We start from the raw sequence: 57,671 nt of genomic DNA, 5'->3' as shown, positions 1-57,671 counted from the left end.
TCATTGCTTTTTGATAAGCAATATGAGTATATTCTAGTAACTGTTCTTCTGATTGATACCGTTTGTTTTCAATTAAACCTAGATAGCCGATGATAGAGGTTAAAGGGGTTCTTAAATCATGACCCACATTGGCGATTAACTCATCTTTAGTCTTTTCTATTCGACGTTCTTCCTCCATCGCATGAACCGTACTATCTACCAAAGAATTAACACTCCGTACAATTTCTGATAATTCATCAACCTGCATATCTGGAATTCTTAATTGATAATTCCCTCTCGCAATATAAGTTAAGTATTCCAAAAGATGGTTCAAGTGGATAGTAGAAATCTTACGCTTCATCTGCCAATATGTCAGTCCTATTCCTAAAAAAATCATCACAACAGCAAAAGATTGTTTTGCTAATTCTAACTTTGCAGGAGTCCACTTAAAATATTCATAAGCAGTCATTTCTTCTTCGCCATACATACCTATAGGCAGGCTTAAGAACTCGATAAACAGGAGTGTGACACCCAAGTGTAAAAAGTAAAATACCCCCATGGTAAGTAAAATTTCTAACACTAATTCAACTATTTCGTGTCGTCGAAAATTTACTGTAGGTAGTTTGTCTTGACTATGCTTCAATTTTATACCCAACACCCCATACTGTGCGGATTACTTTTTCACCACCAGTCGCTTCCTCAATCTTATCTCTTAAGTGACTAACGTGAACCATAACCGTTTTGGCACTGACAACACTTTCTTGATTCCAAACAGCTTCAAAAATTTCATTCGCACTAAATACGCGATTAGGATGACTCGCTAATAAAAATAAAATTCCAAATTCTATTGCGGTAAGTTGAATTTGAACACCAGAAAGAGTTATAACTTCATGAGATTCCTTCTTAATTTCCAGTGGACCGACCATAAGGGTGTCCGGTACTTCTGGTTGCATATAATTTTGTTGGCGTCTTAAAATAGATTTAATTCTAGCAACAACTTCTAATGGATTAAATGGTTTGGTGATATAATCATCGGCACCACTAATTAATCCTTGTATTTTATCTGTATCTGATGATTTAGCACTTACCAGAATAACAGGTAAGCTCTTTTGGTTTTTTCGAATATATGATAAAACTTTCAAGCCATCCACTTGCGGGATCATAATGTCCAATAATACCATATTTAGATTTGTTCGTTCCTCTAAAATATTTAACGCTTGTTGACCATTATAGGCTTTTAAAACCTCATAACCTTCGTTTTGTAAATAAATATTGAGCAACTCCACAATTTCACGATCATCATCTACTATTAAAATTTTTGTATTCATCACTTCACTTCCTTTTTCAATACTCTACTCTATTATACCTATTTTTTTTATATTAGTGTTAAAAAATCATTTAAAATAAGTAATTCTTAGGAAATTTTTATTTCATAGCAAAAAAAAGAATGATGATTTCCATCATTCCTTTCTTATTTGTATGAAATAATAACCTATCGAAGATTATTTTACTTCTACAGAAGCTCCAACTTCTTCTAATGAAGCTTTTAATGCTTCAGCGTCTTCTTTAGATACGCCTTCTTTAATCGCTTTAGGAGCGTTGTCAACTAATTCTTTAGCTTCTTTTAATCCTAAACCAGTAGCTTCACGAACTGCTTTAATAACTTTGATTTTTGAGTCTCCAGCAGATGCTAAGATAACATCAAATTCAGTTTTTTCTTCAGCAGCAGCACCACCAGCAGCAGCTACAGCTACAGGAGCAGCAGCAGTTACGCCAAATTCTTCTTCGATTGCTTTTACTAAGTCATTTAATTCGATAATTGTTGCTTCTTTAATTTCAGCAATAATGTTTTCAATATTTAAAGCCATTTATATTTCCTCCGTTTATGTTTTTATAAGTAATAATTGATTATGCTGCGTCGTCTTCTTTAGATTCAGCCACAGCTTTGATAGCCAATGCAGTATTGCGAACTGGCGCTTGTAATACAGAAAGTAACATTGATAATAATCCATCGCGGTCTGGTAATTTCGCTAAAGCGTTAATATCTTCAGCTGAAGAAACTTCACCTTCAATTAAACCACCTTTGATTGATAAATGTTCTACTTTATCAGCAAATTCTGCAACAATTTTAGCAGGTGCCACTACTTCAGATTCAGAATAAACGATAGCTGATGGTCCTACGAAAACTGAGTCCATACCTTCGATACCTGCTTCTGCTGCTGCACGACGTAAAATAGTGTTTTTAACAACTTTCATGTAAACATCGTTTTCACGTAATTCTTTACGTAAATTAGTAACTTCTTCTACAGTTAAACCTAATGAGTCTACAACGACTACTGATGCAGCTGCTTTTAATTTCTCTGCAACTTCTGTTACTTCTTCTTGTTTTTTCATGATTACTGTTTCTTTTGTCATAAGTTTCACCTCCGTCTTATTGAGCTAGAGATTTTCAAAAAAATCTCTATGTCACCTTAGACACAGAGAGATAGATCCATAAATTCGGAACTTCCTCGGCAAGAAATTAAGGCGTTCGCCACTTGCTGTCTACGGTAGTTTAACACTTTATATATAATACAAAAAAGAATATTATAAGTCAACCCCTAAATGAGGTTGACTTTCATTTTTTAAATTGTTGTTGGATCGATTTTAATTCCAGGGCCAAATGTAGTACTTAAAGCTAAGTTAGTGATATAAGTACCTTTAGCAGTAGCTGGTTTTAAGCGAACGATTTGATCGTGTAATGCTTTAAAGTTATCTGCTAATTTAGCATCTTCAAATGATACTTTACCAATTGGCACGTTTACGATACCTGCTTTGTCGGCACGGTAAGTAACTTGTCCTGCTTTAATGTCTTCAACAGCTTTAGTAACATCCATTGTTACAGTACCTGTTTTAGGGTTAGGCATTAATCCTTTAGGTCCTAATACACGTCCTAAACGACCCACTTGACCCATCATATCAGGTGTTGCTACCATTACATCAAAGTCTAACCATCCATCGTTTATTTTATCGATTAAGTCAGCTTCACCAACAAAATCAGCACCTGCTGCTTCTGCTTCTTTAGCTTTTTCGCCACGAGCGATAACAACAACACGAGAAGTTTTTCCTGTACCGTGTGGTAATACCATAGCCCCACGAATTTGTTGATCAGCTTTTTTTACGTCAATGTTTAAATTGTATGAAACTTCAACAGTCGCGTCAAATTTTGCGAAGTCGATTTCTTTTGCTAAAGCGATAGCTTCAGTCATGTCATATTTTTTAGTGCGGTCAACTTTTTCTAATGCTGCACTAAAGTTTTTGCTTTTTTTAGCCATTTTTTATTTTCCTCCTATACTTGTGGTTATAACGGTTTGACCTCCCACACCCGATAGAAAACGGGGCGAGAAACTACACTGCGCTTAATCTTGGACAGTGATACCCATAGAACGAGCAGTACCTTCAACGATGCGCATTGCTGCTTCTACGCTAGCTGCGTTTAAATCTTCCATTTTAGTTTCAGCAACTTCTTGAACTTGTGCTTTGGTAATAGTTGCTACTTTTGTTTTGTTTGGTACACCAGAACCTTTTTGGATACCAGCTGCTTTTTTCAATAATACTGGTACTGGTGGTTTTTTAGTGATAAATGTAAATGAACGGTCTTCATATACATCAATTACTACAGGAATAATGAATCCTGCTTGGTCTTGTGTGCGAGCGTTAAACTCTTTACAGAACCCCATAATGTTGACTTGCGCTTGACCTAAAGCTGGACCTACTGGTGGAGCTGGGCTTGCTGCGCCGGCTGGAATTTGTAATTTAACTTGTTTTACTACTTTTTTAGCCACGAAAATTCCTCCTATATCTTTTTATTCGTGATGTGGTTTATGGAAAACCATTTCCTCCCACTCATTGTGCGTACTTGCGCACCCAAGTATACTAACACATAACGTGTTAGAAATCAAGAAGAAAGTATTATTTTTCAATATCTGTTTTTGATTTTTGATTTTGTTGATTATTTAAGTGTGTTAGATAGATAAATAATGCTACCATCATCACGCCTATTGCCAATGTACAGATAAAAATCATATTGTTAGCGTAAGGAAATTGCTTGTTATGATGTTGTATGGCTAATCCGAATACACCCAATATTATCGCAATCATGATTATACCATTACCGTATTTTGCATAATAATAACTTGAAAATAAAGCTAATAACAATACCGTCATAATGGCTACAATCACCCATAAGATGCCACTAAATGTGATGCCAACTGACTTCATATAAGCGAATAAAGTCACAACGGTTTCAAATATTAACCAACCAACAAAAAATCCAGACGGAAATTTAATTAACCAACTATTTTGTCGTAATTGACTATTTTGGCTAATGATTCGAATCCCTTTTAATAGATAATTAGTCGCAGCCGCAATAAATATTAACGACAATAATAAGGAATGATTCAACCAGCTCACTATCCAAAAAATGGTCATTAAGCAACCAATACTGACTATTTCTTTCAGTTGGTGATCAAAGATTTGTTTAAAGCGTTGATTCTTTTCGAAATATTCGATATAAAGTAAATTCGTAATCAGCCAAAAGATACTGATTGCGCCAATATACAAATAATTTTTATGAGGCATCAATAATGATGGGTATATCTTTTGAAGGCTTTCCAAAGATGGTAGTATCATATTTGGAAAAATTACCAAACTTATTATTGTTAGCGTGAAACCTAATAATAATGAATAAATAATCGGAATTCTTTTAAATATATCATTCATAGTGGATTAAATCTCTTGTTTCTTAACTTGATGGAATTCGATTTCTGCTTCAGTCTCACGACCAAACATTTCAAGTAAAACTTTTAATTTTTGATGTTCTTGATCAATTTCAACAATTGAACCATTTAAACCGGAGAAAGCACCCTCCACAATTTCTACATAATCGCCAACTTTTACATTCAATTCTACACGTTGTACTGGTGTTTCGACATCGCCTAAGATTTGATTCATTTCTTCTTCTAATAAAGGCGATGGTTTACTTCCCGCACCGTGAGATCCGACAAAACCTGTCACTCCTGGTGTATTACGTACAATAAACCAAGCCTGATCAGACATCACCATTTCAATTAATACATATCCTGGAAAAGTCTTTGCTACTTTTCTCTTTTCCTCTCCGTCGACTACTTCAATTATTTCTTCTTCAGGTACCACAATTCTGAAAATATTTTCTTCCATATTCATACTCTCTTTACGTAATTCAATATTTTCTCGAACTTTATTTTCATAACCTGAATAAGTATGAAGTACATACCACTCTTTTTTTGCTTCCATCTTAATTCCCCTCACTTTTTTCCATAATAAAAAACCTACGGCTTGTAGGTTTTTACTTTAACTCTATTATACAGATAAAATACTAATTTGAAAACTATTTTATAATGATACTAACCAATTAATTAAATTAGCAAATACAGTATCAACACCTGCAAAATATAAACCAAACAAAATAATCATGACAATAACTGTCCATGTATATTTGTTAATTTCGCCTACAGACGGCCAATTTACTCTTTTTAATTCTTCGAAAACACCTTTAATATATCCCATCGTTATCTTCCCATCCTAACTATTTCGTTTCTTTATGCACTGTATGTTTATTGCAATATCTACAAAACTTTTTAATTTCTAATCTGACATTTTTTCCAGATTGTGTTGGAGTCATGTGGTAATTGCGTTGGCCACACTCCGTACACGCTAAAGCCGTTTTCTTTTGTTGTGCCATAGCAATTCCTCCCCATCGATTTACTTACCACTATATGATATAAATCAATTACTTTTTTGTCAAGATAGAATAAAAGGTGTTGAATTTAATGTTTGCTTATTTTGTTTTTGTGTTAGGCTCGCTTTATCCCCTTTGTCATCCAAAATGCTGTCGACATTTTTTTCGGCAACGTGCTAGCGCATTTTCAATCACTCTTCTATCTTCGTTCATTTTTTTAGCAATATTAGACACACTATTATCTTCTTCCATCATACGATAGATGAAAACCATTTTTTCTAATTCCGATAAATCTTCAATTAATTGTTCAAGAGTATCTTTTGCGATTACCCATTCGAGGGTATCAGGACCCTCTTCAAATAATAAATCTCCATAAGTATACACTTCATTTTTGCCATCAACTAAACTCACTGGTTCATTTAATGATAGGAGATTTAGTTGTTGTTCACGCTTTTTTGCCATTAATTTCCTTAAATAATTAATTAAGCGATTTTCGTATACTCTCGCAAAATAACTGGCAACATAGTATTTTCCCTTGATATCATAGTGTTCAATCACTAACATTAACGCAATGCGTCCTTCTTGAAAGTAATCATCCAATTCAAACCCCATAATAGGGTACTGTCTGAAACATTTTCGATATAAAGGTGTAAAACGATAAAATAATTCATTAAATGCTTCGTCATCAAACTCGGCCTGTAACATTACCACTAATTCTTCATTACTTAAGTAGTCCAAACGCATGATTATCCTCCATTCAATTGGAGAAATGCATCCTCATTTATTCTTTATTTTTCGTTTCTAGCTCACGTCTCAAACGGTCTAAATCTGCTAACTGTTCAATTTGCCATGGGCTTCTTCTTCTTAGCATTCCATTGTAATACGTTGAAATTTCAGTTTTTAGTTGCTGTTTTGTATAAGAAATTTCCACTGCTAATTCATTTGCCGATTGTCTTAACGCGCCTCGTTGAAAAATTAGCCATTGCTCGGCATAGTCACTCGTTGCAACGACTACCCTATTTAGAGGTGTGATATATTGATTAACTTCTCTTTCGATATATGAGTCCGCCGTTTCCCCTTCTTTAGTGAACACAACTTGAAGATCGTACTCATCGTATCTTTGTGTCATCCCGGGAACTAAATAGGCATCAAAAATCACAAAAATTTCATCATAGCCTCTTACTTTTTTAAAATTAGATAGTTCCTGTAATAAGGTATCTCGAGCTAGCGCTAATTCATCTTTTTTCATCAAGCTCGCTAGATGTGGCCATGCCCCTATCATATTATAACCGTCGACAAATAGGATATCTTTTTTCTTAAGCATGTGACCACCTCCATATATTCTACTTACCTAGTCGATTGCGCGCCACTTCGTACATTAAAACGCCTGCTGCTACACTAGCATTTAAGCTTTGAGTGGTTCCAGTCATCGGAATGGTGACTGTCCCATCACAAGCTGCTATCACATTTTGTGAAACTCCTTGGCCTTCATTACCAATAACGAGTGCAATGGCTCCTTCGCTATTCCAAGTACGCATATCTTCACCTGACATGGCTGTCGCAAAAACCCAGACACCTTTTTGTTTTAATAATTCGACTGTTTGAGCAATGTTGGTCACACGCACTACTGGTACTTTTTCAATTGAACCCGCTGAAGTCTTCGCCACGATACCGGTTAATCCAACAGCACGTCTTTTTGGTATAATGACACCATGAACACCAGTGGCTTCAGCTGTTCTTAGAATTGAACCTAAATTATGCGGATCCTCTATGCCATCCAAAATTAATAAAAACGGAGCTTCTTCACGTTCTTGTGCCAATTGAAAGCAGTCTTCAAGTGTTTTATATTCAAATGGCGGCAAGGTAATTGCCACACCTTGATGATTCCCATTGTCAGTTAATTCATCTAATTTAGTTTTTGGGACTTCGATAAAAACGACTCCTTGTTGTTTCGCTGCTCTCAGTATATCTTTAACCCCGCTTCCCGTCAGTCCTTTTTGAATAAATAATTTATTTATTTGTTTTTTCTCTTTGAAAACTTTCATTACGACATGACGTCCGAATAAAACTTCAGAATATTCTTCCTTTTCGATTGATTTCGATCGTTTTTCAGAGTGTTGATGTTGTTTCATTTATTCTCCTCATTTTCAATATATTTAATTGCTAAAGTCATTAACTCAGTACATCGCTCTACTTGATTAGTTAAGGATAGCCAACCAATTAGTGCTTCAAAGCCTGTCGCTTGACGATAATCGCCAATCGAGGCATTTTTTGCCTTGGTATTCGCTTTATTATTACGACCTCTTTTATAAATTTCAATCTCTTTTGTTGACAATCGTTCTTCTGAATCAATCCAACTTTTCATAACTTTTGCTTGGCCTTCAGCTGATACATATTTTATCGCAGCACGATGCAACTTATTAGGGGATGTTTGTCCTGATTGAATCACATGTTTGCGCACAAACTGTTCATATACAGCGTCCCCCACATAAGCTAAGGCCGCACCGTTTAATAAGTCAAAAGGATTAATATCGGTCATTATGTTGTCACTCTTTTCCAAGTTGTTCCTTGAGGCGTGTCATCTAATAAGATTCCTTGTGCTTTTAATTGTTCACGAATCTCATCCGCTTTTGCAAAATTTCGTTCTTTACGTGCTTGATTGCGTTCTTCGATTAATTGTTCAATTTCTTCTTCTAAAGTCTCTGTTTCTTTAAAAATAATACCAAAGATACTCATTAATTGCTCAAACTTAGATTGCATCCATTCAATCACTTCACGATTAACCACTGATGCTTCAAGGTATTTATTCATTACTTTGGTTAAATCGAAGATGACAGTTAAGGCATTCCCAGCTTGAAAATCATTGTCCATTTCAGCTTCGAATTGTTCAATTTTCTCTCTAATCGCTTGTTTAAATTTTTGGTCTTGTTCTGTTAAATCCTGTTCTACTGCATCTTCAAAGCGATGTTTTAGACGACGATTCACTTCTTTTAAGCGTTCCAAATTAGTGGTCGCGTCATGAATTGATTTCTCATCAAAACGCAATGGACGACGATAATGGACCGTAGCCAATAAAAATCTTACCACTAATGGATCGACTTCATTGATTAAATCACGTAATAGTACAAAATTCCCTAACGATTTGCTCATCTTCTCATCATCTTGACCAATCGTCACAAATCCATTATGCATCCAATAGTTACTAAATGTATGCCCTGTAGCACATTCAGATTGAGCAATTTCATTTTCATGATGTGGAAATTGTAAATCTTGGCCCCCTCCATGAATATCAATCGTCTTCCCTAAATATTTCGTTGCCATTACGGAACATTCAATATGCCATCCTGGGCGTCCTTCTCCCCAAGGCGAATGCCAATGAATTTCTCCAGGTTTTGCTTGTTTCCATAGAGCAAAATCAAGCGGATCATTCTTTCTTTCCGCAATTAAATCTTGAACTCGCTCACTCGCTCCCACTAATAATTCATCAATACTTTGATCGGATAATTGACCATATTTATCAAATGAAGATGTTTTAAAATAGACGTCGCCTGATGATTCATACGCATAACCTTTTTCGATTAACACTTGGATGAATTCAATGATATCGCTAATATTTTCCATTACACGTGGATGAAGGGTAGCCGGCATGACATTAATTGCGGCAGTGTCTTCTTTAAAAGCTTGAATGTATTTGTCGGCAATCGCTTCAGGAGTTATTCCTTCTTCACTAGCCGTTTTAATAATTTTATCATCAACATCAGTAAAATTGCTGACGTAATTCACTTCATAACCACGATAGATTAAATATCGACGGATAGTATCAAATGAGACGGCACTTCTTGCATTGCCAATATGAATATAATTATAAACAGTGGGACCACAAACATAAAAATTTACCTTTCCTTCTACTATCGGTTTAAAAATTTCTTTGGTTCTGGTTAAAGTATTATAAATTTGAATGGCCATAATATTCTCCGTTTCTATCAAGAAAGCCTGTCAAAAATGTGACAGGCTTCACTCTATTGATTATATTAAATTTAAAACTTGATCGATATGATTAATTGCTTTTTCTTTTCCTAGAACTTCAATCACACTTGGTAATTCCGGTCCGTGCATTTGACCTGAGACCGCGATACGAATTGGCATAAATAACTGGCGTCCTTTAACACCTGTTGCTTTTTGTACTGCTTTAGTTAAAGGTTTAATATTTTCAGCAGTAAAATCTGCTTCATCTAAATTCTCTAATTGTTCTCGCATCGCTTTGATTACAACGGGTGCGGTCTCATTCGCTAATTCTGCTTTTGCTGCTTCATCAATATGAAGCTTATCTCTGAAGAAAAGTTCAGATACTTCAACGACTTCAGCACCGTATGATACTTGTTCATGATATAAACTGACTAACTTAGTCACCCATTCCATTTCTGCTGCAGATGGATTTTCACTTACTCTGCCTGCTGCTTTCAAATGTGGTAAGGCCAATTCCACTACTTTTTCTAGTGGCGCCTGTTTTACATAAGTATTGTTAATCCATTCTAATTTTTTAGCATCGAATGCAGCCGGTGAAGTTGATAAACGATTTTCATCAAATAAGTCGATTAATTGATCATGTGAGAATATTTCTTCTTCGCCAACTGGTGACCAACCTAATAATGTAATAAAGTTAAACATTGCTTCTGGTAAGTAACCTAAATTACGATATTGTTCGATAAATTGTAAAATACCACCATCGCGTTTACTTAATTTTTTATTGGTCTCACTATTCACGATTAATGTCATATGCCCAAATCTTGGTACTTCCCATCCAAATGCATCATAGATCATCATTTGTTTAGGGGTGTTGGCAATATGATCATCCCCACGTAATACATGAGTGATTTTCATGAAATGATCATCGACTGCTACCGCAAAATTATAGGTTGGCATTCCGTCTCGTTTTTGAATGACCCAGTCGCCAGAAATATTTTTGGATTCAAAAGTAATGGGTCCTTTAACGATATCATCGAACTCATAAACAACATTTTCTGGCACACGGAAACGAATAACCGGAACTCGTCCTTCAGCTTCAAATGCTGCTTCTTGTTCCTTAGTTAAGTGAGCATGTTGACCACCATAATGAGGCATTTCTCCTCTAGCTTTTTGCGCTTCACGCTCTTGTTCTAATTCTTCTTCCGTCATATAACATTTATAAGCCTTATCTTCAGCTAATAATTGTTCAATAAGTGGTTGATAAATGTGCAGACGTTCTGATTGACGATAAGGTCCGTATTCACCTGGTTTTTCTGGGGATTCATCCCAATCAATTCCTAACCAAGAAAGATTATCCATTTGACTTTGTTCACCGTGCTCTAAATTACGTTTTAAATCTGTATCTTCGATACGAATGACAAATTCTCCACCGTGATGACGAGCAAATAAATAATTAAATAAGGCTGTACGAGCATTCCCTATATGTAAATCTCCTGTTGGACTTGGTGCATAACGAACACGAATCTTTTGACTCATATTATAAAACTCCCTTTTTATCATTAGTTTCTATTCTACCGTGTGAGTGGGCCGGTTTAGCAAAAATCATGCGCCCTGCTGCTGTTTGCAAAGCACTTGTTACAATAACATGGATCCACTCGTTCATATAATACTGACCATCTTCTACCACAATCATCGTTCCATCGTCTAGATAAGCGACGCCTTGTTTGCGCTCAGTACCATCTTTTATTACTTGAACATACATTTGTTCTCCTGGAATAACCACTGGTTTAATGGCGTTGGCTAAAGCATTAATATTAAATACTTTCACATTCTGAAATTCACAAACTTTATTTAAATTATAATCATTTGTGACAATCGCAGCATCCATTAATTTGGCTAATCGAATTAATTTACTATCGACTTCTGATATTTCTTCAAAATCACCTTCATAAAACTCAATCGGAATAAGTGCTTCTTTTTGTAACATATTTAAGGTATCAAGACCTTTACGACCTTTTGATCTTTTTAAGGAATCGGCAGAATCTGCAATGAATTGTAATTCCTCTAATACAAAATTGGGGATTACTAAGATTCCTTCAATAAAATTGGTCCTTACAATATCTACAATACGTCCATCAATAATAACACTTGTATCGAGTAACTTGTACTTATACATATTATCACTCGCTTTACGCTCTAGCAACTGTGAATCTTGATTAAGGGCAGTTTCTTTAACATTTTGTCTACTGTTGATTAATTTTCCCCATTCCTCTTTACGACTCATCGCCGTTTGATATCCTACTAAAGCAGAAGTAACAGAAAAAATAAGTGGTAATGTTGAATTTAGAAAAGGTATATTTAGACTATTAAACGGTAATGAAAATAAATAACCAATTAATAATCCTACAAAAATACCAATCGTTCCTAATATTAAATTTGATGTAGCTAAGTTATTAACCCATTCAATTAATCGTTTAATTCCTTTTTCGATGTATGGAGAAAGTGTCATCCCTAATAACATAAAAACAATAATAAAAATAATAGCATTCACATAGAGATTACTCATCCAATTCGGTGCATTAGGTATTCCTTTCCACAATGATGGCGCAATGGTTAAACCAAAACTTAAACCGATTAACATCGAAAGAGCTGTAATAATTTTTTTAAACATCTTTAACCTCCTTTCTATTTTGGAAAAACTTTCATTAAAGCTTGTTTAATTGTTGATACCGGTATAATTTCAATTGCCAATTGAGTATCTGTTGGTGGCTGATTATTTTTGGGTATAAAAATACGTTTGAAACCTAATTTATTTGCTTCGCTAATCCGTTCTTTAATTTGGGTTACTCGACGAATTTCTCCCGTTAAGCCAATTTCACCAACGAAACAATCGTCGATATTGGTCGGTTTATTCCAGTAACTTGAGGCAATACTCACCGCAATAGCTAAGTCGATAGCAGGTTCATCTAATTTAACCCCACCAGTTGTTTTAAAAAATGCATCTTGATTTTGGACCATCAAACCACAATGTTTCTCCATTACAGCTAATAATAAGGAAACCCTTTGGTAATCAATGCCACTCGCTGTTCTTTTAGCATTACCAAAAACAGTTGGTGTCATTAAGGATTGTACTTCGGCTAATATCGTGCGTGTTCCTTCTAATGAAGGGACAACTGTTGATCCGGTAGCTCCAACCAGTCGTTCTTCTAGAAATAATTCTGATGGATTATTCACTTCGGTCAACCCTACATCCAACATTTCAAAAACGCCAATTTCATTGGTGGAACCAAAACGATTCTTTACTGCTCGTAAAATTCTAAAGCGATTATACTTTTCACCTTCAAAATACAATACCGTATCGACCATATGTTCTAACATACGAGGTCCAGCGATATTGCCCTCCTTAGTCACATGGCCTACAATAAAAATAGCAATTTGATTATCTTTGGCAATGCGCATCAATATATTGGTTGTTTCTCTAAGTTGTGATACACTGCCGGCTACGCCATTATGATCAGGTAAAGTCATCGTTTGAATCGAATCAATGATGACCATATCAGGTGATAAACGACTAATCTCATTCGCAATCACAGTTAAATCTGTTTCAGAATACAAGTAGAAATTATCACTATCCATCGAAAGGCGTTCCGCGCGCATTTTTATTTGTGATAATGATTCTTCACCAGAAACATATAATATTTTTTGGTTTTTATTCGCTAATTGTAATGAAACTTGCAATAACAGTGTGGACTTACCAATTCCGGGATCTCCTCCGATTAAAACCAATGAACCCGTTACGACCCCACCACCTAAGACACGGTCAAACTCTGAAAAATCGGTATTGACCCTTGCTTCATTAATATATTCGATTTCATTTAGTTTTTTGGCATAATAATCGTCACCTGTTCTGTTGGACGCAATACTCGCTCGTTGAACCACTGTTGGCTGAACAATTTGCTCTTCCATTTGATTCCATGCGCCACATTCTGGACATTTTCCTAACCATTTAGGTGATTCATAACCACACGCCATACATTCATACATGATTCGTTTTTTTGCCATGTTGTTATTTTATCCTCCGCTTATTCATTATTAGATGAACCGAATCCTCCTGTTCTTTGCTTTTCACCACCGGTATCTTGATCTGTCTTCAAAAATTTAGTAAAAATGCCTTGTGCAATTCGTTCACCTTTTTGAATGGTTTGATCGTTCAAACCAAAATTAATCATTTGCACATAAATATGACCTTCATTTGCTTCATTATTATAGTAATCTTGATCAATAATCCCGACACTATTAGGAATTGATAAAAAACGTTTTAGTGGATTACTTGAACGGTTAATAATCTGTAAGTATTCATCTTCTTGCATATAGGCTTTTAATCCGGTTGGAATTAGGGTTGGTTTCATCAATGTTTCTACTTTTATCGCTTCTTTTGACTTAGATTCCATGGGATGTTGAAAAATCCATTGTTTCATATCTTTCAAAAAATACGTAATCAGTAAACGCCAATAACTTGGTAATACCACCGTTTCTGCCGCTTCAATATCATATCCTGCGGCGTGATGAGTGGCTCTTTTTGGCAAATTGATTGCTTCATTTTGATACTTTGTAATAACTTCAAACCCTCTAATTGCTTGCTGAGTCATCGTTATCCTCCTTGATTTTATTAATCATTTCTATTTTATCACTAAACCACTATTTCTCAAAACGTAATTTCTTGTTTTTTTAAATATTTATTGAAGCTTCTCATTAGTTGAAAGCCTTTTCTACAATTTGTTGAATTTATTTTGTGCACTGGGACGATAGATTATTAACCGTTTCCACTTTATAATTAAATCATACAAATAAAACAAAAGGAGTTATTATTGTTATGGTAGATATTAAATTAAAAAATATTCACAAAAAATATGAAGGTTCTGATTTTTATTCAGTAACTGACTTCAACTTAGATATTAAAGATCGCGAGTTTATCGTTTTCGTAGGGCCTTCAGGATGTGGTAAATCAACTACTTTACGTATGATTGCTGGTTTAGAAGATATTACAGAAGGTGAATTATGGATTGGTGACACCTTAATGAACGATGTTGCTCCTAAAGACCGTGACATCGCGATGGTATTCCAAAACTACGCTTTATATCCACATATGACGGTATTCGACAATATGGCATTCGGATTAAAATTACGTAAATATCCAAAAGATGAAATTAAACAACGTGTTGATAATGCAGCTGAAATCTTAGGATTAAAAGAATATTTAGACCGTAAACCAGCAGCTTTATCCGGTGGTCAACGTCAACGTGTCGCTTTAGGTCGTGCAATTGTTCGTGATGCTAAAGTATTCTTAATGGACGAACCTTTATCAAACTTAGATGCGAAATTACGTGTGCAAATGCGTGCTGAAATTGCGAAATTACATCAACGTTTAAATACCACTACAATTTACGTTACCCATGACCAAACAGAAGCGATGACGATGGCGAGCCGTATCGTTATTATGAAGGACGGAATTATCCAACAAATTGGTACTCCTCAAGAAGTATATAATACACCTAACAATGTATTCGTTGCTGGGTTCATTGGCTCACCTGCTATGAACTTCTTCAAAGTAACCTATAAAGATGGTGTCATTTCTAATAACGAAGGATTACAATTAAATGTAACGGAACCACAACGTCAATTATTAGAATCTCGTGGATATAATGGTAAACAATTAACATTTGGTATTCGTCCTGAAGATATTCAATCAGAACAAGTCTTCTTAGATGCAAATCCTAACTCTATTGTTCACTCTACTGTCGTAGTTTCTGAGTTATTAGGTGCAGAAACAATGTTATATTCTAAAGTTGGGGATACTGAGTTTATCGCACGTGTAGACGCTCGTGACTTCCACAATCCAGGTGAAAATATTGATTTAGGTTTCAACATGAACAAAGCTCACTTCTTTGATAATGAAACAGAAGAAGTTATCCGCGCTTAATTTAACAATGTTTAAATTTTAGGATTGGACAACAATTGAGAATATTTTTATTTTCACACCTTGTACAATGCTTATAATGAATACTATGAGATTTAAAAAGAAATGTACTAATTTCTTTTTAAATCTCTTTTTTCTCATTTATCATGCATTATAATTATTTTCTATGAAGATGAATAAAAATTATAATAATATAGTATTGAAAACGTTTCATAATATCGCTATAATTAAATTATTAAAGTGGTATTCTTAGGAAAGGAGGACCGTATTTACACCGCTTTTTTGCATTTATTTTTTATTATCCCATTTAGGAGGAAATTATTATGATGAAATATTTACAACGTATTGGTCGTTCATTAATGCTTCCAGTGGCAGTATTACCTGCCGGCGCGTTATTAATGGGGATTGGTTACTGGATTGATCCAACCGGTTGGGGAGCAGGCAGTCCAGTGGCCAACTTCTTTATTAAAGCTGGGGGCGCTCTTATTGATAATCTACCATTGCTATTCGCAATGGGGGTTGCTTATGGTATGACTAAAAAACAAGATGGTGCTTCAATTATTGCAGGGGTAGTCGCATGGTTAACCATCACCACCTTATTAAATACAGAATCTGTTGCAAACTTAACTTCTATGCCCGTAGAAGAAGTTTCACCGGCTTTCGGTAAAATTGCCAATGCCTTTACGGGTATTTTATCCGGTTTAATCGGTGCCTTTGCTTTTGATAAATTCCATAATGTTCAACTACCAACTGCTTTTGCTTTCTTCAGTGGTAAGCGATTGGCACCTATTATGGCATCATTAATGGCGATTGTAGCCTCCCTGGTTTTATTCTTTATTTGGCCGGCTGTCTATGGAGGATTAATTGCTTTTGGTACTGGAATGTCTAAATTAGGCGCTTTTGGTGCTGGTTTATTTGGTTTCTTTAACCGTTTATTAATTCCAACAGGATTACACCACGCTTTAAATGCTGTTTTCTGGTTTGATACAATTGGTATCAATGACCTTGGTAAATTCTGGGGTTCACCAGAATTAGGCGGGGTTGTGGGTGAAACAGGCCGCTACATGGCTGGTTTCTTCCCAATTATGATGTTTGGCTTACCTGGTGGGGCTTTAGCTATGTACCGCAAAGCACGTCCTGAGAATAAAAAAGTGGTTGCTTCATTATTTATCGCAGCTGCCACAGCGAGCTTTGTTACTGGGGTAACAGAACCATTAGAATTCTCATTTATGTTTGCAGCACCTGCTTTATATTTAATTCATGCTGGTTTAACTGGTCTTTCACTTTTCATTACTGCGTCATTCAAATGGTTTGCAGGTTTTGGTTTCTCTGCTGGGGTACTTGACTATATTCTTTCATTTAGAGTGCCTTATGCAACGAATATTATTATGTTAATTCCATTAGGTTTAGCATTCTTTGCGATCTATTACTTTACATTTAGTTGGGCCATCGATCAATTTGATTTAAAAACTCCGGGTCGTGAAGATATCATCGCAGATGGTTTAGAAGAGGATAATCTTGATGCTCAAGCTACAGAAACACAATCTGACTATGCTCGTACGGCTAAAACAATCTTTGATGCTTTAGGTGGAAATGAAAATATTGAGGACATGACCTTCTGTGCAACTCGTCTAAGATTAAATGTAAAGGATTCTAGTATTATTAACGATGCTAAAATTAAAGCAGCGGGTTCTCCGGGTATCTTAAAACCAAGTAAAACAACTGCTCAAGTGATTATCGGAACTCATGTACAATTTGTTGCTGATGAATTTGAAAAATTATTAAAATAATGAATATAATTCCATTATCAAAATAAGCTCTGGAGACTTGTTCTATAAAGAACCTATCTCGAGAGCTTTTTTCGTCATAATTGTTTATTTTTCAACCCAACAAGACACACTGCCTGCTCTTACTGGAAAATCCGCATTGCCATTCTCATCAATCGTAATTTGCGCATCATGATGGCCTAAATAATCAATAAATACTTTACCTGCATTTAAAGCACCAACATTCATATTTTTCCAACCTTCATCTCCATTACTAATAACCACTGCCAAAGCATTTGGATGATCTTCGGTTCCCAATCGTGTCCACCCAATACAATTTGGATGATCAAAATAACGATTTTCTTCACCATAGGCATAGTCTTTCCGTAAATATAATAATTTATCTAAAATCCACTGAAGTTTAGGTTGACCAAATTGCTCATGATTAACCCCATAATAATCACCATAAAATACACAAGGTTGGCCATTTTGCATTAACAGAATAATCGCATAAGCAGAAGGCTTAAACCAATCTTCTACATAAGACTGTAGGGCTTGACCTTTTTGAGTATCGTGATTTTCAACAAAAGTGACGGCTTCAAAAGGATTCTTTTCCATTAAAGTGTCATTTAAGATAGTCGATAGATCATAATGATTGCCATTTTTACTTGCTAAATGAAAATTCATATGTAGTCCGACATCCACTAAATCTATTTCATAGTCTGTTTGAGCTAAATAAACCTCTTTCGCATTGACATCAGGATTCCAATATTCACCGAAAATAAAGAAATCTTCATCCGTATTATCATGGATGTATTCGATAAAATTCTTCATAAAATCAGCATCGATATGTTTAATTGCATCTAATCTTAATCCTTGAATACCTGTTTCTTGAATAAACCAATGAGCCCATTGATATAAATGATTTTTTACCTCAGGATGTCGAAAATCAATATCAGTAAACATTAAATAATCAAAGTTACCATTCTCAGTATCAACTAAGTCCCCATTGGCCCATCCTTTATTATCCCCAAGAATCATATAAATCCCTGTTTCATCATGACGCGCATCATAATCGGTACCGGTAAAATGATACCAATGCCACTCAAAATCACTATAAGTTTTATTTCTTCCTGGAAAATAAAAATGAGTCCAAGCTTCTATTTCATAAGGTTCAGATAATGGCTTTTGACGATTTTTAGGATCCATTTTTAACACCATAAAGGCCTCTTTTTCATCGCCATTCGCTTTGTGATTCAAAACAATATCGGCAATCGGTTTAATCCCTTGCTCCTTAAGTGCTTTAATCGCTGCTAGGTATTCCTCTTTAGTGCCATATTTAGTTCGAACTGATCCATTTTGATCGAACTGACCAAGGTCATATAAATCATAAACACCGTATCCTACATCATTAGTACCAGTTGCTTTAAAAGCGGGTGGCATCCAAACTTGATTAATCCCTAACTCCTTTAAGTGTTGAGCATCTTCTTTTAATCGATTCCAATGCTGTCCATCATCAGGTAAATACCATTCAAAATATTGCATAATTACTGGATTTGTCATGGCTCCATCCTTTCATAATTCCAAATACTAAAAAAATTTATGCAAGAATAGAAAACCGATAATGTTCACTTTTTTTATCTATTCCGCATAATTGATGAGACATCATCATCGTCTCATTGGACACTATGATATCCCACTTATCTCTTAAGCTTTAATATAACAATATGAGACTGGGCAAAAAATAATAAAATTTCTGCTCAGTCTCATCATACCTTATTTTGTTCTGATTGGCTATTTTCTTAATATTGAGTAAGATATTTATCTAATTCCCATTGAGTGACTTGTTTTTGATATGAGAAGTATTCAATTGTTTTTTCTGCAATAAAGTTTTGTGCAATATGATCGCCTAACGCATCCAATATTACCGGTTCTTTTTTTAATTCTTTTAATGCTTCACGTAATGATCCGGGTAAATCATTCACACCCTCAGCTAAGCGTTCTTCACGCGTCATTGAATAAATATTACGGTCGACAGCCATTGGGGGTTCAATTTTATCTTCAATTCCTTTTAATCCCGCTGCTAATAAGACAGATACTGCAAGATATGGATTAGCAGAAGGATCAACACTTCTTACTTCTACACGAGTGGAATTACCACGGGCTGCAGGAATACGAATTAATGGTGAACGGTTTTGACCACTCCATGCAATATAAACCGGTGCTTCATAGCCTGGAACTAATCGTTTATATGAGTTAACCAATGGATTACAAATAGCGGTGTATGCACGGGCATATTTTAATAACCCACCAATAAAGTACTTAGCTGTTTGCGATAAGCCATCAGGAGCAGACTCATCGTAAAATACATTGCCTTCATCATTAAATAAAGATAAGTTAAAGTGCATTCCTGAACCAGCATTTCCAAAAATTGGCTTTGGCATAAAAGTAGCATGAAGATTGTGACGACGAGCAACAGACTTCACAATCAATTTAAATGTCTGAATATTATCACATGCAGTTAAGGCATCGCTATATTTCCAATCGATTTCATGTTGCCCTGGTCCTACTTCATGATGGCTCGCTTCAATATCAAATCCTAAATCTTCTAGCTCTAAAACAATATCACGACGACAGTTTTCAGCTAAATCATTGGGAGCTAAATCAAAATAACCGCCTTCGTCATTTAAATCCATCGTTGGTTTACCAAATTCATCCAATTTGAATAAATAAAATTCTGGTTCAGGTCCTAAATTAAAACTCTTAAAACCCATCTCTCTCATTTTAACTAAACTGCGTTTTAAATTACTGCGTGGGTCCCCTTTAAATGGTTCTCTTTTTGGAGTAAGCACATCACATATTAAGCGTGCAATGCGACCCGTGTCTTGATGTTCAGCCCAATTAAAAGTCAACCACGTATCATAATCGGGTATCAAAAACATATCACTTTCTTCAATACGCACAAATCCTTCAATCGAAGAACCATCGAACATCATTTGCATATTTAAAGCTTTTTCTAATTGAGCAATCGGTACTTCAACATTTTTTAAGGTCCCATTAATATCCGTGAACATTAAACGTACAAATCTAACGTTTTTCTCGGCTGCATCGCGTAATATTGATTCTTTTGTCCATGTCATAATTTTTTTCCTCCTAATAATTAAAACCTACTCCGAATATCTAATTCATCACGCAAAATTCGTCTCACGTCTTGGTCGGTCAACTGTTTTGACTCAACGCGATTCATTGATTTTTCATTTTGATTTTCGTAAAATTTCTTAATTCCTTTCAAAGTCATTCCATCATCCATCATATCCATGATTTCTAAAAGCCGATCAATATCATTGAGTGAATATAATCTACGATTGGTCTCACTTCGTTTTGGGAAAATTAGTTGATAATCTTCATAATATCGAATCTGTCTAGCTGTTAACCCCGTTAAGCTCATAATTGTGCCTATTGGAAAAATTGCTAAAGTTCGTTTAATTTCTTTATTAGCCACCTAATTCCCCCTTTGAATTTTAATCATATTATAATAATCAATAAACGGCACGTCAATATTTTATTTACTTATCATGTTACATTTCCTTACATGATAAATGTTTTTCATTTATATTACATTAGGCAAGTTCAATTCACTCATGAGTATTTTTATGATACAATAGCTCTATGAAAAAATCGGAGGGCTTCAATGAAACGAAGTATACATCAAGTTGCAATTATCTTTACATTAATTGTGATATTAATAGGATCATTGCTAATCAATCAATTAAAAGAAGAAACAGAACTAAAAAATAATATTGCTTTAAATGAACAAATTCAACAACAAAAAGAAGAGACCTTGACCGAAACAACAATCGAGGAAACAACCGTTGTTGAAAAAATAGATTTCAATAGCTTATTAGCTGAAACGACCTCTCCTACCTTAGCACAAGATATTACTCAACTCATCAAAGAACAATACAATGATTCATACTTAAAAGCGCAAGACGATATCGTCAATACGCTTAAAGAACAAAAATTAGATATTGAAAATACAGGCTACCTTTTTTTACCTGAACATCCTTCTAATTACACAGACTCAAAAGTTGAACAAATCGATATTCCGTTAATTTTACAAAAAAATAAAAAATGGCGGTCCCTTTCTTATGGAACGAATACCACCAAAGAATTAGGTGAAAATGGCTGTGCGATAGTCTCGTTATCGATGATTGAAAGTTATTATCAAAATCGTATTGTTGAACCCAATGAAATCCTAAATTGGAGTCAAAATGATTATTATGTTCATAATGAAGGAACTTCTTGGCAAATATTTTATGATTTTGCCATCGAGCATGGTTACCAGTTTGAAAATTTTGGATCTAATTTTTATGATGCCATGGAGGCACTCAATCAAAATCGTATTGTCATTGTTTCAGTACAACCTGGTCATTTCACTGAAGTAGGTCACATTTTATTAATTCGTGGCTATGATAGTGAAAATCGCAAAGTCTACGTGAATGACCCAAATGATAATGCTGAAAAAATGTTCAGTATCCAAGGAATTGACGAAGATATTCTTTTAGAAGATGCTTTAAACTTCTGGACTTTATATAAATAAGGAGTTTTTAAATGAATAACCACCAACAAAAAATACTGATGGCTGCTAGAGGTGCGGCTATCAGTGTTTCTGTCTATTTAATCCTTTCCATTTTAAAATTAGTATTTGCGCAAATCTTTCATTCGAGCTCATTGCAAGCAGATGGATTAAATAACCTCTCTGATATTATCGCCTCTCTTTCAGTATTTATTGGGATCAATATTGCGAAAAAACCAGCAGACAACAATCATCATTTTGGTCATTCTAAATTTGAAACAATCGCGAGTTTTATTACTTCTGTCTTAATGTTTTATATCGGAATTGATGTTTTATCGACCAGCTTTCAGCGATTAATCAATCAAGATTTTCCCGTTACGGATAAAAAGGCAGTGTATGTTTCTATTTTTTCAATGTTCGTCTTATGGTTTACTAGCCAGTATATTGCAACACTCTCTAAAAAGACGAATAGCCTCGGTTTAAAGGCTACTGCAACAGATATGAAGAATGACTTTCTAATAAGTTTTGGAACCTTATTAGGAACCATTTTTGCTCAATTTGGACTTCCAATAATGGATACGATTATCTCTTTAATTGTGGCTGTCATTATTATTATTTCTGGCTATGAAATTTTCAAAGAATCAACTTTTGTTCTATCCGATGGTTTCGATTTGGAAGAAATAGAAAAATATCGTGCCACTATTTTAAAACATCCAAAAGTACATGAGGTTTCAAATCTAAGAGCCCGCCTTAATGGTAATAAAATTTATGTTGATGTCACCATTAAAATTGATGGTAATTTATCAGTAATTGAATCTCATCATATTACGGAAGAAATTGAAACAATACTCTCGTATAATTTTCAAGTTGAAGATTGTGATGTCCATGTTGAACCTTATTTTGAACCTAAAAAAGCCTAATAGCGATCACTCTATGTTAGAGAGAGTAGCTATTAGGCTCTTCTTTTATTGATAGATAACGAATTTAGACTGAACACTGGCCGTTATAATGTAGGCGGAATTTCAGCAAATGTTAAACTCGAGAATTTATTATATTCTTTAGTAAAAAGGAGTCTCACCGTATCCCGGGCACCACTACGGTTTTTAGCAACAATAATTTCCACACTATTATCAGGTAAATCATCATTATGTTCGACCTCTTCATCGCCTTCTTGTTGGTGATAATCTTCACGGTATAAAAATGCAACAATATCCGCATCCTGTTCAATCGATCCCGACTCACGAATATCACTTAACATTGGACGTTTATTTTGGCGATGTTCTAATCCACGCGATAATTGTGAAAGCGCTATGACAGGTACTCCTAATTCTTTGGCTAATTTCTTCAATTGTCGTGAAATTTCAGAAACTTCTTGTTGTCTGTTTTCTTGTCCACTACCTTCAATTAATTGTAAATAGTCTATTACAATTAACCCAAGTTCAGGATGTTCTTGTTTTAAACGACGGCATTTTGCTCTAATTTCAGAGACACGAATTCCTGCTGTATCATCAATAAAGATTGGCGCTTCTCGTAAGGTATCCGCAGCAACTGTTAAACTATTCCACTCATCCTCTGTCAATTGACCGGTTTTCAAATTACCTGCGTGAATGTTACCTTCAGCACAAATCATCCGGTTAACCATATCAATTGCACCCATCTCTAAGGAAAATATAATTACCGGTACTTTTGACTTGGTAGCAACATTTTGAGCAATATTTAAAGCGAAAGCGGTTTTACCAACGGATGGCCGCGCTGCCAGAATAATCAACTGATCTGGTTGGAAACCACTTGTCAATTTATCTAAATCAGCGTAGCCTGAAGGTAATCCAACGACATCAGTTTGAGTTTCAGATAGTTCAATTATTCTTTCAAATGCTTCTTGAACTAACTTTTGCATTTCTTTAGGACGATTGCTATGATTATTTTCACCAATCGATAGAATCAGCTTTTCACTCTTATCCAAAACATCTTGTACATCTTCGCCAGCCGCATAAGCATCATTCATAATTTGAGTCGATGACACAATCAATTTTCTTAAAATTGAATTACTTTTTACAGTATTGGCATAATTCTCCACATAAACAGTTGATGGTGCTTTGGAAATCACTTCAACCAGATATTCTGCACCACCAATATTTTCTAATGCATCATTCGCATCTAAATATATTTGAATATTCCCGATATCAAATGAACCATCGCGATCAAAAACCTTCTCAATGGCTTCAAATATTAATTTGTGTGATTGACGATAGAAGTCGTCTTTTTCTAAAACCGCCTGTACTGTTCCCATTTTAGAGGGATCAACAAGTAATGCCCCAAGGACTGATTGTTCGGCTAATGTATCGTGTGGCATTACACGCTCATTCGATACTAATTCCATAATTAGGACCCTCCTTAATAGTATTTCTTCTCTAGTTTACTAAATGAAAAGGGGAGTTGCAAGGTCAAATATCTGAACTTGAACGTCACAATTTCTCCCATCATATTATAATCTTTAAAAACAAAAACTAGACCTTTTTTAGTAAGGTCTAGCATTTTATATAAAATAATTGATTGTTAACTTATTTATATTTTAAGCTTCAACAACATGAACCTTTATTTTAGCAAATACATCTTGGAATAATTTGACTTCAACATTATGATACCCCAATGATGATAAATTTTGTTCCATTTGAATTTTTCTTCTATCAATTTCAATTTTATATTGTTTTTTCAATTCTTCTGCTATCTGTTTTGATGGGATGGTACCAAATAAACGACCATCTCCTGCTTTAGCTTTAATTTCAACAACCGTGTCTTCTTTTTCAATAAAAGCTTTAATCTCTTTTGCTTCAGCTAATTCTTCTGCTTCTTGTCTTTGCTGTGCAGCTTTTTGCGCTTTTAATTGGTTCATTGAAGGGGCATCAGCTAATTTAGCTAAACCATTCTTTATTAAATAGTTACGTCCATAACCATCTGAAACTTCAATTACTTGACCTTTTTTACCTTGTTTTTTGACATCTTGTAATAATATAACTTTCATTAAAAAACCTCCATTACTTATTCTGATTAATCGCTTGCAATAACAAATCCTTTGCTTCGTCAACCGTTATATTTTCTAGTTGTGCTGCTGCATTTGATAAATGTCCACCGCCACCTAATGATTCCATAATTTTTTGCACATTGATCTTACCTAAACTTCGTGCGCTAATACCAATAGATGTCATCGTTCTTTGGAAAATAACAAAAGCAGCTTCCACATGTGTTAAAGATAACATACCATCTGCAGCTTGAGCTGCTGTCACATTATCAATTGGAAGACCTGATTCACTTTGAGTAATCGCATAAACTGAATCATAAAATTCTGTACGTTCGATTAATTGATTACGCTTTTTAACTTCCAATAAATCTTCTTGTAACATTCTTTGAATTTGCTCTGTATCGGCTCCACGTGATTTTAAATAACTCGCAGCATCAAATGTTCTGGAACCTGTCCTCATACTAAAATTATTGGTATCTACAATAATTCCAGCCAATAAAGCCGTTGCTTCGAAACGATTAACCGGTTCACTATCATTGCGTACATTCATAAAGAACTCAGTAATCAATTCACTCGTTGAAGAAGCTGTCGTTTCAATATAGGTTAATACCGTTTGTTTAGGAAATTCTTCACTTCGACGGTGATGATCAATCACAACAATATTTAGACCATATACAAATAATTGTTCTGCTTCTGATAAAGAAGGGCGATGATGGTCAACTAATATTAATAATGTTTTTGGATTTAAATATGTCTTAGCTGTTTCTGAATCAATGAATATATTTTTTAAATTATAACTAATTTGTGGACTATTCAATAGATTTTTAATATCAGTATTAAAAGTGGATTCATTAATAATGATTTTTGCTAATTTCCGTCGTTCAGTCGCAATTTTATAAATTCCTAATGCAGAACTTAAAGAGTCCATATCCGGGTACTTATGGCCACTGATAATAACATTACTAGCTTGATCAATTTGATTAATTAAAGCCTGATAAACTAATTTCGATCGGGTATTGGTACGTTTTTCAGTAGGATTTGTATCGCCACCATAAAATCTTGCGGGTTCTTCATCCATTTTGACAACCACTTGGTCGCCACCACGCCCTAAAGCTAAATCTAAATTCATTTGAGCCTCTTTTGCTAACCGATTAATTTTCACTTTATCATCTGTTGAATAGGCTATCCCAATACTCATCGATATTGGAATATTTCTAGCATAATATTTTTCACGAATTTCACTAAAATATTTAAATTTTTGATTTTCTAACTTTTCTAAGGTTTTAACATTTAATAGAAGTATGAACTTATCATCTTCTATCCTTTTAATATAAACATCTTGTTGTTGTGCCCAAATATTAAGTTCATTGATAAGATCTGCATCAAAATTAGATGCTTCTTGATCATCTAAAGACTGTACTACTTCATCGAAATCATCTAATAGTAAATATCCATAAACAATACGATTATTTTTATATTGTTGCTGAATATTATATTCATTTTCAAATTCAATCCAATAGATAGCACGACTGTTGACATCATGTGAAACTCGATAATGTTTTTCATTATATGTTATCACTTGCCATTCCTTATCAATGGTTTCAATAATAGTCATTAAATCAGGATTAATATCTTCCAATTTTTGGCCTACAGCATTTTTATAATTTATGATTGAATTTGCCAGTGAATTTCCCCAAGACAATCGATGATCTTGATCATATAATAAAATCCCAATGACTGAGTTATCATATACCTTTTCATTTACAACTATAATATCTTTCGCTAATTGATTAGCAATCATTTTTATTCTAGATACAAAACGATTCGTATAATAATAGATAAAAATGAAGATTGCTATTAACAAAAGTAGAAGTAAAATACCAATTTCAATTTTTAATACAAACGCAGTTAGCATAATAATAATGTAAATTAAAAGTAGGGAATATATTTGCCAACTTAGTTCAAGTTGGTGAAAAAAATTTAGAAAGTTTTTTACACGGTCTATTTTAATTAAAACCACCTCATTTCTCATTAATCTATTATAACATATCCGGTAATTGATATCTATTTACCCATTAATGTTTCACGTGAAACATATTTAAGTAAAAGAAACTATATAAAGAATACAAAAGAAGTATAAATAATAATATTTAGTTAGTTATACTTGATGGGCTTTAGTATCATAACCATAACATTGCAAAAACTTCTTACACAATATGTCTTTTAAATAGGTATAGAAAGTAATTGGTAAAAGATTATCTTTTAATAAGTGCACTGTTACATCAATTTAGTGTTGAGTGGAAAAGATATAATAAATAATAAATAATAACCTTTAACAATGAACGTCATCGATATGTATTGGTTAAAGCTAGGAGTTCTTCGCAACCAAACTTAAGAGACTTATCAAAAAAACGTCTATCAAAAATATAAAATTTACAAAAATATCTCAAAAAATAGTCAGCAACACTCATAATTTAAATTTTTAAATTATTATAATGTTACTAACCCAAATCGATTATTCCCTAGAGAATCACTGTATCAATAAAGCAAGATTTACTCAGCTGGAGTTATGAGAACAAACTTAATTGGATAAAGAAAAATCTTTTTCAAAAAGTTTCATTTTTCATAACCAGGTAAAATATTTTCATCTGAAAACTAATTGAACAATGTAAGCATTCCAAATGCAGCACAAATATTAAAAACGATAAAAATAACCCTCTTTTTGTTTTCATTAATTTTCAAGATGTCTCATTTTGAGACACAAAAACGGCCTTTTTTGGATGTAGTTTTCATTTTCATAAAAATCCAAAATATAAATCGCTAAACTTTATCTATTCTTAATAATTAAGCAAAATATGTCTCAAAATGAGACACGAGCTTGTGAATGAAAATATTCCATAATATAAATTACTTTTTAATATTTTGTTAAGAGCAAAATCACAAGTAACTCATATAGTATTCCTAAATATACTATGTACTTCGAACATCCAATTAAAAAATAATACTATCTAATTTAATCATTTATTATACAAATTATTATTCTCCTTACACGACTAGATGTAAATATCTATTAAATAAACCAAAAGTTCGAATAGTCGTATTACAACTCATAACCATACACTCCAAAGGGTTCTAAGTAAATTAATCAATCACATTGAGATTTTCGCCATACTCAATCCTATAGTGACTAATTAAACCATTCGTTGTTGCGTATGATTCGATCTAAACGATTATAATTCCATCTGGTAGTTAGGAGATATAACTTTTATAAGAGTGAGATAGTATTCAAAGTTTTCTCTAATGATATTATGACTATTCATTCTTTTTTGGAAATAGGGTACCATCAGTGAATGTGAAATAAAGTTTAGACAATAGTTAAAATATCCCAGTTGATGCTTTTCATCAGTTGAATTTTTTATAAGAAACTATTCGCTTTTTAATATAGACTTAGGATAATTTAAACAAAGTTCCAAAGATCGTTTAATACAGTTGTTAACATCATTAATAAAATAAGCGAAGTCAGCATAAAAAGCAAAGTAATAGTATATATACTTTGTCCTAATTCAAAGTCATATGAAAAGCCGAGAAGCATCTCATTTTGAAATGTTTCTCGGCTTTTCTCTGGAATTTTCATTCCAGTTTATAAATATTATTTTTTAGTCTTGTACAGAGAATGGTAATAATCCCATAATTCTTGCACGTTTAATTGCTAATGTTAACGCACGTTGATGTTTTGCACATGTACCAGTTACACGACGAGGTAAAATTTTACCTTTTTCTGATACAAAACGTTTTAATAATTCAACATCTTTGTAATCTGGGTGATCAATATGGTTTGCACAGAAAAAACATACTTTTCTTCTGCGTCTTCCTCCACGACGTTGTGCCATGTTTTATTCCTCCTTAAATTCTATTAAAATGGTAAATCGTCCTCAGAAATATCAACCGACGATCCATTGAAATCATCAAATGGAGAAGATGATTGATTAAAATCATTATTGAACGAAAAGTTATTTTGTTGACTTGATTGATTATTATAGGTTGAATTTTCAAAGTTGGATGATGCTGGTCCTTGATCATTTCTTTGTGATCTTGATTCTACAAAATAGAAATTATTAACATAAACTTCTGTTGTATATACTCTTTGGCCTTGTTGATTTTCATAACTACCGGTACGGATATTGCCATCTACAGCAATTTTAGTCCCTTTTTGTGCATAACGAGCTAAAATATCTGCGGCACCGCGCCAAATAGTACAATTAATAAAATCGGCATCATATTCACCTTGTTTATTTTTATAGTTACGATCGACAGCAAGTGTAAAGCGGCCTACTGAATCACCTTGCGGTGTTTTTCTTAAGTCAATATCACGAGTTAGACGTCCAATCAATTGTACATTATTCATAACAAGGTCCTCCTTTGAAATGTTTCACGTGAAACAAATTAGTCTTCAATTTTAACAATCATGTGACGTAAAATGTCACGGTTGATTAAAGCTAAACGAGCGAATTCATCGATACCTTTTGCATCAGAAGCTTCAACGTTTACTAAGTGGTAAATACCTTCTTTATAATCGTTAATTTCGTATGCGAAGCGTCTTTTCGCCCAGTCTTTAGATTCAACAACTGTCGTACCATTGTCTGTTAGAATTTTATCGAAACGCTCAACTAATTCTTTTTTAGCGTCATCGTTTAAGTCAGGACGAATGATATATAAAATTTCATATTTTGTTGTTTGACTCATTACTGTATACCTCCTTTTGGTCTTTTGGCTCTATTCTAGATAGAGCAAGGAGCGATAGCAAATTAATGCTAATTACTCACATTTATTAATTATACCGTGAAATATTTTCTATTTCAATACCTTTTTATCAAATATTGAAAAATGGTTATTCTTCTAATTCTGAATCATTTTCAGCAATTATGTCGTCGTTTTCTTCCATACCCTCATCATCAACAGATTCTACTGTTTCAATCTCTTCTATGTCATCATCTGTTTTGATAATTTTTGTAACAGAACTAACCATCGCATTATCATCGACTCTTATCATTTTTACCCCTAAAGTAGCTCTTGAGGTTTGAGAAATACTGTCAACATTAAAGCGAATAATAACTCCTTGGTCGGTCATTAGCATTAAATCTTCAGCTTCTGGATTATCGATTGTGACAATACCAGCAAGTTTACCACTTTTTTCGCTGATGTTAGAAGTTTTAACTCCTAATCCACCACGATTTTTAATGCTATATTCAGCAGCTGCGGTACGTTTACCATATCCTTTTTCAGTAACGACTAAGACCTCACTGTCTGGTTTTAATAGAGCAGCCCCTACAACATAATCGCCTTCACGTAATTTCACACCACGAACACCTGTTGCTGTTCGTCCCATTACACGTACATCCTCTTCATTGAAAGCCATCGCATTAGCGTTATGAGTACCAATAATAATATTTTCACCACCATTGGTTACCAGAACTTTGATTAACTCATCTTCTTCACGCATATTAATCGCGCGTAACCCATTGTTGCGGATACTTGTAAATTCATTGGCATCGGAACGTTTCACGACCCCTTGTTTAGTGACAAAGAATAAGTATTTATCGGTTTCTTTTCCTTCTGAACGAACTTTAATCATTTCTTTAACATATTCATCTTTTTCAATATTAATTAAATTGACAATCGGTAATCCTTTAGCTGTTCGTCCATATTCCGGAATATCATAGCCTTTGGTGCGGTATACTTTTCCTAAATTCGTAAAGAAAAGGAGAGTATCATGTGTTGAACAAGAAATTAATGATTGAATTTCATCATCATCGGTTAGTCCCATCCCTTTTACGCCTCGACCACCACGATTTTGTACTTGGAATTCGTCTTGGGTCATCCGTTTAATATAACCATTGGTTGTTAATGCAATTAAAACATCTTCTTCTTCAATTAAATCTTCATCTTCAATATTTGTTAATTCTCCGACACGTAATTCCGTACGACGTTCATCGTCAAATCTTAATTTAATATTCGCTAATTCATCTTCTATAATATCAAGAACGCGCGTTTCATTTGCTAAAATATCTGTTAAATCTTGAATTAACGCAATTAAATCATCGTATTCTTTATCGATTTTTTCACGTTCTAAACCTGTTAAACGAACCAAACGCATATCTAAAATCGCTTGCGCTTGAATAGGCGTTAAATTAAAGCGTTCAATTAAAGTATTTTTGGCAATTTCAGCTTCTCTTGAACCGCGAATAATGGCAATTACTTCATCGATTACATCTAAAGCGATACGCAAACCTTCTAAGATATGCGCGCGATCTTCTGCTTTACGTTTTTCAAAAGCCGTACGACGACGAATAACTTCAACTTGATGGTCTAAATATTTTTCTAAGATTTCTTTTAAAGAAAGTACTTTTGGAACACCTTTATCAATGGCTAACATATTAAATCCGAAAGATACTTGTAAAGCTGTATATTTATATAAATTATTTAAAACGACATTGGCACTGGTATCGCGTCTAACATCAATAACAATGCGCATACCTTCACGGCCTGATTCATCAGCAACATAAGTAATGCCTTCGATACGCTTTTCTCGAGCTAATTCAGCAATTCTTTCAACAACTTTTGCTTTATTAACACCATAAGGAATTTCAGTTACAACAATCCGTTCACGATCATTTGAAAGTTGTTCAATTTCTACTCGTGATCGAATAATTATTTTTCCTTTACCGGTTTCATAAGCTTTACGAATGCCAGATTTCCCCATAACGATTGCGCCTGTAGGAAAATCGGGTCCAGGTAATACTTCCATTAATTCATTGACTGTTACCTCAGGGTTTTTCATTAATAAATTTAAAGCGTCAATTACTTCACCAAGGTTATGTGGAGGAATATTGGTTGCCATCCCTACGGCAATTCCGCTTGTGCCATTCACTAATAAATTAGGGAAACGCGCAGGTAATACAACGGGTTCTTTCTCTTCTTGAGAGTAATTTTCTTGGAAATCAATCGTATCCTTATTGATGTCTTTCAACATTTCTAAGGCAATTTTACTCATTCTCGCTTCCGTATAACGCATCGCAGCAGCACCATCTCCATCGACAGAACCAAAGTTTCCATGGCCATCCACTAGCATTTGTCGATAACTAAAAGGTTGGGCCATCCGAACCATCGCTTCGTAGATAGCAGAGTCACCATGAGGGTGATATTTCCCCATAACATCCCCAACAATCCGCGCTGATTTTTTATAAGGTTTATCGGGTGTTACACCTAATTCATTCATTCCATAAAGAATACGACGATGAACTGGTTTTAATCCGTCACGAACATCGGGAACCGCACGAGCTACAATAACACTCATCGCATAATCTAAGAATGAATTACGCATTTCGTCTGGTAAATTTATCGTTTCGAAATCTCTTTTTTGATCAAACAATTCACTCATTCATTATATTTCCTTTCTATTCGTTTTCTAGATATCTAAGTTCTTAACAAAAACAGCATTTTCTTCTATGAAATTACGACGTGGTCCTACTTCATCTCCCATTAACATATCCATAACTTGATCTGCTTCACGAGCGTCTTCAACTGACACTCTTAACATACGGCGATTTTCTGGATTCATTGTCGTTTCCCATAATTGTTCATAATTCATTTCCCCAAGACCTTTATAACGTTGTAAAGAATAACGTGCATCAGGGTTTTCTTTTTGCCATTCGCGCAATTCTTCTTCAGTTGCGATATAGGTTTCTTTTTTCCCTTGTTTAATTTGATACAAAGGCGGTTGAGCAATATACACATAACCTGCATCTAATAATGGACGCATGTAGCGGAAAACAAGCGTTAACAATAGCGTACGAATGTGAGCCCCATCGACATCGGCATCGGTCATAATAATTAATTTATGATAACGTGCTTTGGCAACATCAAATTCACCACCAAAACCAGTTCCCATTGCTGTAAATAATGACCGTATCTCTTCATTATTTAAAATTTTATCCATTGAAGCTTTTTCAACATTTAAAATTTTACCTCGTATTGGTAGAATGGCTTGGAACATTCTCGAACGTCCTTGTTTAGCTGATCCACCCGCAGAGTCACCCTCGACAATAAATAATTCTGATTGTTCTGGGTCTTTGCTTGAACAGTCTGCCAATTTACCTGGTAAATTAGCAATCTCTAGAACATTCTTTTTACGGGTCATTTCTCGTGCACGTTTAGCTGCCATTCTTGCTTTAGCAGCTAAAATACCTTTATCTACAATAACTCGAGCAATTTTAGGATTTTCCATTAAAAATTGTTCAAAACCAGCAGAGAAAATCCGGTCCGTAATGGTTCTCACTTCTGAATTACCTAGTTTAGTTTTGGTCTGCCCTTCAAATTGTGGATCTGGATGCTTAACTGACAAAATTAAAGTGAGACCTTCTCGCACGTCCTCACCACTTAAATTTTCATCATTATCTTTCAGCAAATTAGACTTTCTTGCATAATCATTGATGACACGGGTTAAAGCTGTTTTAAAGCCTGCTTCGTGCGTTCCACCTTCGTGTGTATGAATGTTATTGGCAAATGATAAAATATTGGTATGATAAGAATCCGTATACTGCATCGCGATTTCGACTTGAATACCTTCAGCTTCATCTTCTAAATAAATGGGTTCTTCTACTATTGCCTGTTTATTTTCATTTAAATATTCAACATAGCTTTTAATCCCACCTTCATAATGGAAGCTATTCTCTTGTTCACGTTCATCACGAACGTCTGTAATGGTCAGTCTTAATCCTTTATTTAAGAAGGCTAACTCACGCACTCTTTGCATTAATTTAGCATAATTAAAATCAGTTGTTTCTCTAAAAATAGTAGGATCTGGTAAAAAGTTTACCCGCGTTCCCGTTTCGGTTGATTCACCTATTTCGGTTAAATCATCTAATATTTTTCCACGCTCAAATTTTTGTTGGTAAATTTTGCCATTTCTGGACACTTCAACGGTCAAATAAGAAGAAAGGGCATTAACAACAGAAGCACCTACCCCGTGAAGTCCTCCAGACACTTTATACCCGCCACCGCCGAATTTACCACCCGCATGTAAGACAGTAAACACTGTTTCAACAGCTGGTCTACCTGTCTTAGCTTGAATATCAATTGGGATACCACGTCCATTATCGACGACAGTGACACTATTATCTTTTTCAATAATGACTTCAATATGTGTACAATATCCTGCCAAAGCCTCATCAATTGAGTTATCGACAATTTCCCATACTAAATGATGTAACCCTTCACCACTTGTTGAACCAATATACATCCCTGGTCTTTTTCTAACGGCTTCAAGTCCTTCTAGAACTTGTATCTGATCAGCATTATATTGTTGTTGTTCTGTCATTTTATTACTCCTTATCTGGTTGAATTATTTCATTATTGATTGAAACAGAGCCCTTTTTTATATAGAAAATTTGCGGGTCCTCTAATTGATGTATTTTTAGCCCATGTATCGTTGCTGTAGTTAAAAAAGTTTGCACTTTCCCTTCGATTTGTTGCATAAGTAACAATTGTCTTTGATCGTCTAATTCCGATAAAACGTCATCTAGCAGTAAGATAGGATATTCCCCTCGAATTTGATTAAACAACTCAATTTCGGCTAATTTAATACTTAACACGATCGTCCGTTGTTGTCCTTGAGAACCAAAAAATTGAGCAGGCTGATTATTAATATAAAATATTAAATCATCTCGGTGGGGGCCATAAGCTGTCACACCGGTTTCTTTTTCTCTTTTAAGAGATTGTTTGAAGAGGGTTGTCAATTGTTGCGATAACGTTGAAAGGGAATCATAATCTAATTTTGAACTACTTGCCTGATATTTAAGTGATAATTGATCACGCTCGTTTGATAATTGATAATGAATAGGAAACGCTAATTTTTCTAATTGTTGAATAAATTGCGCACGATATTGAATAATTTTTGTTGCTTTTTCAATTAATTGCGTTGTGAGGACATCAAAAAATAGTTCATCGAATTGTTTAGAATAACCAAATTGTTTTAAATACTGATTACGTTGTTTTAAGATTCGATTATACTGCTGTAGTTCATTTAAATAGACCGGTTGTGATTGTCCAATTTCGACATCTAAGAAACGTCTACGAAGTGAAGGAGATCCTTTTATTAATTGCATATCTTCTGGAGCAAATAAAATTACATTCAATTGACCCACAAATTGACTTAATCTCGCTTGCTCAATGTGGTTAATTTTAGCAATTTTTCCTTTTTTATTTAAAATAATTTCTAATGGAAATTCATAAGATTTATTTTCTACGATGGCTTTAACAATGGCATGTTCTTCATCCCAAAAAACCATTTCTTGGTCGCGATTAGTACGATGACTTTTTGCTAAAGACAATAAAAAAATTGCCTCAAGGAGGTTGGTTTTACCTTGGGCATTCTCTCCTGTTAAGATAATTAATCCATCATTAAATTCTAGTTTTGCATGGCGATAGTTACGATAATTAATTAATTCAATTTCTTTAATTTTCATTTTTTTGTATTGGAGATGAAATCGTTACTTCAAGTTTTTCATTTAAAAATGAAATCACATCTCCATTATATAATTTTTTACCTCTCCGATTTTCAGGTTCGCCATTTAAGGCTACCGGAAATTCACTTAGATACCATTTAGCCATACCACCGCTTGAAATAATGGATTCAAACTTTAATAATTGACCTAAAGTTATAAATTCCTCTTCAATTTTAATTATCTTTTTCTCCATGAACTCACCTATTCATTCTATAATTTCTTGTCAATCTTATAATTAGCTATATCTTAAATTATACATCTTTTATCGTAAAATCACAAATAATTCTAAAAAATAAGGCGGTATTACAAAAGGAAGTAAATTTAGTATGTTTTGTTTATTTAACCTTATTATTAAAAATAAGTATCTTTTTTTAAATAATAAAGCATCAAAGAATAATTTTACCTAAAAGAAAACGTTTTATCTCAAAATGTAAAAATCCTGCGCATTCTCCAATTAAAAAGTTTATGATATAATAAAAACAATTCATTATTAAAGGAGAATATTGTGAAAAATAAAATTTTTACTTTGTTTGTACTTTTGTTAAGTATCTTATGCGTTTCGAACATTCAAGCACAATCTGAGACTACTTATCAATTGCCGGATGTTGATGCTATTCGCCCAAGTGACGATTCGATAACCATTGATCAATTGATTGAAGAGTTGCCAGAATCAGCGAGTATAGATAATCCTTTATTATTTTTAGTTAATCGCGATAATTTATTAGAATATGATCCTTATATTCCATTTGTTTATTCTGAAAATGGTCAACCTTATCACGAAGCAATGGCTACCCCTTTAGCCGAAATGCGTGCAGCAGCTGCTGAGGTAGGTTATTATTATAATTTTATTTCAGGATATCGCAGTATTGCTGAACAGGCTTTTAATTATGAAAGTCGTTTTAATAGTTATTTATACGAAGGTTATAGCGAAGCCGATGCGCAATACATGACGGATCAGTATGTTGCACCAAGTAATGGTAGTGAACATACTACTGGATTAGCGATAGATTTATTAGGAGCTGAATTTGGTTATGAATTATATGTGAGTTACCAATATGAACCTTCGGCTCAATGGCTAGCTGAAAATGCTCATCATTATGGTTTTATATTAAGATATTTAGAAGGAAAAACAGATATAACTAAAATAAATTTTGAACCGTGGCATTTTAGATATGTCGGTGTTGAACATGCCGAATTCATCTATAAGCATGGTTTAGTTTTAGAAGAATATATTGCTCTGATTCAAGAACGTGATAATCGTCAAAAGCTAAATCAGAATTAAAATAATATAAAATCAAATTAACGGTATTAAGAGAATGAAGGTAAACTTCAATAAAACTACTCTTAATACCGTTTTTTATTTGTAAAATAACAGAGCATAAACTTAAATTGTACATTTAAAAAAGGGAGGGGACCAGAAGTAGAAAATCGAATGATTTTCGCTTCGTTTGTTCACCCTCGCACAGTTGAGTAGGTCTCAAACAAGTCTTTAAGACGCAGATTGAGACCACTCAACCACTGCGCTCTTAATTAACGAAAAATAATCTTAACTAAAATTATCAAGTTTATGTCCACTCCCATTCTCATTATTTATTATTTTAATGTGTACGAATCGGAGTTAATAATTGTAATAGACGATTATTTTCAATTTCACTTGGTGTGTCTAACTGTAATAATAAGGGTCTTACAGCTGATTGCATCTGAAGAGAAATATCAGAACCATCAAATGATTTTAATGCATCTTTCATATATTCTGGGTTAAAGGAAATCTTAATATCTTTTCCTTCGATTTTTTTAGTTTCAATTACTTCCGCTACTTTTCCTAATTCATTTCCACGAACGGATAATACTACTTCCCCATTTTCAATCATCATTTGTACGACATTACTGCTCCCCTCACGTGACATTAATGAAGCACGATCAATCGCATTTAAAAACTCAGTTGAATTTACGACAATTTCACTTTGATATTCTGTCGGAATTAAACGTTCGGCATCAGGATACATTCCTTCTAATAATCTAGAGTAAATAGTAACACCATTTAATAAGAAAATAACTTGTTGATGAGAAATAATCATCGTCAAATCTTGTTCATCTTCTGCAATACGCATTAATTCTAACATCGTTTTTTTAGGTATAGTAATCGATTCTAATTCAGTTTCGCTTACTTCATTAGTAAAGGGCATTTCTCGTTTACTTAATCGATGGCTATCGGTTGCGATAGCTGAAACAAATGAGCCCTTATTAATGAGATGAAGTCCAGTTAGGATAGGTCTACTCTCTTGATTTGAAGCAGAAAAGATTGTTTGATTAATTAATTGTTTAAAAGTAGTAGAAGGCAGACTAATACCGTTTGTAGTTTCTACTGTTGGTAACTTAGGATAAGCATCACCTGCAACACCAATCACATTAAAGGTTGCTTGGCCAGATGTGATGGTAGCTGTATATTGATCGTTTACTTCAATCGTTAATTTATTAGTCGGTAATTTTCGGATAATTTCATTAAATAAGCGTGCAGGTAATACGACACTACCCGTTTTTTCAATTTCTAATTCATTTAAATCATCGTTTACTGAAATAATACTTTCAATAGAAATTTCAGAATCACTACCAATTAATGTTAACTGATCATTAGTTAATTCTAATTTAACGCCAGTTAAAATAGGTATCGTAGCTTTACCAGGTATCGCTCGAGTTACATTTGATAATTGATTTAAAAAGATAGATCGTTTAATAGAAAATTTCATTTGGAACTCCTTTAATAATATATAGTTTATTATATATATAATAGTATTAGTAATAAGTGCTGTTGATTATGTTGATAAATCATGGTAGAGCTTATTATGAACGCATTCTACCTGTCTAAAACTTTGTGGATTGTCTCTTGATATCTTTAAAAGTTATCCACAGGTCAATTTTTTATTCTTTGTTTTAATTCTTTTACTTCTTGTCGTACTTGTGGATCTGATTCAATTAATTCGGCTATTTTTTCGTATCCGTGCATCACAGTAGTATGATTTTTATTCCCAAAATCTTCTCCGATTTTTGGATAAGATAAATCAGTGAGTTCACGGGATAAATACATCGCAACTTGACGTGGAAACACAATATTTTTCACCCGTTTTGAACCCTTGATATCATCAGCAGTAATGGAATAAAACTTAGCGACAGTTGTAATAATATCATTGATATTCGTTTCCTTTTCAGTTGTGGAACCAATTAAGGCATTTAGGGCTTTTGCTGCTAAATTAGTGGTAATTTCTTCCCCACTTATAGCTGCATAGGCAATAACTCTTAATAAAGCCCCCTCTAACTCACGAATATTAGAATCAACATTATTAGCAATATAAGTTAATGCTTCTGAGTTAATGTCTAAATTATCATTTAAAGCTTTTTTCTTAAAATCGCAATTCGAGTTTCTAGATCAGGAGGGGTAATGTCCGTAGATAAGCCCCACTTAAATCGAGAAATTAAACGTTCCTCTAAGCTATCAATATTGTTAGGAAGACGATCACATGTTAAAACGATTTGTTTTCCAGCATTGAATAAATCATTAAAGGTGTGGAAAAATTCTTCTTGTGTTTTATCCTTTTTAGATAAGAACTGAATATCATCCATTAAAAGAACGTCAATGTCATCACGATACATTTTTTTAAATTGTTCGGTCTTATTATGGGTAATACTATTAATGAAATCATTGGTAAAGGTTTCAGTCGTTGCATATTTGATCCGCGCATTAGGATTTTTTCTTTTAATTTCATTACCAATCGCATGCATCAAATGCGTTTTACCTAAACCAACACCGCCATAAATAAGAAATGGATTATAAGTTTTCCCAGGACTATCACATACAGCTAACGCTGCACCGTTGGCCATTTTATTATCTTCACCAACAACAAATGTATCAAAGGTATAATTTGGATTTAAACCAGAAGCATAGTTATTCCCTTTAACAGGGTTCATACTGGGGGGGTCGACTGGAAAATCAATATTTGCGACCTCACCTACTACGATGAAAATAGGCGAAATTTCTCTACCATAATATTCCAAACTGTATTGAAGGATATAGCCAGCTAAATGCTTTTCCCATCGCGTTTTGATTAAATTATTGGGAACTGTTAGAGAAATTGTGTCTTCTGTAATTCTAGATGGTTTAACTGGTTTAACCCAATTAGAAAAAGAAGAATCTGATAAAATTTCTTTTAAATATTTCGTGACACCTTGCCAAAATTCTTCTTTATCAATCATTTCTTCACCTCACTTAATAATTTACTTTGTAAGTAAAATTATAACATAAATTGTGGATAACAATGATAATAGAATCATCCACATTTAAACAAAAGAGTTATCAACATGTTAATAAAAATTGTGGATAACTGTTTATAAGTCCATAATTTCCACAAGGTTCTGTGGATAATATGGAACTAACGAGCTTATTATAACACATATTGTTAGAGTTATGCACAGAAATTGTGGATAAATAATTAAAAAAGATCTGACCTGTTTATATGTGCATAATTGTGTAAAAAGATGTGCAAAGCTCGTAATAAAAAATGAGTTGTGCACAAAGCAATAATCATCTGTTGATAACTTTATTGAAATATTAAAAAAATGTTACTTTTATTCCTAAAAATCAACAATAGCATCTTGACTTTTAGCCAATACTTCATTAAAATGTTTTAGGTATTGACATAAAGGTTTAGATTTTAGGAGGTGCCATAATGAAAAGAACTTACCAACCAAAAAAGAGAACGCGTAAAAAAGTCCACGGATTCCGTAAACGTATGAGTACTAAAAACGGTCGTCGTGTATTAAGAAAACGTCGTCAAAAAGGACGCGCAAAATTATCAGCATAATGCAAAAAAGTTACTACGTTTCGTGGTAACTTTTTTTATTTGTCTATTTGTATTTTTTTTACGATAAAATTCGTTATAATGAAAAGTGAATAATTGAGTCAAGTATAAGATGAGGTAGAAAATGAAGAAAGAATATCGTGTAAAGAGTGAAAAGGATTTTCAAGATGCTTTTCAAAATGGAACTTCCTATGCTAACCGCCAGTTAGTACTTTATGTGTACCCTAAAATTGGACAAGTACATTTTCGTGTAGGGTTATCGGTTGGTAAAAAAATGGGAAATGCGGTACAGAGAAATAAAATAAAACGATTACTACGACATGCGATTCATGAATTATCCCCCGCCATCAATAATGAATATGATTATTTAATAATAGCTCGCAAAGATATAGTCAATCGTAATTTTTATGAAATAAAAAAATCATTGGTTCATGTTATGAAAATTGCCTCAATTATTGATATCAAAAAGTTAGAGGAGTTGCAGTAGACCTATATGAAGAAAAATTATAAAAAATGGTTACAAATTATTCTATTGTTATCGATAGTTTTAGTGTTAACCGCTTGTGGTAATGTTAACGAACCAATTAGTGCTGAAAGTACTAATTTATGGGATCGTTATATTATTTATAACTTGTCACAATTTATTATTTGGTTATCAAATTTATTTGGCGGTAGTTATGCCCTTGGGATTATTATTTTTACGATATTAATTCGTGCTTTATTAATTCCATTGACCAAAATGCAATTAAAATCACAACGTGAAATGCAAGCATTACAACCAGAATTAGATAAAATCAAAGAAAAATATCCAAATCGTGACCGTGAATCGATGCAATTAGCGCAAGAAGAACAACAACAATTATTAGAATCACATGGTGTTAATCAGTTTGCTGGTTGCTTACCTTTATTAATTCAATTACCAGTGATGATGTCCCTTTATCAATCAATTAGTCGTACCCCTGAATTAAAACAAGGACATTTTTTATGGACTAACTTAGGACAAATGGACCCATTATTTATTTTACCGATATTGGCAGCAGTATTAACATTTGCGAATTCATACTTCACAATGAAAAGTAATAAAAATCCAAATAGCCAAGTTAAAACGATGATGTATATCATGCCAGCCTTTATTTTATTAATTTCTCTTGGATTACCAAGTGCTGTTACTTTATACTGGGTTGTTTCAAATGCGATTACATTAATTCAAACATTTGTTTACAATAATCCTTATAAAATTATTGCAGAACGTGAAGCAAAACTACAAGCTGAAAAAGAAAAACAACGTGCTTTGCGCAAAGCATTGAAACGCGTTAAAAAATAGTAAGGAGCGAATTAGGATGGAACATAGTACTACAATTAGAGCTGAATCAGTTGATAAAGCGATTAAAATCGGTTTGACTAAATTAAATATTTCTGAATCTGAAGCTAATATCAACATTATTAGTGAGGGGAAAAAAGGATTATTCGGTTTTGGAAAACAAGATGCCATCGTTGAAATTTCTAAAAATGCCTCCATTTCAGAATTAACAGCTGAAATTGAAAAGCAAGTAGAAGAAAAAAGATGAGCTAATTGACCATACGAAAACACCCGAACCATCTATTAAAAAAGAAGCAAAAAAATCAAAAGCAAAACCACAACAGCAAGAACAAAAAGTTGAGCCAACAAAGGAGGAAAAACCAAAAGCTGTTCAAACTCCAGTGAAAGATTCAGAACTAATTTCTGACGATGTGCAAACTGAAAACAAACATCACGATGATTTAATGGCTGAACATCAAAAAGTAGCCGAATATTTAGAAAACATTATTAATGATTACGGAGCAAAAGCGGATATAACGGTTGAACGTCAAAAAAATCAACTTATTTTTAATATCGAAACAGATAAATCAGGTTTAATTATCGGGAAACACGGTAAGATTATTAACTCATTACAAGTATTGGCTCAAATTATGGTCCACCAATATGATAAAAGACGCCAATCGGTGATTCTTAACATTGGTGATTATCGTAATCGTCGTGCCAATGTTTTAGAACAAATTGCTGAACGTACAGCAAAAGAAGTGCTTAAAACTAAACATTCAGTTGTATTGGATCCATTACCAAGTTATGAACGCAAACAAATCCATGCGTATTTAAGTAAAGTTGAACATATCGCAACGCATTCTGAAGGTCGTGACCCAAATCGTTATTTAGTAGTTGAATACAAACCATAAAACTTATTCTTATAATAAATATTTATAGTAAATAAGATTGTTTCACCTACTAAAATGTAATATACTTATTATAATAACGCTTACATTTTTTCGTAAGAGGTTAAAATAAAAAAGGGGGACATATTATGTCTAAGTTTGAACAAGATGCAAAAGCATTACTTGACTTAGTTGGTGGTAAAGATAATATTGCCGCTGTGACACACTGTGCAACACGGATGCGATTTGCTTTAGTTGATCCAGCAAAAGCTAAGGTAGCAGATATTGAAAAATTAGCATCTGTTAAGGGGACGTTTACTCAAGCAGGACAATTCCAAGTTATTATTGGAAATGCTGTTTCAGAGTTTTATAAAGATTTTGCCCGTTTATCAGGTGTTTCAGAGGCTTCTAAAGAAGATGTTAAACGTGCTTCTGAGAAGAATCAAAACAAATTGCAAAAAGCGATGGCTTTCTTAGCTGAAATCTTCGCACCTATTATTCCAGCCATTATTGTTGGGGGACTTATTTTAGGCTTCCGTAATGTTTTAGAAGGTGTCGGTTTTGAAGCCTTAGGACAAAAAGTTGTAGATGGCGTCGCTCTGACCAATGCTGCGGGTGAACCTGTATGGAATACTATTACGGATGTTAGTCAATTTTGGAGTGGTGTCAATCATTTCTTATGGTTGCCTGGGGAGGCTATTTTCCACTTCCTTCCAGTTGGGATTGTTTGGGCTGTTACTCGTAAAATGGGAACGACTCAAATTTTAGGGATTGTATTAGGTTTAACCTTAGTATCACCCCAATTATTAAATGCTTATGGAGCCGCAGATGCATTAGCTGAAGGGACAGTGCCTCAATGGGATTTTGGTTTCTTCAAATTAAATATGATTGGTTATCAAGCACAAGTGATTCCAGCAATGTTAGCTGGTTTAGCATTAGGTTATTTAGAAAAATTCTGGCGTAAACATGTTCCAGAAATGTTATCTATGATTTTAGTACCATTCTTATCATTATTACCAGCTGTTATTTTAGCTCATACTGTATTGGGGCCAATTGGTTGGTGGTTAGGAAATATTATTTCTACAGTGGTATTAGCAGGATTAACTGGACCGTTAAAATGGTTGTTTGGTGCAATCTTTGGTGCTTTGTATTCGCCATTAGTTATTACTGGTTTACACCATATGACCAATGCAATCGATTCACAATTAATTGCCGATACTGCTTCAAAAACAACTGGTTTATGGCCAATGATTGCTTTATCTAATATCGCCCAAGGTTCAGCAGTAGTTGGCTATTGGTGGTTAACGCGTCATGATGAAGAGGAATCTCAAGTAACGATTCCTTCCTTTGTGTCAGCATATTTAGGTGTTACTGAGCCTGCAATGTTTGGGGTTACTTTAAAATATGTTTATCCATTTGTGGCTGCTATGATTGGTTCTGGTATTGCAGGTTTATTATGTACAACCTTTGACGTTCAAGCAACTTCAATTGGGGTAGGTGGTTTACCAGGATTCTTAGTAATTACACCGGAAACGATGATTTCATTTATTATTTGTATGTTAGTGGCATTCATTGTACCATTAGTATTGACAATTACCTTTAAAAAAGCCAACTTATTTACAGGTTCAAAAAAAGCATAGTCAACTAATATAGGAGGAAATTCTGTGTCAATTAAAGAAAAAGTAATTTACCAATTATATCCAAAATCATTTAAAGATACTGATGGTAATGGAATTGGAGATTTGAAAGGGATTATAGAGAAAATTGATTACTTAGCTGAGTTAGGAATCGATATGATTTGGATGAATCCTTTTTATCCATCACCACAAAATGATAATGGTTATGATGTTAGTAATTACATTGAAATTGATCCGTTATTTGGTACCATGGAAGACTTTGAGAAATTGGTAGCAGTGGCTAAAAATCACAATATTGATTTAATGTTAGATATGGTTTTTAATCATACCTCAACAGAACATGAATGGTTTCAAAAAGCTTTAGCAGGAGATCCTTATTATCAAGATTTTTACTACTTACGTCCATTGAAAGCAGATGGGTCATTGCCTACCAATTGGGAATCTAAATTCGGTGGACCCGCTTGGGCAAAATTTGGTGACACAGATTTATACTATTTACATTTATATGATGTAACACAAGCTGATTTAAACTGGCATAATCCAAATGTGAGACAAGAATTATACAAGGTAGTTCGTTTCTGGTTAGATAAAGGGGTAAAAGGGTTCCGTTTTGATGTTTTAAATGTGATAGGAAAAGACCCTGAGCTGATTGATAGTGAAAAACCTGGTTCATCACAAGAAAAGTCACTTTATACGGATACGCCAATCGTACATAAATGGATTAATGAAATGAATCAAGCGACTTTCGGTCAAAGAGAGGATGTTGTGACAGTTGGAGAAATGTCTTCAACTACCGTTGAAAACGGAATTCGTTATACTAATCCACAAGAAAATGAATTATCAATGATTTTCAGTTTCCATCATTTAAAAGTAGATTATGAAGAGGGTGAAAAGTGGAGTAATCCATCTTTTGATTTCATTGAATTAAAAGCTATTTTAGATGAATGGCAACAAGGGATGTCAGATGGTGAGGGTTGGAATGCACTATTCTTAAATAACCATGATCAACCACGTTCAAATAGTCGATTTGGCGATGTAGAAAAATATCCTTATGAGACGCAAACAATGTTAGGGACGACGATTCAATTTTTAAGAGGAACGCCCTACATTTATCAAGGTGAAGAAATTGGGATGACTAATCCTAATTATCAAACAATTTCAGAGTATAATGATATTGAAACTCATAATAACTATCAGATTATGTTAGAAAAAGGGTATGATGATGGCAAAGTGATGGCTATTATTCAAGCGAAATCACGTGATAATAGTCGGACACCAATGCAATGGGATCAGTCGAAAAATGCTGGTTTCACTACCGGTCAACCTTGGTTAGCTGTAGCAAATAATTATCCAACAGTAAATGTTGAAGCAGAACTCAATAATCCTAATGGAATATTTGCTTATTATAAAAAATTAATCCATTTAAGAAAAACTGAAGATGCTTTAATTAATGGGACTTACCAAGGGATTTTACTTGATGATCCAAAAGTGATGGCGTATTTGAGAACCACTGAGATGGAAGAAATTTTAGTTTTAAGTCATTTTTACGCTGGTGAAGTTGAAGTTGAATTACCAGACGGTTTTAATCAAACAGCAGAAAAAATGATTGGAAATGGCTCTGCTGAAGTGGTTAATCAATCAGTTAAATTATCTCCTTACGAGACAATTGTTTTAAAACGATTAAAATAATTAGTTGTCAATATAAGCACTGAATGGTACTGAGCTAAGTACTTTCAGTGCTTTTTGAGTAAAGATAGTATCTTTGGGGATTATAAATATTGCCTATATGGCTTGTTAGTGGTCCTTTACAAAATCGAGGTTGAGCATAAACTTTATAAATACAATCAAATTATTGTGCGATAATTAAATGCGTAGTGGTTGAGTGGCCTCAACCTGCGTCTTTCGACTTGTTTGAGGCCTACTCAACTATGCGGAGGTGGACAAACGAAGCGAAAATCATTCGCTTTTCTACTTCTGGTCCACTCCCAACTTTGCGGGGGTGGGCTGACGAAGCGAAAATTGTTCAATTTTCTACTTCTTGCCCATTCCCAAAACAACATTAAAAGATGGATGTAGTAAATAAAATACCAAATAAACTCATCTTTTTATTGTGGAAGAACTTGCTCATCACTAAATGTTGTTGAGACCTCAATTCCTTGGAGAAGTTTTTATGGTTATTTTATTCAGTTTCATTGCGCCTGGTAAATTCATTTTCAATAACATGAAAATATTTTTGTAGGCATACTATTTTTGATATTTTTTTCAATAAAATAATAAAGGTTTGATTCACTAAGGTTCTTCCAATAGATTAAAGCTTGAAATTATAGCTTAATTTACGTAAAATTGATTTGTTATAAAGAATATTATAATTTAAACACGTCGTATTTTATCTAGAAAGGATTTATTGAATGAAACATCCAAATGTTATTATTCTTTTATCCATTATATTTTTAAGTGCTTGTAGTAAAGAGCCGATGATTCGATTAAGTGAAGAAAGACAAGCCTATATAACGGAAAAGCAAAATATTGAACAAGCGTCCCACAAAAATAAGGGAGAAGAAAAAACGGTAAATATTGAGATTACAAATGAAATAGCTTATGATGAGACGATGAGTTTTGATGATATCGTTGATTTTATCCCGATACAACCTAATCAAATTAATCAATATATTGAGAATGATCAAGAATTTTTTCGATATATGGAGTTTGTTGATGGTAATTTAAAAATGATGCAAGTTAGGGAACAAACACCAACAGCCATTTCAAATCACTATTATGCTTGGGATGCACAACAAATCAGTGATTTAGGTGTTGGAGAAGGCACAAATATTCCAAGTAATCAATTATCTAATTTATCGACAGAAAGATCCAACATAATTTTAAAAGCACCAATCCAAAAAGGAAATTCTTGGGAAATGTCGTCTGAAGAAATAGCCAGTATCACTAATTTATATGAAACAGTAAATATAAACGGAACGACTTATCAAGATGTAGTAGAAGTTGCTTATCAAGATGGCCAACAAATAAAATATTTTGCTAAAGGTTTGGGGATTGTAGCTGAAATTTATCCAGATGATAGCTTAGTCCTATCGAGCATTAGTCAGAATAGTTATTTTCAAGTACAAATTCCGATTAAAGCACCACAACAAGTAGATAATAAATTGGTATTAGTAGATGATGTGGCGCCCATAAAGTTTCAAACGAATGAAGAATCAGCTAATATTTACACAAAATTATTTCAAACATTAGGTTGGATAACACCAGATATTTCAGTTAATAAAATTAATAAAGAAACTTATTATATTAATGTCGATTTTACACCGGGAATTGTTGCGGCTATGAATCAAAATGAAGTGACAGAACGAGGTATTATTCCAGCGATTGTCATGACCATGATAGAACATTATGGTGTGGAAGCTGTTCAATTAACAGTTAACGGTCTAGGCATGACACCTAATACCATAAGTTATCCTGATGGTGGATTATGGTATCCTAATGACATGTGGAAAACGGATATTAACCAATCGTTTTCATAATTATGAAAAAGGTGGCGAGGCAAAAATGATAACTTCAATCAATTTTTGCCTGATAATGATAAAGACAATGATTGAGTGACGTTCAGCTGTGTTTTAAAAACCCGTTTGAGGACGACTAAACTTAAGGAATGGCCAGATGAAGTAAAAATCATTTGATTTTCTACATCTTGGCCACTCCCATTGTATTTTAGGAAATAATAGTGTTTCACCAACAATTATCGATTTCGATAGTTGCATTCTGAAACTATTTTTTGTATAATTCAATCGAAATGAATACTAAGCAGTCAAAGTGCTAACTACTCCTATGATGAATAGGAGTAGTTTAGGCACTTTTTTATATTTTAAGAAGGAGCGTGATGATATGTACCAATTAGACACAATTGCTGCTATTTCCACAGCTTTAGGGGAAGGTGCTATCGGGATTGTACGTTTAAGTGGGTCTGAAGCAATTCAATATGCTAATCAAATTTTTAAAGGTAAAGATCTTCAAAAAGTCGCATCACATACCATTAATTACGGTCATATAATTGATCCTCATAATAACGAGATAATGGATGAAGTTATGGTGAGTGTCATGCGTGCACCACGATCATTTACGACAGAAGATATTATTGAAATAAATTGTCATGGTGGCATAATGGCCGTTCAAAGAATATTAGAGTTGGTCTTAAAACAAGGGGCACGATTAGCCGAACCAGGAGAATTCACCAAACGCGCATTTTTAAATGGAAGAATTGATTTATCGCAAGCAGAAGCGGTGATGGATTTAATTCAAGCTAAAACTAGTAAGGCCATGAGCGCATCTGTGAATCAATTAAGTGGAAGTTTATCGAAAAAAATCCGTAGTTTGAGACAAAATATGTTAGACACACTAGCACAAGTAGAAGTAACCATTGATTATCCTGAATATGATGATGTAGAAGAATTATCATTAAAGCAACTTGAAGAAACAGGATTGGCTGTTAAGAAACAAATCTTAAATATTTTATCTCAAGCTCAACAAGGGAAATTATTTAGAGATGGTATTAAAACCGCTATTGTAGGTCGTCCAAATGTTGGGAAATCGAGTCTTTTAAACCGATTAATAGGCGAAGATAAAGCGATTGTTACTGATATAGAAGGAACAACACGTGATATCATAGAGGAATATGTCAACGTAAGAGGTGTTCCATTACAATTAATTGATACTGCAGGCATTCGTGAAACGGATGAAGTAGTAGAGAAAATAGGTGTAGAAAAATCGCGTAAAATGATAGAACAGGCCGATTTGATTATCTTAATATTAAATCAATCTGAGACATTACAACCGGTTGACAAAGAATTACTTGAAGCAACGAATGGCATGAATCGCTTAATCTTATTAAACAAACAAGATTTAAAACCTGCATTGACGATGGAATCTTTGAGTCCTTATATTAAACAAGATGAATTAATTGCAACCTCTATGATAGAAGAACAAGGCATCGAAGTTTTAGAAGCCGCAATAGAAAAAAGTTTTTTGCTGGTGAAATTCAATCAACAGATGTTAACTACTTACTCAATACACGTCATGTCGCATTGCTTAATCAAGCGGTTGATTCATTAAATGAAGTATTAAGTTCTGTTGAGATGGGAATGCCAGTTGATTTAATTCAAATCGATTTTACAAAAGCATGGGATCTTTTAGGCGAAATAACGGGTGAGAGCGTTCAAGATGAATTATTGAATAAACTGTTTAGTCAGTTCTGTCTAGGAAAGTAGAGGCTAAAATGAAATTATCAACAATATGTTATATCGATAATGGCTCACAATTATTATTGTTACATCGTAATAAAAAAGAAAATGATATCCATCAAGGTAAATGGGTCAGTGTCGGTGGTAAGTTTGAAATAGGTGAAACGCCAGAAGAATGTGCTAAACGAGAAATTTATGAAGAAACAGGATTAATTGCTGAAAAAATGGAATTATGTGGATTTATAACATTTCCAAATTTCACACAAGATGGGCAAGACTGGTATAGTTTTGTCTACCGTGTCACCGAGTTTTCAGGAAATTTAACTGAAAATTGTCCAGAGGGTACTTTGGAATGGGTCAATTATGAAGATGTTATGAACAAACCGACTTGGGAAGGCGACTATATTTTTCTACAATGGATTTTAGATCGAAGACCCTATTTTTCTGCAAAATTTACTTATGTCGCTAATCAACTGATAGAACAAAATGTCGAATTTTATTAAAAGGGGAAATTAGATGAAACAATTTGAAGCAGGTTCCTATGACGTTATTGTCGTAGGTGCGGGACACGCTGGGTCGGAAGCAGCTCTAGCCAGTGCCCGGATGGGAAGTAAAACATTATTGTTAACATTAAGTTTAGAGATGGTCGCTTTTATGCCATGTAATCCATCTATCGGTGGACCAGCTAAAGGAGTCGTAGTGCGAGAAATCGATGCCTTAGGTGGAGAAATGGGGCGCAATATCGATAAAACGTATATTCAAATGCGTTTACTAAATACTGGGAAAGGTCCAGCAGTTCAAGCTTTAAGAGCACAAGCGGATAAACAGCTATACGCTCAATCGATGAAACAAGTGTTAGAAAATACCCAGAATCTAGATTTAAAACAAGGATTGGTAACGGAGTTAATTGTTGAAGATAATCAAGTAAAAGGTGTTGTGACCTCAACAGGTGCGCGTTATTTATCGAATGCAGTTATTTTAACTGCAGGAACATCCTCTAGAGGACGTATCATCATTGGTGAATTAGGATATTCATCAGGTCCCAACAATACTTTACCATCTATTAAGTTATCAGAAAATTTATTAGAACTAGGTTTTGAACTTGCTCGTTTTAAAACGGGTACGCCACCGAGAATTAATAAAAATTCAATCGATTTTGATCAAACTGAAATACAACCAGGCGATGAGAAACCTAATCATTTTTCATTTTTAACACCTGATGAAAACTATAAAGAAGACAGTGTTCCTTGTTGGTTAACCCATACGAATGAAATGACACATGAGATTATTAGAGGGAACCTTCACCGAGCACCGATGTTTAGTGGAATAGTCGAAGGAGTAGGTGCACGCTATTGTCCTTCGATTGAAGATAAAATTGTTCGTTTTAGTGATAAACCACGTCATCAAATCTTTATCGAGCCAGAAGGATTAGGTACAGATGAGATGTATGTTCAAGGACTATCGACTTCCATGCCAGAAGATGTTCAAATGGAAATACTGCATTCTATAAAAGGATTAGAGAATGCACAATTGATGAGACCGGGATATGCAATTGAGTATGACGTTGTAATTCCTCATCAATTAACATTATCGTTAGAAACAAAACTTATTAATGGTTTATTTACAGCAGGCCAAATGAATGGAACGAGTGGTTATGAAGAAGCTGCGGGACAAGGTTTAATCGCAGGGATTAATGCTTCACTAAAAGTTCAAGGAAAAGAACCTTTCATAATGAAACGTAGTGAAGGGTATATCGGAGTAATGATTGATGATTTAGTTACCAAAGGCACAACCGAACCTTATCGACTGTTAACCTCCCGTGCTGAATATCGTTTATTATTACGTCATGATAATGCAGACTTAAGATTAACAGAAATGGGTTATCAATTAGGATTAGTTACTCAAGAACGATACGACGCTTTTATCAATAAGCAAAATCTAATCGAACTAGAATTAGAAAGATTAAGCAATATACGTTTAACTCCAAAAACACCAGGATTGGTTGATTATTTAGACAGTATTCAATCAACACAATTAAAAGATGGTATATTAGCAGTGGATCTACTAAAAAGACCAGAGGTTCGATATCGAGAATTAATAAGAATCATACCTCGTGAGGAAGGTCCATTAGAACGTCAAATAGCAGAGCAAATTGAAATTCAAATAAAATACGCAGGTTATATTGTTAAGGCAAACCAAAGAGTCGATAAAATGAAATCAATGGAAGAAAAGTTCATTCCCGAAGATATTGATTATGATGCGGTGGACAGTTTAGCAACAGAAGCTAGAGACCGCTTGAAAAAATCCAACCAAGTACACTAGGACAAGCAAGTCGAGTGAGTGGTGTTAATCCAGCGGATATAGCGATTTTAACTGTTTATATTCAACAAGGAAAAATCGCTCGCTTAGGTGATAAAAAATAATAGCATGGAATCAAAACTTTAAAGAAATTAATTCAAATTTATATTAATCACATAGCTAAAAAATAAGAGTCGAAACGAGAAAAATAGTTTCGGCTCTATTAATATTCATAAAGATAGATAAGTAATACCATATATCGTGATCATCATATCGTGATATAAACTATCATAATATTGTAATCATAATAATTTTTCAATATTAGTATTATTAAATATCAAAATATGATGATAAATGTAAAAATAATGTAAAAAAGGTGTTGACGAGTGTTGGATATCATGATACTATAAGGGAGTTCCAAGCGAACAAGACGAAAGATTGAAAAAGAAATAAAAAAAGTTGAAAAAACTTGTTGACAGTTTCAATCAAACGTGATATTATATAGAAGTTGCTTAACCAAGCAACAACGAAGCTCATTGAAAACTGAACAAAGACAAACACCAAAAATGTGTAGGGGATAATTCATTTGAATTATCACAACATACCCGAATATAAATTCGAGACAGAGTGGTAACTCTATAAATATACAAGCTAGTAAATAGTAAGAGTCTAAAACGACTCATGAAACTTTCATGAGAGTTTGATCCTGGCTCAGGACGAACGCTGGCGGCGTGCCTAATACATGCAAGTCGAACGAACCGCGACGAGAACTTGTTCTCGTTAAGGTTAGTGGCGCACGGGTGAGTAACACGTGGGGAACCTGCCCTTTAGTGGGGGATAACAGTCGGAAACGACTGCTAATACCGCATAGACAATTTAACCGCCTGGTTAAATTGGGAAAGGTGCTACGGCATCATTAAAGGATGGCCCCGCGGTGCATTAGCTAGTTGGTAAGGTAACGGCTTACCAAGGCGATGATGCATAGCCGACCTGAGAGGGTGATCGGCCACATTGGGACTGAGACACGGCCCAAACTCCTACGGGAGGCAGCAGTAGGGAATCTTCCGCAATGGACGCAAGTCTGACGGAGCAACGCCGCGTGTGTGAAGAAGGTTTTCGGATCGTAAAGCACTGTTGTTAGAGAAGAACGGCTACTAGAGGAAATGTTAGTAGATTGACGGTATCTAACCAGAAAGCCACGGCTAACTACGTGCCAGCAGCCGCGGTAATACGTAGGTGGCAAGCGTTGTCCGGATTTATTGGGCGTAAAGGGAGCGCAGGTGGTTTCTTAAGTCTGATGTGAAAGCCCACGGCTTAACCGTGGAGGGTCATTGGAAACTGGGAAACTTGAGTGCAGAAGAGGAAAGCGGAATTCCATGTGTAGCGGTGAAATGCGTAGATATATGGAGGAACACCAGTGGCGAAAGCGGCTTTCTGGTCTGTAACTGACACTGAGGCTCGAAAGCGTGGGGAGCGAACAGGATTAGATACCCTGGTAGTCCACGCCGTAAACGATGAGTGCTAAGTGTTGGAGGGTTTCCACCCTTCAGTGCTGGCGTTAACGCAATAAGCACTCCGCCTGGGGAGTACGACCGCAAGGTTGAAACTCAAAGGAATTGACGGGGACCCGCACAAGCGGTGGAGCATGTGGTTTAATTCGAAGCAACGCGAAGAACCTTACCAGGTCTTGACATCTCTTGCATATCTTAGAGATAAGAGAAACCCTTCGGGGCAAGAAGACAGGTGGTGCATGGTTGTCGTCAGCTCGTGTCGTGAGATGTTGGGTTAAGTCCCGCAACGAGCGCAACCCTTATAACTAGTTGCCAGCATTCAGATGGGGACTCTAGTTAGACTGCCGGTGACAAACCGGAGGAAGGTGGGGATGACGTCAAATCATCATGCCCCTTATGACCTGGGCTACACACGTGCTACAATGGATGGTACAACGAGTCGCTAACTCGCAAGAGCATGCCAATCTCTAAAAGCCATTCTCAGTTCGGATTGTAGTCTGCAACTCGACTACATGAAGCCGGAATCGCTAGTAATCGCGGATCAGCACGCCGCGGTGAATACGTTCCCGGGTCTTGTACACACCGCCCGTCACACCACGAGAGTTTGTAACACCCGAAGCCGGTGGCCTAACCAATAGGAGGGAGCCGTCGAAGGTGGGATGGATGATTGGGGTGAAGTCGTAACAAGGTAGCCGTATCGGAAGGTGCGGCTGGATCACCTCCTTTCTAAGGAGTACTGGAACTACACAGAGTTAGGATTTGTCATTGTTCAGTTTTGAGTGAGGTTCACTTACTCAAAACACCTAGTTCATTGAAAACTGAATAACAAAACAAACGATATTGATTATTTTAACAGGAGTAATCAATATAGATTATATAATTTCAAGAGAAAGATATAATAAACCGAGAATTGACCGAGTCTATATAATAATATAGAGAAAATAAGAGTAAAGGGGAAGAGCCTTTACGAGCGCAAAAATGTGGTTAAGAAACAAAGGGCGCACGGTGAATGCCTTGGCACTAGGAGCCGATGAAGGACGTGACGAACGACGAAACGCTTTGGGGAGCTGTAAGTAAGCTATGATCCAGAGATATCCGAATGGGGGAACCCACTGCTAAATGCAGTACGCGTAAGCGAGGAAGACGCAGAGAACTGAAACATCTAAGTACCTGCAGGAAGAGAAAGAAAAATCGATTCCCTAAGTAGCGGCGAGCGAAAGGGAAGAGCCCAAACCATTGTGCATGCACAATGGGGTTGTAGGACTCCGATATAAGACTGAAGTGAGTAGTAGAATCTGATGGGAAGCAGAGCGAGACAAGGTGAGAGCCCTGTATACGAAACTGACTGACGCTTTAGGAGTATCCTGAGTACGGCGGGACACGAGGAATCCCGTTGGAATCCGCCAGGACCATCTGGCAAGGCTAAATACTCCCTAGTGACCGATAGTGAACCAGTACCGTGAGGGAAAGGTGAAAAGCACCCCTGGAGGGGAGTGAAAGAGTACCTGAAACCGTGTGCCTACAAGTAATCAGAGCCCGTTAAGGGGTGATGGTGTACCTTTTGTAGAATGGACCGGCGAGTGACGATAACATGCGAGGTTAAGTTGAAGAAACGGAGCCGAAGCGAAAGCGAGTCTGAATAGGGCGAGAGTATGTTGTTGTCGACCCGAAACCAAGTGACCTACCCATGAGCAGGTTGAAGGTGTGGTAAGACACACTGGAGGACCGAACCAGGACACGTTGAAAAGTGTTTGGATGACTTGTGGGTAGCGGAGAAATTCCAATCGAACTTGGAGATAGCTGGTTCTCTCCGAAATATATTTAGGTATAGCCTCAGAGTAAGAGTGATGGAGGTAGAGCACTGTTTGGACGAGGGGGACGCAAGTTTTACCGAATTCAGATAAACTCCGAATGCCAAGTACTCATCTCTGGGAGTCAGACTGCGAGTGATAAGATCCGTAGTCGAAAGGGAAACAGCCCAGCCCACCAGCTAAGGTCCCCAAGTAATTGTTAAGTGGAAAAGGATGTGGAGTTGCACAGACAGCTAGGATGTTGGCTTAGAAGCAGCCATCATTTAAAGAGTGCGTAATAGCTCACTAGTCGAGTGATTCTGCGCCGAAAATGTACCGGGGCTAAACAATACACCGAAGCTGTGGATTCTAGTTTAAGACTAGAGTGGTAGGAGAGCGTTCTATATGCGGGGAAGGCATACCGTGAGGAGTGTTGGAGCGTATAGAAGTGAGAATGCCGGTATGAGTAGCGCAAGACGGGTGAGAATCCCGTCCACCGATAGACTAAGGTTTCCAGGGGAAGGCTCGTCCGCCCTGGGTTAGTCGGGACCTAAGCCCAAGCCGACAGGCGTAAGCGATGGACAACAGGTAGAGATTCCTGTACTTGATGTTATCGATTGAGTGAAGGAGGGACACAGGAGGTGACTCCACGCATCCGGATGGAAGAGGATGTGCAAGCAGTAAGTTTTAGTAAGAGTTAAATGCTTTTACTTAAGAGAATGAGCTGTGAAGCGTAGCGAATTAAAGTAGCGAAGGTGGATAATCAAACTGTCGAGAAAAGCTTCTAGCGAGATAACATGAACCCGTACCGCAAACCGACACAGGTAGTCAAGTGGAGAACACTAAGGTGATCGAGAGAACTCTCGTTAAGGAACTCGGCAAAATGACCCCGTAACTTCGGGAGAAGGGGTGCTGGTAGCAATACCAGCCGCAGTGAATAGGCCCAGGCGACTGTTTATCAAAAACACAGGTCTCTGCCAAATCGAAAGATGACGTATAGGGGCTGACGCCTGCCCGGTGCTGGAAGGTTAAGAGGAGAGGTTAGCGCAAGCGACGCTTCGAATTGAAGCCCCAGTAAACGGCGGCCGTAACTATAACGGTCCTAAGGTAGCGAAATTCCTTGTCGGGTAAGTTCCGACCCGCACGAAAGGCGTAACGATCTGGGCACTGTCTCAACGAGAGACTCGGTGAAATTATAGTACCTGTGAAGATGCAGGTTACCCGCGACAGGACGGAAAGACCCCATGGAGCTTTACTGTAACTTGATATTGAGTGTTTGTGTGACATGTACAGGATAGGTAGGAGCTTAGGAATCGTGAACGCCAGTTTACGAGGAGGCGTTGGTGGGATACTACCCTTGTGATATGAACCCTCTAACCCGCGTTGTAAGGCAACGGGAGACAGTGTCAGGTGGACAGTTTGACTGGGGCGGTCGCCTCCTAAAGAGTAACGGAGGCGCCCAAAGGTTCCCTCAGAATGGTTGGAAATCATTCGTAGAGTGCAAAGGCAGAAGGGAGCTTGACTGCGAGACCAACAAGTCGAGCAGGGACGAAAGTCGGGCTTAGTGATCCGGTGGTACCGTATGGAAGGGCCATCGCTCAACGGATAAAAGCTACCCTGGGGATAACAGGCTTATCTCCCCCAAGAGTTCACATCGACGGGGAGGTTTGGCACCTCGATGTCGGCTCATCGCATCCTGGGGCTGAAGTCGGTCCCAAGGGTTGGGCTGTTCGCCCATTAAAGCGGTACGCGAGCTGGGTTCAGAACGTCGTGAGACAGTTCGGTCCCTATCCGTCGCGGGCGTAGGAAATTTGAGAAGAGCTATCCTTAGTACGAGAGGACCGGGATGGACGCACCGCTGGTGTACCAGTTGTTCCGCCAGGAGCATCGCTGGGTAGCTATGTGTGGGAAGGATAAGCGCTGAAAGCATCTAAGCGCGAAGCCAGCTTCAAGATGAGATTTCCCATTCGAAAGAAGTAAGACCCCTGAGAGACGATCAGGTAGATAGGCTAGAAGTGGAAGTATAGTGATATATGGAGCGGACTAGTACTAATCGGTCGAGGACTTAACCACGAAGATTTAAGGTTAAAGCGTTTGTGAGTTATTCAGTTTTGAGTGAACTATAATAAGTTTACTTAAAGAAAATAATGTACCTGTGTGGTGATGATGGCAAGAAGGATACACCTGTTCCCATGCCGAACACAGCAGTTAAGCTTCTTAGCGCCGATGGTAGTTGGACCTTTGGTCCTGTGAGAGTAGGACGTTGCCGCGCAGGGTATATTTTTTTCATTCCGCAATAGCTCAGCTGGCAGAGCGCATGACTGTTAATCATGATGTCGTAGGTTCGAGCCCTACTTGCGGAGTATTTTGTATAGAGTGGAGACAGCTTCTAAGATGGAGAGTTGTCCGAGAGGCTGAAGGAGCACGATTGGAAATCGTGTAGGCGGGAGACCGTCTCAAGGGTTCGAATCCCTTACTCTCCGTACAGAATAGACGAGAATATAAAAAAAGGTCCGTTGGTCAAGTGGTTAAGACACCGC

47 protein-coding genes, 3 tRNA genes, 3 rRNA genes, 3 pseudogenes and 1 other annotated feature (2 of these 57 cut by a window edge) are annotated in these 57,671 nt (G+C 35.3%); of the genes and pseudogenes, 22 read left to right on the top strand and 34 right to left on the bottom strand.

Features of this window, described 5'->3' with window-relative positions:
* The 19 genes from LB888_RS05165 to LB888_RS05075 form a co-directional block, all read right to left on the bottom strand.
* Positions 1-559: the 5' portion of a HAMP domain-containing sensor histidine kinase gene (locus tag LB888_RS05165; protein WP_318753814.1), read on the bottom strand. 527 nt of this gene lie to the left of the window's left edge; 559 of the gene's 1,086 nt are visible here — the first part of the coding sequence; it begins with the start codon at positions 557-559; its stop codon lies off the left edge, out of view.
* A 52-nt stretch (positions 560-611) separates the two neighbouring features.
* Positions 612-1,307, bottom strand: coding sequence for a response regulator transcription factor (locus LB888_RS05160; protein WP_318753813.1), 696 nt, complete (start codon positions 1,305-1,307; stop codon positions 612-614).
* Between the two features lie 174 nt (positions 1,308-1,481).
* Positions 1,482-1,847 carry a 50S ribosomal protein L7/L12 gene (gene rplL / locus LB888_RS05155; RefSeq protein WP_066125051.1) on the bottom strand — a complete coding sequence of 122 codons (366 nt, stop codon included), beginning with the start codon at positions 1,845-1,847 and terminating at the stop codon, positions 1,482-1,484.
* A gap of 40 nt (positions 1,848-1,887) precedes the next feature.
* Positions 1,888-2,394: a 50S ribosomal protein L10 gene (gene rplJ, locus LB888_RS05150; protein ID WP_078755138.1), complete on the bottom strand. Its 507-nt coding sequence runs from the start codon at positions 2,392-2,394 to the stop codon at positions 1,888-1,890.
* Positions 2,395-2,422: 28 nt separating this feature from the next.
* Positions 2,423-2,547, bottom strand: a sequence feature (ribosomal protein L10 leader region).
* Between the two features lie 56 nt (positions 2,548-2,603).
* Positions 2,604-3,293, bottom strand: coding sequence for a 50S ribosomal protein L1 (gene rplA, locus LB888_RS05145; RefSeq protein WP_066125047.1), 690 nt, complete (start codon positions 3,291-3,293; stop codon positions 2,604-2,606).
* 84 nt (positions 3,294-3,377) lie between these two features.
* Positions 3,378-3,803, bottom strand: a complete 426-nt coding sequence (rplK, locus tag LB888_RS05140; RefSeq protein ID WP_066125045.1) for a 50S ribosomal protein L11 — start codon at positions 3,801-3,803, stop codon at positions 3,378-3,380.
* Between the two features lie 127 nt (positions 3,804-3,930).
* Positions 3,931-4,740, bottom strand: a complete 810-nt coding sequence (locus LB888_RS05135) for a hypothetical protein (RefSeq protein WP_318753811.1) — start codon at positions 4,738-4,740, stop codon at positions 3,931-3,933.
* Positions 4,741-4,746: 6 nt separating this feature from the next.
* Complete coding sequence (gene nusG / locus LB888_RS05130) at positions 4,747-5,292, bottom strand: transcription termination/antitermination protein NusG (RefSeq protein ID WP_318753810.1); 546 nt, start codon at positions 5,290-5,292, stop codon at positions 4,747-4,749.
* A 99-nt stretch (positions 5,293-5,391) separates the two neighbouring features.
* Positions 5,392-5,565 carry a preprotein translocase subunit SecE gene (gene secE / locus LB888_RS05125; RefSeq protein WP_078755134.1) on the bottom strand — a complete coding sequence of 58 codons (174 nt, stop codon included), beginning with the start codon at positions 5,563-5,565 and terminating at the stop codon, positions 5,392-5,394.
* 19 nt (positions 5,566-5,584) lie between these two features.
* Positions 5,585-5,740 carry a 50S ribosomal protein L33 gene (gene rpmG / locus LB888_RS05120; RefSeq protein ID WP_071407821.1) on the bottom strand — a complete coding sequence of 52 codons (156 nt, stop codon included), beginning with the start codon at positions 5,738-5,740 and terminating at the stop codon, positions 5,585-5,587.
* Positions 5,741-5,875: 135 nt separating this feature from the next.
* Entirely contained in the window at positions 5,876-6,481 is a 606-nt protein-coding gene (locus LB888_RS05115; protein ID WP_311920711.1) for a sigma-70 family RNA polymerase sigma factor, read from the bottom strand.
* A gap of 37 nt (positions 6,482-6,518) precedes the next feature.
* Positions 6,519-7,061, bottom strand: a complete 543-nt coding sequence (locus LB888_RS05110; RefSeq protein ID WP_318753808.1) for an NYN domain-containing protein — start codon at positions 7,059-7,061, stop codon at positions 6,519-6,521.
* 19 nt (positions 7,062-7,080) lie between these two features.
* On the bottom strand, positions 7,081-7,869 hold the full coding sequence (rlmB, locus tag LB888_RS05105; protein WP_066125031.1) for a 23S rRNA (guanosine(2251)-2'-O)-methyltransferase RlmB: 789 nt from the start codon (positions 7,867-7,869) through the stop codon (positions 7,081-7,083).
* On the bottom strand, positions 7,866-8,276 hold the full coding sequence (locus LB888_RS05100) for a Mini-ribonuclease 3 (RefSeq protein ID WP_318753807.1): 411 nt from the start codon (positions 8,274-8,276) through the stop codon (positions 7,866-7,868). Before LB888_RS05100 ends, rlmB begins: the two co-directional genes overlap by 4 nt.
* Entirely contained in the window at positions 8,276-9,703 is a 1,428-nt protein-coding gene (cysS, locus tag LB888_RS05095; protein WP_318753806.1) for a cysteine--tRNA ligase, read from the bottom strand. The genes LB888_RS05100 and cysS overlap by 1 nt, the downstream gene beginning before the upstream one ends.
* Before the next feature lie 60 nt (positions 9,704-9,763).
* Complete coding sequence (gene gltX / locus LB888_RS05090) at positions 9,764-11,239, bottom strand: glutamate--tRNA ligase (RefSeq protein ID WP_318753805.1); 1,476 nt, start codon at positions 11,237-11,239, stop codon at positions 9,764-9,766.
* A gap of 1 nt (position 11,240) precedes the next feature.
* Positions 11,241-12,374: a PIN/TRAM domain-containing protein gene (locus tag LB888_RS05085; RefSeq protein WP_078755127.1), complete on the bottom strand. Its 1,134-nt coding sequence runs from the start codon at positions 12,372-12,374 to the stop codon at positions 11,241-11,243.
* Positions 12,375-12,388: 14 nt separating this feature from the next.
* A complete protein-coding gene (radA, locus tag LB888_RS05080; protein ID WP_276649847.1) occupies positions 12,389-13,765 on the bottom strand; it encodes a DNA repair protein RadA in 1,377 nt (458 codons plus the stop codon).
* Between the two features lie 20 nt (positions 13,766-13,785).
* Complete coding sequence (locus tag LB888_RS05075; protein ID WP_276649845.1) at positions 13,786-14,352, bottom strand: dUTP diphosphatase; 567 nt, start codon at positions 14,350-14,352, stop codon at positions 13,786-13,788.
* Positions 14,353-14,576: 224 nt separating this feature from the next.
* On the opposite strand from LB888_RS05075, the gene LB888_RS05070 reads away from it, so the two are divergent.
* Both LB888_RS05070 and nagE read left to right on the top strand, forming a co-directional pair.
* A complete protein-coding gene (locus LB888_RS05070; RefSeq protein WP_276649843.1) occupies positions 14,577-15,683 on the top strand; it encodes an ABC transporter ATP-binding protein in 1,107 nt (368 codons plus the stop codon).
* A gap of 320 nt (positions 15,684-16,003) precedes the next feature.
* Positions 16,004-17,470, top strand: coding sequence for an N-acetylglucosamine-specific PTS transporter subunit IIBC (gene nagE, locus LB888_RS05065; RefSeq protein ID WP_318753804.1), 1,467 nt, complete (start codon positions 16,004-16,006; stop codon positions 17,468-17,470).
* Between the two features lie 84 nt (positions 17,471-17,554).
* On the opposite strand, the gene LB888_RS05060 is transcribed toward nagE, so the two are convergent.
* From LB888_RS05060 to LB888_RS05050, 3 genes are all read right to left on the bottom strand, one after another.
* A complete protein-coding gene (locus LB888_RS05060) occupies positions 17,555-19,009 on the bottom strand; it encodes an alpha-amylase (protein WP_318753803.1) in 1,455 nt (484 codons plus the stop codon).
* 239 nt (positions 19,010-19,248) lie between these two features.
* Positions 19,249-20,586 (bottom strand): type I glutamate--ammonia ligase, encoded by a 1,338-nt coding sequence (glnA, locus tag LB888_RS05055; RefSeq protein WP_318753802.1) that lies wholly within the window; start codon positions 20,584-20,586, stop codon positions 19,249-19,251.
* 20 nt (positions 20,587-20,606) lie between these two features.
* Positions 20,607-20,948, bottom strand: coding sequence for a MerR family transcriptional regulator (locus LB888_RS05050; RefSeq protein ID WP_276645439.1), 342 nt, complete (start codon positions 20,946-20,948; stop codon positions 20,607-20,609).
* A 189-nt stretch (positions 20,949-21,137) separates the two neighbouring features.
* Here LB888_RS05050 and LB888_RS05045 point away from each other — a divergent pair, with 189 nt between their 5' ends.
* Both LB888_RS05045 and LB888_RS05040 read left to right on the top strand, forming a co-directional pair.
* On the top strand, positions 21,138-22,046 hold the full coding sequence (locus LB888_RS05045; protein WP_276645442.1) for a C39 family peptidase: 909 nt from the start codon (positions 21,138-21,140) through the stop codon (positions 22,044-22,046).
* An 11-nt stretch (positions 22,047-22,057) separates the two neighbouring features.
* Entirely contained in the window at positions 22,058-22,942 is an 885-nt protein-coding gene (locus LB888_RS05040; RefSeq protein WP_318753801.1) for a cation diffusion facilitator family transporter, read from the top strand.
* An 83-nt stretch (positions 22,943-23,025) separates the two neighbouring features.
* On the opposite strand, the gene dnaB is transcribed toward LB888_RS05040, so the two are convergent.
* The 10 genes from dnaB to yaaA all read right to left on the bottom strand — a co-directional run bounded on the left by dnaB (position 23,026) and on the right by yaaA (position 35,796).
* Positions 23,026-24,402, bottom strand: coding sequence for a replicative DNA helicase (gene dnaB / locus LB888_RS05035; protein WP_078755120.1), 1,377 nt, complete (start codon positions 24,400-24,402; stop codon positions 23,026-23,028).
* 192 nt (positions 24,403-24,594) lie between these two features.
* Positions 24,595-25,044 (bottom strand): 50S ribosomal protein L9, encoded by a 450-nt coding sequence (gene rplI / locus LB888_RS05030; RefSeq protein ID WP_066126437.1) that lies wholly within the window; start codon positions 25,042-25,044, stop codon positions 24,595-24,597.
* A gap of 13 nt (positions 25,045-25,057) precedes the next feature.
* On the bottom strand, positions 25,058-27,061 hold the full coding sequence (locus tag LB888_RS05025; RefSeq protein ID WP_318753800.1) for a DHH family phosphoesterase: 2,004 nt from the start codon (positions 27,059-27,061) through the stop codon (positions 25,058-25,060).
* A 1,636-nt stretch (positions 27,062-28,697) separates the two neighbouring features.
* Entirely contained in the window at positions 28,698-28,931 is a 234-nt protein-coding gene (rpsR, locus tag LB888_RS05020; RefSeq protein ID WP_066126588.1) for a 30S ribosomal protein S18, read from the bottom strand.
* Positions 28,932-28,954: 23 nt separating this feature from the next.
* Positions 28,955-29,446, bottom strand: a complete 492-nt coding sequence (gene ssb, locus LB888_RS05015) for a single-stranded DNA-binding protein (protein ID WP_078755117.1) — start codon at positions 29,444-29,446, stop codon at positions 28,955-28,957.
* 38 nt (positions 29,447-29,484) lie between these two features.
* Positions 29,485-29,784, bottom strand: a complete 300-nt coding sequence (rpsF, locus tag LB888_RS05010) for a 30S ribosomal protein S6 (RefSeq protein ID WP_066126585.1) — start codon at positions 29,782-29,784, stop codon at positions 29,485-29,487.
* A 145-nt stretch (positions 29,785-29,929) separates the two neighbouring features.
* Positions 29,930-32,479: a DNA gyrase subunit A gene (gene gyrA, locus LB888_RS05005; protein WP_318753799.1), complete on the bottom strand. Its 2,550-nt coding sequence runs from the start codon at positions 32,477-32,479 to the stop codon at positions 29,930-29,932.
* A 27-nt stretch (positions 32,480-32,506) separates the two neighbouring features.
* Positions 32,507-34,417, bottom strand: coding sequence for a DNA topoisomerase (ATP-hydrolyzing) subunit B (gyrB, locus tag LB888_RS05000; protein WP_318753798.1), 1,911 nt, complete (start codon positions 34,415-34,417; stop codon positions 32,507-32,509).
* Between the two features lie 4 nt (positions 34,418-34,421).
* Positions 34,422-35,564 carry a DNA replication/repair protein RecF gene (recF, locus tag LB888_RS04995; protein ID WP_276645461.1) on the bottom strand — a complete coding sequence of 381 codons (1,143 nt, stop codon included), beginning with the start codon at positions 35,562-35,564 and terminating at the stop codon, positions 34,422-34,424.
* Positions 35,554-35,796 (bottom strand): S4 domain-containing protein YaaA, encoded by a 243-nt coding sequence (yaaA, locus tag LB888_RS04990; RefSeq protein ID WP_311920693.1) that lies wholly within the window; start codon positions 35,794-35,796, stop codon positions 35,554-35,556. The genes recF and yaaA overlap by 11 nt, the downstream gene beginning before the upstream one ends.
* A 312-nt stretch (positions 35,797-36,108) precedes the next feature.
* On the opposite strand from yaaA, the gene LB888_RS04985 reads away from it, so the two are divergent.
* Positions 36,109-36,885, top strand: coding sequence for a M15 family metallopeptidase (locus LB888_RS04985; protein ID WP_318753797.1), 777 nt, complete (start codon positions 36,109-36,111; stop codon positions 36,883-36,885).
* 316 nt (positions 36,886-37,201) lie between these two features.
* On the opposite strand, the gene dnaN is transcribed toward LB888_RS04985, so the two are convergent.
* Both dnaN and dnaA read right to left on the bottom strand, forming a co-directional pair.
* On the bottom strand, positions 37,202-38,350 hold the full coding sequence (gene dnaN / locus LB888_RS04980) for a DNA polymerase III subunit beta (RefSeq protein ID WP_318753796.1): 1,149 nt from the start codon (positions 38,348-38,350) through the stop codon (positions 37,202-37,204).
* A gap of 164 nt (positions 38,351-38,514) precedes the next feature.
* Positions 38,515-39,851 (bottom strand): annotated as a pseudogene (dnaA, locus tag LB888_RS04975) (chromosomal replication initiator protein DnaA).
* A 473-nt stretch (positions 39,852-40,324) separates the two neighbouring features.
* Between dnaA and rpmH the strand changes: the two are divergent.
* From rpmH to LB888_RS04890, 17 genes and pseudogenes are all read left to right on the top strand, one after another.
* Positions 40,325-40,459, top strand: coding sequence for a 50S ribosomal protein L34 (rpmH, locus tag LB888_RS04970; RefSeq protein ID WP_066126812.1), 135 nt, complete (start codon positions 40,325-40,327; stop codon positions 40,457-40,459).
* A gap of 121 nt (positions 40,460-40,580) precedes the next feature.
* A complete protein-coding gene (rnpA, locus tag LB888_RS04965) occupies positions 40,581-40,943 on the top strand; it encodes a ribonuclease P protein component (protein ID WP_066126814.1) in 363 nt (120 codons plus the stop codon).
* Between the two features lie 6 nt (positions 40,944-40,949).
* The gene (gene yidC / locus LB888_RS04960; protein ID WP_078755109.1) at positions 40,950-41,780 is read left to right on the top strand and encodes a membrane protein insertase YidC; all 831 of its coding nucleotides are present in this window, start codon (positions 40,950-40,952) and stop codon (positions 41,778-41,780) included.
* Positions 41,781-41,796: 16 nt separating this feature from the next.
* On the top strand, positions 41,797-42,024 hold the full coding sequence (locus tag LB888_RS04955) for a Jag N-terminal domain-containing protein (RefSeq protein ID WP_318753795.1): 228 nt from the start codon (positions 41,797-41,799) through the stop codon (positions 42,022-42,024).
* Positions 42,025-42,157: 133 nt separating this feature from the next.
* Positions 42,158-42,670, top strand: a complete 513-nt coding sequence (gene jag / locus LB888_RS04950; RefSeq protein ID WP_318753794.1) for an RNA-binding cell elongation regulator Jag/EloR — start codon at positions 42,158-42,160, stop codon at positions 42,668-42,670.
* 125 nt (positions 42,671-42,795) lie between these two features.
* On the top strand, positions 42,796-44,286 hold the full coding sequence (treP, locus tag LB888_RS04945; RefSeq protein WP_311920690.1) for a PTS system trehalose-specific EIIBC component: 1,491 nt from the start codon (positions 42,796-42,798) through the stop codon (positions 44,284-44,286).
* 24 nt (positions 44,287-44,310) lie between these two features.
* Positions 44,311-45,972: an alpha,alpha-phosphotrehalase gene (gene treC, locus LB888_RS04940; protein ID WP_318753793.1), complete on the top strand. Its 1,662-nt coding sequence runs from the start codon at positions 44,311-44,313 to the stop codon at positions 45,970-45,972.
* A 719-nt stretch (positions 45,973-46,691) separates the two neighbouring features.
* Positions 46,692-47,819: a hypothetical protein gene (locus LB888_RS04935; RefSeq protein ID WP_318753792.1), complete on the top strand. Its 1,128-nt coding sequence runs from the start codon at positions 46,692-46,694 to the stop codon at positions 47,817-47,819.
* 361 nt (positions 47,820-48,180) lie between these two features.
* Positions 48,181-49,559 (top strand): annotated as a pseudogene (gene mnmE, locus LB888_RS04930) (tRNA uridine-5-carboxymethylaminomethyl(34) synthesis GTPase MnmE).
* An 8-nt stretch (positions 49,560-49,567) separates the two neighbouring features.
* Complete coding sequence (locus LB888_RS04925; protein WP_311920681.1) at positions 49,568-50,035, top strand: 8-oxo-dGTP diphosphatase; 468 nt, start codon at positions 49,568-49,570, stop codon at positions 50,033-50,035.
* A gap of 13 nt (positions 50,036-50,048) precedes the next feature.
* A pseudogene (mnmG, locus tag LB888_RS04920) lies at positions 50,049-51,955 on the top strand (tRNA uridine-5-carboxymethylaminomethyl(34) synthesis enzyme MnmG).
* Between the two features lie 563 nt (positions 51,956-52,518).
* Positions 52,519-54,067, top strand: a 16S ribosomal RNA gene (locus LB888_RS04915).
* Positions 54,068-54,323: 256 nt separating this feature from the next.
* Positions 54,324-57,204, top strand: a 23S ribosomal RNA gene (locus LB888_RS04910).
* 83 nt (positions 57,205-57,287) lie between these two features.
* Positions 57,288-57,403: ribosomal RNA gene (rrf, locus tag LB888_RS04905) — 5S ribosomal RNA — on the top strand.
* The 16S, 23S and 5S rRNA genes sit together here with 3 tRNA genes alongside, the layout of an rRNA operon.
* Positions 57,404-57,421: 18 nt before the next feature.
* Positions 57,422-57,494 (top strand) — tRNA-Asn (locus tag LB888_RS04900).
* Positions 57,495-57,527: 33 nt separating this feature from the next.
* Positions 57,528-57,614: transfer RNA gene (locus tag LB888_RS04895), tRNA-Ser, on the top strand.
* Positions 57,615-57,641: 27 nt separating this feature from the next.
* Positions 57,642-57,671, top strand: a tRNA-Glu gene (locus LB888_RS04890) (it continues 42 nt past the right edge of the window).

The organism is Globicatella sp. PHS-GS-PNBC-21-1553, from assembly GCF_033564055.1.
In the GTDB taxonomy this organism is placed as follows: domain Bacteria; phylum Bacillota; class Bacilli; order Lactobacillales; family Aerococcaceae; genus Globicatella; species Globicatella sulfidifaciens.
The sequence above is the reverse complement of the archived record's forward strand: the minus strand, read 5'-3'. Positions and strand labels throughout refer to the sequence as shown.

Coding starts and splice junctions, on each gene's coding strand:
- LB888_RS05160 (WP_318753813.1), bottom strand. CDS start 1,307: ATGAATACAAAAATTTTAATAGTAGATGATGATCGTGAAATTGTGGAG.
- rplL (WP_066125051.1), bottom strand. CDS start 1,847: ATGGCTTTAAATATTGAAAACATTATTGCTGAAATTAAAGAAGCAACA.
- rplJ (WP_078755138.1), bottom strand. CDS start 2,394: ATGACAAAAGAAACAGTAATCATGAAAAAACAAGAAGAAGTAACAGAA.
- rplA (WP_066125047.1), bottom strand. CDS start 3,293: ATGGCTAAAAAAAGCAAAAACTTTAGTGCAGCATTAGAAAAAGTTGAC.
- LB888_RS05135 (WP_318753811.1), bottom strand. CDS start 4,740: ATGAATGATATATTTAAAAGAATTCCGATTATTTATTCATTATTATTA.
- nusG (WP_318753810.1), bottom strand. CDS start 5,292: ATGGAAGCAAAAAAAGAGTGGTATGTACTTCATACTTATTCAGGTTAT.
- secE (WP_078755134.1), bottom strand. CDS start 5,565: ATGGGATATATTAAAGGTGTTTTCGAAGAATTAAAAAGAGTAAATTGG.
- rpmG (WP_071407821.1), bottom strand. CDS start 5,740: ATGGCACAACAAAAGAAAACGGCTTTAGCGTGTACGGAGTGTGGCCAA.
- LB888_RS05115 (WP_311920711.1), bottom strand. CDS start 6,481: ATGCGTTTGGACTACTTAAGTAATGAAGAATTAGTGGTAATGTTACAG.
- LB888_RS05110 (WP_318753808.1), bottom strand. CDS start 7,061: ATGCTTAAGAAAAAAGATATCCTATTTGTCGACGGTTATAATATGATA.
- rlmB (WP_066125031.1), bottom strand. CDS start 7,869: ATGAAACAACATCAACACTCTGAAAAACGATCGAAATCAATCGAAAAG.
- LB888_RS05100 (WP_318753807.1), bottom strand. CDS start 8,276: ATGACCGATATTAATCCTTTTGACTTATTAAACGGTGCGGCCTTAGCT.
- cysS (WP_318753806.1), bottom strand. CDS start 9,703: ATGGCCATTCAAATTTATAATACTTTAACCAGAACCAAAGAAATTTTT.
- gltX (WP_318753805.1), bottom strand. CDS start 11,239: ATGAGTCAAAAGATTCGTGTTCGTTATGCACCAAGTCCAACAGGAGAT.
- LB888_RS05085 (WP_078755127.1), bottom strand. CDS start 12,374: ATGTTTAAAAAAATTATTACAGCTCTTTCGATGTTAATCGGTTTAAGT.
- radA (WP_276649847.1), bottom strand. CDS start 13,765: ATGGCAAAAAAACGAATCATGTATGAATGTATGGCGTGTGGTTATGAA.
- LB888_RS05075 (WP_276649845.1), bottom strand. CDS start 14,352: ATGACTCAGCAAGCAATTAGAGGGTTTGAAGTTATTACAAAGTATCAA.
- LB888_RS05070 (WP_276649843.1), top strand. CDS start 14,577: ATGGTAGATATTAAATTAAAAAATATTCACAAAAAATATGAAGGTTCT.
- nagE (WP_318753804.1), top strand. CDS start 16,004: ATGATGAAATATTTACAACGTATTGGTCGTTCATTAATGCTTCCAGTG.
- LB888_RS05060 (WP_318753803.1), bottom strand. CDS start 19,009: ATGACAAATCCAGTAATTATGCAATATTTTGAATGGTATTTACCTGAT.
- glnA (WP_318753802.1), bottom strand. CDS start 20,586: ATGACATGGACAAAAGAATCAATATTACGCGATGCAGCCGAGAAAAAC.
- LB888_RS05045 (WP_276645442.1), top strand. CDS start 21,138: ATGAAACGAAGTATACATCAAGTTGCAATTATCTTTACATTAATTGTG.
- LB888_RS05040 (WP_318753801.1), top strand. CDS start 22,058: ATGAATAACCACCAACAAAAAATACTGATGGCTGCTAGAGGTGCGGCT.
- dnaB (WP_078755120.1), bottom strand. CDS start 24,402: ATGGAATTAGTATCGAATGAGCGTGTAATGCCACACGATACATTAGCC.
- rplI (WP_066126437.1), bottom strand. CDS start 25,044: ATGAAAGTTATATTATTACAAGATGTCAAAAAACAAGGTAAAAAAGGT.
- rpsR (WP_066126588.1), bottom strand. CDS start 28,931: ATGGCACAACGTCGTGGAGGAAGACGCAGAAGAAAAGTATGTTTTTTC.
- ssb (WP_078755117.1), bottom strand. CDS start 29,446: ATGAATAATGTACAATTGATTGGACGTCTAACTCGTGATATTGACTTA.
- rpsF (WP_066126585.1), bottom strand. CDS start 29,784: ATGAGTCAAACAACAAAATATGAAATTTTATATATCATTCGTCCTGAC.
- gyrA (WP_318753799.1), bottom strand. CDS start 32,479: ATGAGTGAATTGTTTGATCAAAAAAGAGATTTCGAAACGATAAATTTA.
- gyrB (WP_318753798.1), bottom strand. CDS start 34,417: ATGACAGAACAACAACAATATAATGCTGATCAGATACAAGTTCTAGAA.
- recF (WP_276645461.1), bottom strand. CDS start 35,564: ATGAAAATTAAAGAAATTGAATTAATTAATTATCGTAACTATCGCCAT.
- yaaA (WP_311920693.1), bottom strand. CDS start 35,796: ATGGAGAAAAAGATAATTAAAATTGAAGAGGAATTTATAACTTTAGGT.
- dnaN (WP_318753796.1), bottom strand. CDS start 38,350: ATGAAATTTTCTATTAAACGATCTATCTTTTTAAATCAATTATCAAAT.
- rpmH (WP_066126812.1), top strand. CDS start 40,325: ATGAAAAGAACTTACCAACCAAAAAAGAGAACGCGTAAAAAAGTCCAC.
- rnpA (WP_066126814.1), top strand. CDS start 40,581: ATGAAGAAAGAATATCGTGTAAAGAGTGAAAAGGATTTTCAAGATGCT.
- yidC (WP_078755109.1), top strand. CDS start 40,950: ATGAAGAAAAATTATAAAAAATGGTTACAAATTATTCTATTGTTATCG.
- LB888_RS04955 (WP_318753795.1), top strand. CDS start 41,797: ATGGAACATAGTACTACAATTAGAGCTGAATCAGTTGATAAAGCGATT.
- treP (WP_311920690.1), top strand. CDS start 42,796: ATGTCTAAGTTTGAACAAGATGCAAAAGCATTACTTGACTTAGTTGGT.
- LB888_RS04935 (WP_318753792.1), top strand. CDS start 46,692: ATGAAACATCCAAATGTTATTATTCTTTTATCCATTATATTTTTAAGT.
- LB888_RS04925 (WP_311920681.1), top strand. CDS start 49,568: ATGAAATTATCAACAATATGTTATATCGATAATGGCTCACAATTATTA.